The organism is Kurthia senegalensis (genome assembly GCF_000285595.1).
GTDB classification, from domain to species: Bacteria; Bacillota; Bacilli; order Bacillales_A; family Planococcaceae; genus Kurthia; species Kurthia senegalensis.
Genome location: NZ_HE611064.1, coordinates 455,557 through 512,992 on the forward strand (window position 1 = coordinate 455,557; position 57,436 = coordinate 512,992).

Below are 57,436 nucleotides of genomic sequence, written 5' to 3' on the forward strand. Positions count from 1 at the left end.
TATGAACAATTCATAAAATTTTTCTGGACTAAGCTTCGCAAAATCAGATGTAAAACGAACGACAAATAAAGTGTCCACTCCTAACTGTTCTAAAATTTCTACTTTTTGTTGAAGCGGTGTAATGTAAAAGATCGGATCTTTACGTCCACCGAGTACGAGAGATGGATGTGGATCGAATGTCATGACAGCCAATTTCGTATTCGTTCGGTCTGCTACCTCTTTTGCTGCTTGAATTACTTTTTGGTGTCCTCTATGTACCCCGTCAAAAAAACCAAGCGCAAGTGAATAAGGTCCATCCACTTCTTCAGGATGAATTTGGTGTGGGTACATCAATTGTATAACTTCCATCTCATTGCCTCCCTAATTCTTTATGTTATCTTTCAACTACTTTTGGGAATATTTTTTCTGGTTTCATTAAACCTTCTTTTGTCGGATGCTTCACATAAACAGCGACAGCTTTTCCACCATTCGTAAACACCATTTTATCTGCTTCTACAAGAAGCGGATGTACAGGGAATACGAGACCATTTTGGAAGTGAACTGCATGTTCCGGTGGCACTTCCTCGCATGGATATTCATTTAGAGCCGATTCGATTGGGCGAATAATCTCATCGATCGTCCCATCCTCCATATACGCTTTCAACTGTTCGAGCGTGACACAATTATCTTTCGTATACGTGCCTGAAACGGTACGCGTTAACTGTTCCATATGTGCAGGATAGCCTAAAATATCTCCAATTTGAACAGCGAGCGTACGAATATACGTCCCCTTACCACAACGAATGCGGACTTTAAACGCCACCGTTTCACCTTCAAATACGTCTTGTTCTTCTATTAAATCAATTGCATAAATCATCACTTCGCGGCTCGGACGTTCTACGGTTTTCCCAGCACGTGCATACTCATATAAACGACGACCATTTACTTTAACAGCGGAATACATAGGAGGCGTTTGTGTAATACGTCCCGTCAATTGCTCAAAAATAGCGAGTAGCTGTTTTTTCGTAAATGACTTAAATGTCGTATCTTCTAAAACCGTTTCGCCTTCTGCATCTTCTGTCGTCGTAGAACGGCCGACTGAAATAACCGCTTCATACGTTTTTCCTGAATCGGTAATGTACTCAGCAATACGTGTCGCATTTCCTAAACAAATTGGTAGTACACCATTCACACTTGGATCTAACGTTCCTGTATGCCCTACTTTTTTCATTTTTAAAATATTGCGGACTTTGAAAACACAGTCATGTGAAGTCATACCGCGTTCTTTCCACAATGGTAAAATTCCATGCATCATAAAAAGTTCTCCTTTTATCTACTATTCTTATTAAGAATATCTTTTTATAGAAGGGTTTTCAACAAAAAGGTAAAGGAAAAAGGATTGCCTAATATCATATTAGACAATCCTTTCATTTTATCCTTAGTAATCTTTTTCAGACTCATGTAAATTACGTAATAATTGATCAATCTTATTACCGTATTCTGCTGAAGCATCAAATTGGAACAGAAGCTCTGGTGTAATGCGTAAACGAATACGTTTCGCAATTTCAGAACGAATAAAGCCTTTTGCTTTTTCAAGTCCTTTTAATGTTTCTTTCTTTTCATACTCTGTACCAAGACTCGTAATGTAAACTGTTGCGATTTGTAAATCACCTGTTACATCAACGTCTGTTACAGTAATGAAACCTACACGAGGATCTTTAAGTTTACGTCCGATAATGTCGCCAAGCTCTTTTTTCATTTGCTCAGCAACGCGGTTTGCGCGTACTTGTGACATATCAGCTTTCACCTCTTCATTTTATAAATAATCTATGAATTCCTTCGTGCATTCCCACTCCGGATTCGTTTGTAAAAATTCGATAGCTCGGTCCAACTCTTTTTTTGCTGCCTTCGTAGAAGAAGCAACTACAACGAGTGCTAGCGTCGTTCTTTGCCATAAATCTTGATGTTCGATTTCAGCAATCGAAACATTGTAGCGCTGTTTCGCACGCATCGTCATGCGTTGTAAAACAGCACGCTTTTCTTTTAATGAATGTACCTCAGGAATAAAAAATTCACATTCGGCATAAGCAATCATTAGCGTTTGATTTCTTCCATTACGAATGCTTCGATTTCATCACCAACTTGAATGTCATTGAAGTTTTCGATTGTGAAACCACATTCATAACCTTTCGCTACTTCTTTTGCGTCATCTTTGAAACGTTTTAATGAAGATAATTCACCTTCGAAAATAACGATTGAATCACGGATTAAACGAACGCCTGCGTCACGAACAAGTTTCCCTTCTGTTACGTAACCACCTGCGATTGTTCCAACTTTAGAAACTTTGAATGTTTCACGTACTTCGGCACTACCGATTACTTTTTCTTCGAATTCAGGATCAAGCATACCTTTCATCGCTTGTTCGATTTCTTCGATTACTTTGTAAATAATACGGTGTAAACGAATATCTACGCCTTCTTCTTCAGCAGCACGTTTTGCGTTGCTATCAGGACGTACGTTGAAACCGATTACGATAGCATTTGATGCAGCTGCTAACGCGATATCTGATTCAGTGATTGCACCAGCGCCCGTGTGAATAATTTTCACGTTTACGCCTTCTACTTCAATTTTCATAAGTGATGCAGCCATTGCTTCAACTGTACCTTGAACATCGGCTTTAACGATTAAGTTTAACTCTTTCATCTCGCCTTGTTTCATTTGTTCGAATAAGTTATCAAGTGTAACGCGAGTACCTTCATTACGGTGTTCTTGGATAGCTAATGTTTGACGAGCTTCCCCAACTTGACGCGCACGTTTCTCATCATCGAATACGACGAATAAGTCACCAGCTTGTGGTACTTCATTTAAACCAGTAATTTCGACTGGCGTTGAAGGACCTGCTACTTTAACACGACGACCAAGATCATTCACCATCGCACGAACACGACCGAATGTATTACCGACAACGATTGGGTCGCCGACATTTAATGTACCGTTTTGAACTAATAGTGTTGCAACAGAACCACGACCTTTATCAAGTTGTGCTTCGATTACTGTACCCATAGCTAAACGTTTTGGATTTGCTTTTAATTCACCAACTTCAGAAACTAAAAGAATCATTTCTAACAGTTGGTCGATCCCGTCACCCTTAAGTGCTGAAATTGAAACGAAGATTGTATCGCCGCCCCAAGCTTCAGGAACTAAACCGTGTTCTGTTAATTCTTGCATCACGCGGTCTGGGTTTGCTGACGGTTTATCCATTTTGTTTACTGCAACGATAATTGGAACATCTGCAGCTTTCGCATGGTTAATTGCTTCAACTGTTTGTGGCATAACACCATCATCAGCTGCAACGACTAAAATTGTTAAATCAGTGATTTTCGCACCACGTGCACGCATTGTTGTGAACGCTGCATGTCCTGGTGTATCAAGGAATGTAATTTTTTTGTCGTTTACTTTTACTTGGTAAGCACCGATATGTTGTGTAATACCGCCTGCTTCTCCAGCCGTTACTTTTGTGTTACGGATAGAGTCAAGTAAAGTTGTTTTACCGTGATCGACGTGACCCATAATTGTAACAACCGGTGGGCGTTCTTCAATGTTTTCTGGGTGCTCTTCTTCATCTTCAAAGTAAGTACTTAAGTCTGTACGGTCAATACGAATTTCTTCTTCTACTTCTACACCGTAATCTGTACAAATTAATTCAATTGCATCTTTATCTAAAACGTTATTGATTGTTGCCATAACGCCTAGCATGAATAATTTTTTAATGATTTCAGATGGTTCACGACCTAATTTTTTAGCTAGCTCGCCCACTGTAAGTGTTTCGTAGAAAGTAATTTTTTCTGGTAATTCTTTTTTCACTGGTGGTGGAGGTGTTGGACGGTTTTTACGACGTTGACCGCCGTGAATACCTGGACGACGACGTTGGTTGTTACGTCCGCCTTGTTGGCCTGGACGTCCGCCTTGTTGGCCCGGACGGCCTCCGCCACGGTTGTTATTACGAGAATTACTATTATTAGATGAAGTTGAAGTTGATTTAGATGAGTTATTATTCATACGTACTTCCTTACTTGTTATTTAATTTTGTCTTTTTACGATGAAAAGTGTTTTTCGCCATCCCTTTCATCGTAGGACGAGTTCCTGGCTGTCCTTTCGGCTGTATAAATGATGGCCTTTCAAGTGGTCAACACCAGTATCTCATTCGCTAGACAACTTACGCTAACTCGTTGAAGTACTGCGATAGCTTTTTAGCAAAGCCGTTATCCATAATTGCTAGAGATACACGCGATTCACGACCTGTCGCATGTCCTAATTGTTCACGCGAACCAAAAGTGTAAATCGGAACGTTATAAAACGCACATTTATCATGCATTTTTTTTGTCGTATTTTGAGAAGCATCGTTTGAAACAATAACGAGTTTCGCTTTGTTCGTTCGCACTTCTTTTACCACTTGTTCTTCGCCTGAGACGATTTGTCTTGCACTAGCAGCAATTCCTAATAAATTAAAAATGGCCTGTTCTGTTGTCATTTTAAGATTCCTTTCGAATAACTGCGAGTAAGTCTTCGTAAATATTCTCTGGAATATTTACTTCAAGTTGATGTTTTAAAACGTTTTTACGTTTCGCTTCAGCTACCGCATGTTCAGTTTTTGAAACGTACGCGCCACGTCCTGATTTCTTACCGGTTTCATCGACCGAAACTTCGCCCTCTTTTGAGCGAACGATTCGAATCATTTCTTTTTTCGGATGCATTTCGCCTGTAGCGATACAACGGCGTAATGGCACTTTTCGATTCGTTGGCATGTTGTTCACCTTCCCATCGTACGGACGATTATTCTTCGCCGTCTTGGTATAAGTCGATTTGCTCTTCTTCAACTAATGCGTCTACGTCTTCAACAGGTACGAATGTAGAGTTTTCGTTAGGGTAAATACCTAATTCACGTGCATCTGTTTCAGATTTGATATCGATTTTCCAACCAGTTAATTTAGCTGCTAAACGTGCATTTTGACCACGTTTACCGATTGCTAATGATAATTGGTAATCTGGGACAATAACCGTTGTAGATTTTTCTTCTTCGTTCACTTGTACGTCTAATACTTTAGATGGGCTTAACGCATTCGCAACGAATACGACTGGATCTTCTGACCATTCAACGATGTCAATTTTTTCACCGTTTAATTCGTTTACGATTGTTTGTACACGTGCACCTTTAGCACCGACACAAGCGCCGACTGGATCGACTTCTTCGTTATGAGCAACGACAGAAATTTTAGAACGGTCGCCCGCTTCACGAGAAATTGATTTAATTTCAACTGTACCTTCAAAAATTTCAGGTACTTCTAATTCGAATAAACGACGTAGTAAACCTGGGTGTGTACGTGATACGTATACTTGTGGTCCGCGGTTCGCGCGTTCTACTTTCGTAATATACACTTTAATACGTTCATGTGGTGCATATACTTCACCTTGAATTTGTTCGTTTTGAGGAAGAACAGCTTCAATTTTACCGATACCTACATAAATGTTACGTTCGTCCATACGTTCAACGACACCGTTAATAATATCGTCCGCGCGGTCTACGTACTCTTCGTAAATTAGGCCACGTTCTGCTTCACGGAAACGTTGTGTAACGATTTGTTTCGCAGTTGTCGCAGCGATACGTCCGAAGTCACGAGGAGCTTCTTCTGTTTCAACGATATCACCTAATTCGTAAGAACCATTGATTTCTTTTGCATCTTCTAAAGAAATTTGTAAGCGTTCATCTTCTACGATCCCTACAACATCTTTACGAGAGTATAAACGCATTGTTCCTTTATCTAAATTTAAATCAACGCGTACATTACCTGCTTGATCGTAGTTTTTTTGTAAGCATTAATTAATGCTGCTTCGATTGCGTCTACGATAATTTCACGTGAAATCCCTTTTTGTTCTAATGCTTTTAAGGCACCTACTAATTCCTTGCTCATGTTATTTTTCACTCCTGATATTTAAAATTCTTTATGTTTTGAAAAATCGATTGCAAGACGAGCGCTTGCAATTTTTTCTTTCGGAAGAAGAACTTTTACTTTTCTAGTTTTAATTAGCATATCGACTTCAGCACCTTCATCTGTGTACGATTTTAAGTAGCCTTCGAATGCTTTCATACCGTTAATTGCTTCATATGTTTTTACATGAACGTATTGGCCGATTGCTTTAATGTAATCCGCTTCCTTTTTCAGTGGACGTTCTGCTCCTGGTGAAGATACTTCAAGGAAATAATTTTGCGAAATCGGATCTGTTTCATCTAATTTTTCACTAAGTTTTTCACTTACTTGGGCACATTGATCGATATCGATATTCCCTTCAGGAGTGTCAACATAGACGCGTAAAAACCAATCGCGTCCTTCTTTCACAAATTCCACATCGACAAGTTCTAAGTTCAATCCCTCTACGATAGGTGCTGCGAGCTGTTCAATTTCAGACGTAACTTTACTCATACTCTCCTCCTGACTAGCTTTTGTTGCGGACAAACAGAAAAGAGCAGGAATACCCTACTCTTTTGCCGTAGTTCTATCAACAAATAATTACTTAAATCCTATCATATCTATTGTTACATTGCAACTAGAGCCTGCTAGAACAACGATAATTGATTTGCTTCAGGCAAACCTTCTAAGCATCCAAGACGATCCATATACTCAATTAACGTCTTCGATACACGCCCACGAATTTGTAAATCTTCTTTTGATAAAAACTCACCTTGCTGACGCGCTTTTACGATCGTTTCCGCTACACTATTCCCTAAACCTGGAATCGCATTGAAAGGCGGAATCAGGCTTTGACCATCAATGACGAATTCAGTTGCTTTCGAACGATATAAATCAACTTTTTGGAAATGCATACCACGTTCACACATTTCAAGGGATAATTCCAATACCGTTAATAAGCTTTTCTCTTTCACAGAAGCATCTAATCCTTTATCGGTTATTTCTTTCATTTGTGCTTTGATCATTTCAGGTCCATTAACCATCGCGATTAAATCAAAATCAGATGCACGTACAGAGAAATATGCACAATAATAAATAATTGGTAGGTGTACTTTAAAATACGCGATTCGGATTGCCATTAATACGTAAGCAGCCGCATGCGCTTTCGGGAACATGTATTTAATTTTCTTACATGATTCGATATACCATTTCGGTACATTTTCAGCGACCATTGCCGCCTCCATTTCTTCCGTTAAACCTTTCCCTTTACGTACATGCTCCATAATTTTAAAAGCAAGTGACGGTTCGAGTCCTTGATAAATCAAGTACACCATAATATCATCACGACAGCCAATTACTTCAGATAATACACACGTACCGTTTTCGATTAAGTCACTTGCGTTCCCTAACCATACGTCGGTTCCGTGAGATAGACCTGAAATTTGGACAAGTTCTGAGAAAGTAGATGGTTTTGTTTCTTCTAACATACCACGTACGAATTTCGTCCCGAACTCTGGAATACCAAGCGTACCCGTCTTACATAAAATTTGTTCACTCGTTACGCCAAGAACTTCCGTTCCGGTGAAAATTTTCATTACTTCTGGATCATCCGGTGGAATCGTTTTCGGATCGATACCTGATAAATCTTGTAACATACGAATAACAGTCGGATCATCATGTCCTAGAATATCCATTTTCAAAATATTATCGTGAATCGAGTGGAAATCAAAGTGCGTCGTGCGCCATTCTGCATTTTGATCATCTGCTGGATATTGAATCGGTGAGAAATCAAAAATATCCATATAGTTTGGAACGATAATAATACCACCTGGATGTTGCCCTGTCGTACGTTTAACACCTGTACAACCTTGAACGAGACGGTCCACTTCAGCACCGCGGAAATTAATGTTATGATCTTGCCCATATCCTTTAACGTATCCGTAAGCTGTTTTCTCTGCAACCGTACCAATCGTACCTGCTCGGAACGCATAATCTTCACCGAATAAAATTTTCGTGTAATTATGCGCTTGTGGTTGGTATTCACCTGAGAAGTTTAAATCAATATCAGGTACTTTATCCCCTTTAAAACCTAAGAACGTTTCAAATGGAATATCATGTCCATCTTTTAAGTAAGGCGTTCCACAATGTGGGCAATCTTTGTTCGGTAAGTCAAAGCCCGATGCAACAGAACCATCTTCGAAAAACTCTGAGGCCTTACAATTTGGACAAACATAATGTGGTGGTAACGCATTTACCTCGGTAATTTCCATAAATGTCGCAACGAGAGAAGAACCGACGGAACCACGTGAACCAACTAAATAACCATCTGATAATGATTTTTTTACGAGTTTCGCAGAAATTAAATAAATAACACCGAAACCGTGTCCTAAAATGGATTTCAATTCTTTTTCAATTCGTTTTTCAACAATTTCAGGAAGTTCATCTCCGTAAATTTGATGCGCCATTTCATACGTACGACGCGTTACTTCTTCATCAGAACCTTCAATTTTCGGTGTGTATAAATCATCTTTTAACGGAATAACTTTATCGATTGCATTCGCAAGTGCTTGTGCGTTATCTACGACGATTTGTTTTGCTAAATCGTCCCCTAAAAAGGCAAACTCATCGAGCATCTCATTCGTCGTGCGGAAGTGACTTTCCGGCAATTCACTTCGGTTCAATGGATTAGCCCCACCTTGCGAACGAATTAAAATTTTACGGAAAATCGCATCTTCTTCGTGAAGATAGTGAACATTCCCTGTCGCGATAACTGGCTTATCTAACTTCTTACCAATTTTAATAACTTTACGAATAATATCTTCCATATTCCATTCATCTTTAATTAGTTCACGTTCGATTAACGGTTTATAAACGCCTTTAGGATGCACTTCTAAGTAATCGTAAAACTTCGCTACTTCTTCCGCTTCATCCATTGATTTCTGCATCACTGCTGTGAAAAATTCACCTTGTGAACAACCTGAACCAACGAGTAAACCTTCACGATATTTTTGTAGAGAAGAACGTTTAATACGTGGCATACGATAATACGTTTGCGTATGGGCTTCTGTTACGAGTTTAAATAAATTTTTCAAGCCATCTTGCGTTTGTGCCAAAATCGTACAGTGTGTTGGACGTGCACGTTTATACGCATCCCCGCCACCTACATGTGTATTAAAATCATCATGGAATAAAATATTTTTTTCTTTCGTTGCTTCTTTTAATAAATGAAGCAATAAATAACCTGTCGCTTCCGTATCATAAATGGCACGGTGATGTTGCGTTAAATCGATATTGAATTTTTTACATAGCGTATTCAAACGGTGATTTTTCATCGTTGGATATAGTAAACGCGCTAACTCTAACGTATCGATGACCGGGTGATTGAAACAATCAATGTCCGCTTTTTTATACGCTTCGTATAAGAAACCGATATCAAAAGAGGCGTTATGTGCAACGACAATGCCATCGCCAATAAACTCATGGAATTTCGTAATCATTTCTTCCACTTCTGGCGCTGTTCGTACCATATCATCTGTAATGCCCGTCAATTCAATCGTCGTAGCAGATAACGGATGGTGTGGATTCGAGAAGCTTTCGAACGTATCAACCACTTCCCCATCCACAATTTTCACAGCTGCTAACTCGATAATCGTATCGTACGCAGCGGATAACCCCGTCGTTTCCACGTCAAAAACGACAAATGTTGCGTGTTCTAATTCTATATGTTGTGGTTCATAAGCAATCGGTACGCCGTCATCGACTAAGTTGGCTTCTACACCAAAGATTACTTTAATGCCATTTTTTTCACCAGCATTAAAAGCGTCCGGGAATCCTTGTACGCCACCGTGATCGGTAATCGCAACGGCTGAATGGCCCCATTTTGCCGCTTGTTTCACGAGCGTACTCGCCGGTGTTACGGCGTCCATTTGGCTCATAGATGAATGCATATGGAACTCAACACGTTTTTCGCCTTCTGGTGCTGTATCTTTACGAATTTGCGGACGAATTTCTTGCATATCTTGTGCCATCATTACTAAATCGCGAACGAACGTATCATTTTGGATAGAACCTCTTGCACGTACCCACATGCCTTGCGTTGCTTTTTGCATAATAGCAACGTCTTCTTTATCACGTGAGAACATTTTCACTAAAATAGAGTCCGTATAGTCACTTACTTTCATCGTTAATAATGAACGACCACTTCGTAACTCTTTCACTTCCACATCAAAAACAAAGCCTTCAATCGTAATACGACGTTCTTCATCTTGGATTTGTTGAATTTCTACAATTGGCTCATCGGCTTTCATATGAATACCGAGTTGGAATGGGCGGTCGTCTTGTACGTCGCCACCGCCATTTGCACGTTCTTCTTCTCGTTTTTGCATATCTTCAACTGCTTGCTTCGCAAATTGTTGTTCCTCAATCGCTCTCTTTTCGAGGAATTTCTTTTGTTCTTCCGCTAACTCATCCGTTGCATCGCAAAGTGAGAATCCTACTGGCATCATCGGGAAACCGTAATATTGATAATTCCGTCCAATTTTTTCGACATATTTATGTTTATACGTTTCCAGTTCAAATTCACGCTTACACGTTAACGACAATTGTTGACCGTTCCACGTCGGCATTTGCTCTGCTAAACCTTGGCGCAGCGGCGGAGAAATTTCATCTAAGTCTTGTACGACAGCTAACCAATAGTCTTGTACGAGTTGCTCTGTTATTTCTGGTGCAGTCGTTTGCCACTCCAATTGTACTTGCGCAATATTTGCGAACGCTTTTTCTACGTTCATTTTAAAAATTTGAGATACTTTGTACGGTAAAATTTGTGGTGTTTGCAATGCAAAGCGCCATAATCTATTTTGTTTGTGCACCGTCATTCTCGTCATTTCAGCCGCTTCAAAAAACGGCATGTATACGTCATCTGTCAAACCGATTTGTTGTAATAAAATTTGAAATCTTTGTTTTGCTTCATGTCCAGTTGACATCGTTGCACCTACTTTCTTCAATCCATTCATTTCTTATTGTACGTGAAAATGCGTGTCGACACAAAAAAAGTAGACAATGTCTTTTCGACTTTGTCTACTTCTTAAAGAGCATCCTTATTTAGATGTCATAAATAAGTTGTTCAAACGATCTACTAATTCTTCTTTTGCCCATTCGAATGTTTCGCCTGTAAGACGAACTTTTACTTCAACTAAGCCTTCAGCTGCTTTTTTACCAACTGTTACACGTACTGGGAAACCGATTAAATCAGAATCAGCGAATTTAACGCCCGCACGTTCTTTACGATCATCGTGAAGTACTTTATAGCGGTAAGAAGTTAATAATTTATAAAGATCTTCTGATAATTCATTTTGTGCATCATCTTTCGTATTCACTGTAATTAAGTGAATGTCGTAAGGTGTTACTTGTTGTGGCCATGTGAAGCCATAAGAATCTTGGTATTGCTCAGCAACGGCTGCCATTACACGTGATACGCCGATTCCGTAACAACCCATGATGAATGGTTGGTTACGACCGTTTTCATCTAAGAACATTGCGTTCATAGATTCAGAGTATTTCGTACCTAATTTGAATACGTGACCTACTTCAATACCTTCAGCAAATTTAATTGTACCTTGACCGTCTGGAGAAGGATCGCCTACTTGAATGAAACGAATATCTTCATACGCATCAATTGCGAAGTCGCGACCTGGGTTCACACCAGTGAAATGGAAACCATCTTCATTTGCACCTGCTACACCATTACGTACTGATTTAATGGCATGGTCCGCAATTACTTTAACACCTACTGGTAATTTAATTGGACCTAGAGAACCTACGTGGCTTCCTAGTAATTCAAAAATTTCAGCGTCTTCTGCTAACTCAACTGTTTCTGCTTCTAACGCATGTTTTAATTTAATATCATTTACTTCGTGGTCTCCACGAGCAAGGACAACAACTAATTCTTCATCTACTTTAAATACCATTGTTTTAATGATATTTTCAGCAGGTGTTTCTAAAAATGCTGCAACGTCTTCGATTGATTTTTGATTTGGTGTTGCTACTTTTTCAACTTCAACCATATCTGTTTCTGGCGCTGTGTATTCCACTTTCACTTCAGCCATTTCAATATTCGCTGCGTAATCTGATGAATCTGAATAAGCAATTGTATCTTCACCAATTTCAGAAAGAACCATGAATTCGTGCGTATCTTTACCACCAATTGAACCTGAATCTGCAATAACCGCACGGAAGTTTAAGCCTAGACGTGTGAAAATATTTTTGTATGCTTGCACCATATCTTCATACGTTGCATCTAAGCTTTCTTGCGTTGCATGGAATGAATATGCATCTTTCATGATGAATTCGCGACCACGTAATAAACCGAAGCGAGGGCGTTTTTCATCACGGAATTTCGTTTGAATTTGATACAATGTTAACGGTAATTTTTTGTATGATTTAATATCATCACGTACGAGTGCTGTAATCACTTCTTCATGCGTAGGACCTAATGCGAAATCACGGTTATGGCGATCTTTCAAGCGCATTAATTCCGGACCGTAATGTTCCCAACGACCAGACTCTTGCCATAATTCAGCTTGTTGTAGTGCAGGAAGTAATATTTCGTTCCCACCAATAGCATCCATTTCTTCACGAACGATTTGTTCAATGTTTGCAAGAACTTTTTTACCTAATGGTAAATATGAATAAACGCCTGATGTACTTTGACGAATATAACCTGCACGAAGTAATAACTGATGTGATTTTACGTCCGCATCAGCAGGAACTTCACGCAAAGTTGGAATAAATGTTTTAGTTTGTTTCATTGGTAACCTCACCTTTGATTTTGATTGTTTTTATTATACTAAAATACGTGCGATTTGTTACGTTTTTCAGAAAGAAAAGTTCATTTGCACGAAGCAAATGAACTTTCTTAACTAAAAGAAGAAGCGTTGAATATCGTTCCATGTAACTGCAATCATTAAGATCATCAAGCATGCAAAGCCGACAAATGTAATCGCACCTTCTTTATTTTTATCAAGTGGTTTCCCTCTTACAAGCTCATATAAGAACAAAGCAAGTCGTCCACCATCAAGAGCTGGGAATGGCAATAAATTCATAATCCCTAAGTTAACACTTAGCGCTGCTGCCCAACTCATTAATGTAATAAAACCATACTGTGCAACTTCAGACGTTGCTTCGTAAATCCCTACTGGTCCTGATAGTGCATCTAATGTAAAACCACCTGTAATAAGTACGACGAGGATTTTCACAATTTGTACGAGCCATGACCACGTTTGTTCAAAACCATAAGGAATTGATTTCAAAATATCTTTTTCGTACGTATTCGCATATTGAATGCCGATTTGACCGACTTTTTGTTTATTTACGGTCGCTTCTTTCGGTGTCACTTTAAGCGTTTCAAGTTGACCGTCACGTTTTACTTGAACGGTCATTTCTTTTCCAGCGTTTTGTTGAATAACAGCTGAAAAATCTTGGAATACTTCGACTTTCTCGTCATTTACTTTCGTAATAACATCGCCTTTTTCAAAACCGGCTGTTTGTGCCGGGCTATCTTTTACGACGTCCGCAATGATCGGTTCATTCGTCGGAATTCCTTGAACTGCACCAATAATGACGAAGAAAATAATCGCTAAAATAAAGTTAAACAACGGACCTGCGAAAATAGTCATCGCACGTTTTCCTAATGACTGAGCATTAAATGTTCGGTCATACGGAGCTATTTGCGTTTCTTGTCCGTTTTCCTCCACGATACAATTACGTGCAACATTGTATCGAATCAATTGTTCATCTTCATCGTATCCTTCAATCCAAAGTTCTTTTTCCAGTTCCGCTTTTTCTACTTCTAAAAAGAGCATGTCCGGCAATTGCTTGTTTTGGTTTAAGACGAGTCGATTTACTTCATCTTCTTCATTTAATGTGAAGCCGATACGATATCCCGGTTGTAATTCCACCTTATCGATGTCGTCTCCCGCCATACGAACGTAACCACCCATCGGTAGCAAGCGAACCGTATATAACGTTTCTCCCCGTGTAATTCCAAATAGCTTCGGTCCAAAACCGATAGCAAACTCACGGACCATAATGCCTGAGCGCTTCGCAAATATAAAATGCCCAAGCTCATGGAAAAATACGATTGTTCCAAATACAAATATAAATGCAATAGCTGATTGCATAAAATCCCACCTTCATCTAAATGGACCTGTTTAATTCTTCATCGAGTGTTCAGTTGATTCCATGCAAAGGGCATGTGATCTATACGTGTTATTTTATCATGCCTTCGACTATTTTTCTCGTTTCTTTATCGACTGATAAAATCGTTTCTAAATCTGGTTTTTGAATATTGTTATGTGATTGCATTACGCGTTCAATTAAATCTTCAATTTGTAAAAATGTAATTTTTTCTTGTAAAAAGGCACTTACTGCTGCTTCATTCGCCGCATTCATCGCCGTTAAAATCGTACCGCCCGTGCGACCTGCTTCATAAGCAAACCCCAGGCAACGGAAACGATCAAAATCTACATTTTCAAAATGAAGTTGACCAATTTTAGCTAAATCTAAACGTTCAGCTGTTGAACGTGGTAGGCGTTCTGGATAGCTCAGTGCGTATTGAATCGGTGTACGCATATCTGCTGTTCCAAGTTGTGCCATCACACTTGAATCATGATATTCGACCATTGAATGAATAATGGATTCACGGTGAATTAAAACATCAATTTTGTCATACGGCATATCGTAAAGTACAGCTGCTTCAATGACTTCTAACCCTTTATTCATAAGTGTCGCTGAATCAATTGTAATTTTTGCACCCATTGACCAGTTCGGATGATTTAACGCTTCACGAACCGTTACGCCTTCTAGTTCTTCACGTTTTTTATCTCGGAAGCTACCGCCAGAAGCCGTTAAAATAAGACGGTCAATAGATTGACGATTTTCGCCATTCATTGATTGCCAAAGTGCAGAATGTTCACTGTCGACAGGTAAAATAGGCGCGCCGTATTTCGCAGCTTCCGCCATCACAAGATGCCCCGCTGTTACGAGTGTTTCTTTGTTCGCAATAGCAATTGCTTTTTTTCTGACGAATTGCCGCTAATGTCGATTCTAAACCGATACTTCCTAATACAGCATTCAATAATACCGTTGAATCACTATATGTAGCAACATCAACAAGCCCTTTTGCACCGAATGTAAAGTCAACTTTTGGGAACATCTTCGCTAACTGAAGCGCATCTTCCTCACGTTGAACAGATACTAATTTTGGCGTAAACGCGCGAATGATTTCGGTTGTTTTTTCTATATTTTTGCCGGCTGCAAGTGCTGCAATTTGAAATTCCTCCGGATGATCTTTGACGATATCGAGTGTTTGTTGACCAATAGAGCCAGTAGCACCTAATAAGCTAATCGATTTCATGTAAATGATCCCCTATCCAATAAAATGTAAAAAATGTAATAATGGCAATACGAAAAGAAGGCTATCAAAACGATCTAAAATACCACCGTGTCCAGGTAAAATTTTACCCGAATCTTTTACGCCATAGTGACGTTTAATTGCCGATTCTACTAAGTCACCTAATTGACCGACAACCGATGCAATGACTGCAACGATTAATAAAATAGCCCAACTAACATCTAAGTCAACAATCCATTGGAAAACAACCGTTGCAATGACTGCAATCACGATTCCTCCAACAAAACCTTCAACTGTTTTTTTTGGTGAAATTTCTGGCCATAATTTATGTTTCCCGAGTTTGCGCCCTATGAAGTAAGCACCTGAATCCGTCGTCCATACAATCACAAGTGCGAAGACAATGTAAACGATGCCTGCATCACGTGTTTGCATAAAGTAGAAAAATCCTACGCCGACATAAAAGACAGATGCGATTAAAAATCCTACATCATCAAACGTAAATTTGTTCTTTTTCAATACGACATAAATTAATAATAATGCAACTAATATCATGAGCCACTCTAATTTCGAATAACTCGTTGCTTGCTCAACAGCTGTACTCCATTGTTCCGGCATTAACATCGTAAATAGAGCGAGGAGCCCTAAAATTCCCGGAACTGAAAAAAGTGACAGATTGCGCATTTTGAGCATTTCAAAAAAACCGATTGCTGCAATTACATAAATAAGGACTGCTAATGGAACCCCACCATAAATGACGAATGGTACGAATAGCAGTGCAGCAATTACGGCTGTAATAATACGCGTTTTCACAATTTATTCCCCTTTCAATCCACCATATCGGCGATTGCGTGATTGATAACTTTCGATTGCTTGGAGTAAGTCATCTTCTTTAAATTCTGGCCAATGAACATCTGTAAACCAAAATTCACTATAAGCAAGTTGCCATAGTAAGAAGTTGCTTAAACGTAATTCTCCACTCGTACGAATAAGTAAATCTGGATCCGGTAAAGTCGCTGTCATCATCCTTGAAGAAATCGTTTCTTCTGTAATATCATCTAAGTTTAACGTTCCATTTTGAACTTGATGTGCGATTTCTTTTACAGATAATAATAGCTCTCTACGCCCACCATAATTTAAAGCGAAATTTAATACCATACCGGTATTTACGGCTGTTTGATTAATTGCATTTTGAACCGCTCTCTGCGTATGATCTGGTAATCCATCCATTTCGCCAATCATTTGAACTTTAATATTCAGCTCCATTAATTCAGGCAAGAATGAATTTAAAAATTCTTCTGGCAAGCGCATTAATAAATCAACTTCGAGCGCGGGTCTTTTCCAGTTCTCTGTTGAGAAGGCATACAAAGTTAAAGCACCAACGCCAATTTTATTCGCACAACGCGTAATCGTACGAATATTTTTCATTCCTTCACGATGTCCTGCTGCACGAGGAAGAGCACGTTTTTTTGCCCAGCGTCCGTTTCCATCCATAATAATAGCAATATGATTCGGTACACTTTCTTTTCGTACATCGGCCATACGATTTTCAAGACTGACGTTCTTGTTATCTGATTTTTTCCATCCGAGTTTCTCTAACATTTAAAATCCTCCACTAACTTGCATATCGGAACGTATACTTCATCTATCATATCAAAAATAGTAATTCATTTCCTCTATATCACTAAAAATCACTAAAAAAGACGTCCCTCTTTGTTACAAGGACGTCTTTTTTATAGAGAAAGTTCGTTTTAGACTGAAAGAATTTCGCTTTCTTTGTCTGCAGCAACTTCATCAATTTTTTTAATATTTTGGTCTGTTAATTTTTGAACATCATCACTGAAGCTGCGTAAATCGTCTTCTGTAATTTCGCCAGCTTTTTCAAGCTTTTTGAAATCATCGTTTGCATCACGACGAATGTTACGAATCGCAACTTTTGCTTCTTCAGCTTCTTTTTTCACAAGCTTCACTAAATCTTTACGACGTTCTTCTGTTAAAGCAGGAATTGTTAAACGAATAACTGAACCGTCATTTGTAGGTGTAATACCTAAATCAGATTTTAATAATGCTTTTTCGATATCGCCTAAAATCGTTTTATCGTAAGGTTGGATTACTAGAAGACGTGCTTCTGGGATAGAAATACCAGCCATTTGATTTAAAGGTGTTGGAGCACCGTAGTATTCTACTGTAATACGGTCTAAAAGTGAAGCATTTGCACGGCCTGCACGGATTGCAGCAAGTGCACGTGTTAATGCATCAATTGCTTTAGACATTCTTTCTGTCGCTTGGTCGATGACTTGTTTTGACATGCTTAACCCTCCTGAATGGAATAATTTATTTGTGAACGGTTGTACCGATTTTTTCTCCAAGTACGGCACGTTTAATGTTACCGCTCTCTAATAATGAGAATACAACTAAATCGATATCGTTGTCCATGCAAAGTGTTGAAGCTGTTGAATCCATTACTTGAAGACCTTTTTGAATAACGTCTAAGTAAGTTAACTCTTCGTACTTAACAGCGTTTGCATCTACTTTAGGATCTGCAGAGTATACACCATCTACATTGTTTTTAGCCATTAAAATGACATCTGCGCCGATTTCTGCGGCACGTAATGAAGCCGTTGTGTCTGTTGAGAAGTATGGATTACCCGTACCTGCTGCAAAAATAACAACACGTTTTTTCTCTAAATGACGTACTGCTTTACGACGAATGTAAGGTTCCGCCACTTGTGTCATAACGATTGAAGATTGTACGCGAGTTGGTACTCCAAGATTTTCTAAAGAATCTTGTAAAGCTAAAGCATTCATAACCGTAGCAAGCATGCCCATGTAATCTGCATTGGCACGTTCCATACCCATTTCTGCTCCAATTTTACCTCTCCAAATGTTTCCGCCGCCTACTACTAAAGCAACTTCCACTCCTAAATCTACAACTTCTTTAATTTGAGCTGCAACTGATTTTACAACAGTTGGCGCTAAACCGAAACCTACATCTCCAGCTAGTGCTTCCCCACTTAATTTAATGACGACACGTTTATATTGTTGTGGCATAACTCTTTAGACCTCCATCATTTTTTCTTGAAAAATAGGGAACACCAAAACTACTGTGTTCCCTACTTGAGATAAAACTATTATTATTTAGAAATTAGTTACCTTTAACTTGGCTCATAACTTCTTCAGCGAAGTTATCTTCGCGTTTTTCGATACCTTCACCCACTTCGTAACGTACGAATTCAGTAACTTTAGCGTCGCCTAAGAATTTAGCAACAGTTTCATCTGGGTTTTTAACGAATGGTTGGTCTAATAAGCAAATTTCTTTGAAGTATTTGTTTAAGCGACCTTCTACCATTTTCGCAACGATATTTTCAGGTTTACCTTCGTTTAATGCTTGTTCAGTTAACACTTTACGTTCGTGTTCAACTTCTTCAGCAGACACTTGGTCATGAGAAACGAATTTAGGATTGATTGCAGCGATGTGCATAGCAATATCTTTCGCTTTAGAAGCGTCAGTTGTACCTTCAACGACTGTTAATACACCAATACGACCGCCCATGTGTAAGTAAGCACCGAAAGAATCAGCATCTGTTTTAGTTTCGATTACGAAACGACGTAGAGTGATTTTTTCACCGATTGTAGCGATTGCAGTTGAGATATGTTCAGCAACAGTTGCGCCATTTTCCATTGTAGAAGCTAAAGCTGCATCAATATCTGCAGGTTTAGTAGCTAATAAGTGATCAGCTAATTCTTTAACTAAAGTTTGGAAACCTTCATTTTTAGCTACGAAGTCCGTTTCAGCATTTACTTCTAAAAGCACTGCGTCATTACCTTTTTCTTCGATAAAAGTAGTACCTTCAGCAGCGATACGGTCAGCTTTTTTACCAGCTGCCGCTAGACCTTTTTCACGTAAGAAATCGACTGCTGCATCGATATCTCCATCTGTTTGTACTAATGCTTTTTTACAATCCATCATACCCGCACCAGTTTTTTCACGTAATTCTTTAACCATTTTAGCAGTTACTGCCATTTTAGTTCCTCCTATGCAAATAAAAATTTTATTTTTCTCTCAAAAAAAGGTGATAAGAGGGGTTATCCGCTTATCACCTATTTCTAAAACCAGAAATTATTCAGCAGAAGCTTCTTCTTTTGCTTCAACTTGCGCTTCTTCTTCACCTTGTTTAGACTCGATTAAAGCATCAGCCATTTTAGCAGTGATAAGTTTTACGGCGCGGATTGCGTCATCGTTTGATGGAATAACGTAATCGATTTCATCTGGATCACAGTTAGTATCAACCATAGCCACGATAGGAATGTTTAATTTGTGTGCTTCTGCAACAGCAATACGTTCTTTACGTGGGTCAACGATGAACATTACGTCAGGGATAGCTTGCATGTCGCGGATACCGCCAAGGAAGCGTACTAGACGTTCATGTTGTTTTTTAAGTTGAACAACTTCTTTTTTAGGAAGGACTTCGAAAATACCGTCTTCTTCCATACGTTCGATTTCTTTTAAACGAGCGATACGTTTTTGAATAGTACCGAAGTTAGTTAATGTACCACCTAACCAGCGTTGGTTAATGTAGTAGTTACCTGAACGTTCAGCTTCTTCTTTAATAGCTTCTTGAGCTTGTTTTTTAGTACCAACGAAAAGAACTTTACCGCCTTCTTCGCCAACTTGACGCATGAATTTGTAAGCTTCTTCTAATTTTTTAACTGTTTTTTGTAAATCGATGATGTAGATACCGTTACGTTCAACAAAGATGAATTTTTTCATTTTTGGATTCCAACGGCGAGTTTGGTGACCGAAGTGTACACCAGCTTCTAGTAATTGTTTCATAGAAATTACTGACATGATTTGTTTCCTCCTAAAGGTTTTCTAATTTTATTTTCCTCCGCATTCATCACTTATGTAGAGAACTTTGATTAATCAAAGCACCGCTCCACATATCAGAGTGCGTGTGTAATGATAACACTATTTGTTAATATACCATAGGTTGAAACACCTAGCAACTGTTTTATGCGAATTACTTTTGGAATTTCAACAGGAGTTCTACTTCTGTTTTTCCGCGCTGTAAAGCTTTCGCAATATCAACAATTGTTGAACCTTCTTTGTACATTTTTTGTGCTTTTTCTCGATCTGTCAAAGCCGGTTCTGGACTGTTCGTTGCAGCCGTTTTTTGATACGCTTTTTTCGCATATGCTTTAGGTGCAGCAAATGGTTTCGTTTCATTTGGTTTACTCGTAGCCACAGTCCATTCTTTTTGTTCGACTGGTGCCGTTTGTTTTTTCGGTTCAACGGCGATTTCTTTCACCGGTACTTTGCTCACCTGTACCTGCATTTTTTTAATTTCTTCAAGTAAGCGATCATTTTCGTCTTTCATCTCCGCTAAATAGACGCCGATCGCATTGTCCATATCATCTTTCATTAACTGCTGTTTTTGTTCTACATCTTTAAAGCGTGCTATTTTTAGCCCTAATAGAACGAGAAAGTAAAATGTTAAACATTGTGTAATGACAAGTATTACTACAATAATGCTCATGTTGTTCCAAAGCCCCTAACCACTAAAATCAAAGAAGTTTCCTTTAAACGGATGCTGTGCAGGAAGCTCCTGTGTTCGTTGTTTTTGTTCTTTCGAATGCTGTTCTTTTTCTAAAGACCCCTCACGATTTTTATGTGGATGTTCATCATCAATCGAGTCGGTCTCTTCTAAATGTAAAACGGTTAATCGATTTTTACGTACTTGTCTCTCTGTTGCCATTTGAGCCATCGCTTGATTGCCATGAACGAGCTGTTGCGCATTGTCTGCCATTTTCCCTGCATCAAACGTTTTAGGTAGTGCAATTTGTAGTTCTACACTTTTTAACGACATCCATAGCCCTCCTCATTAAATGCTTTGAACTTCGTCTATTAATAACTTCCTTAATTTAAAAATAGCTTTCGAATGAATTTGAGAAATACGTGATGTTGAAAGCTCCAACATCTCCCCAATTTCAGTCAACGTCATTTCTTCCGTATAAAATAAACTTAATACGAGCTGTTCTTTTTCATTCAATTTTAAAATACTCGCAGATAAGTCTTCTATTAACTCTGCTTGCATCGCTTCTTGCTCTGGCGTCTTAATAGAATCATCTCGAATGGAATACGTTTTAGCGTCCGATTCTTCGTCTTGTAGCTGCTCATCCATCGATAAGATATTTGAAGCAAAGTGTTCTTTGACCGTTTGATACACTTCATCTACTGAAATGTTTAGTTCTTCTGCTACTTCTTCTGGTGTTACGTGACGTTGCAATCGTTGTTCCATCGATTCGATTAAAGCGTCCATTTTCTTCGCTTTTTCCCTTGCCGAACGTGGTAGCCAATCTTCTTTACGAAGTCCATCAATAATAGCTCCACGAACACGGAAAGAGGCGTATGTATCAAATTTTAAATCTCTTGAATGATCAAATTTATTTAACGCATCGAATAAACCCATCATTCCTAAGCTGTTTAACTCATCCCTTGATACACTTTTGGGTAATCCTACTGCGATTCGTTGCACATGATAAGAAACGAGTGGTTTGTACTTACGCATAAGTACATCACCAGCATGAGGATCTCGGTCGACTTTCCAACTTTCCCACAACTTTTGTTCTTCTGCTGAAGTTGTTTTCATCTTCATACCCTCCCCATTTGAAATACTACATTATAATATATCCTTATTATAACAAATTTATGCAATAGATTGGAATGGGCGTCTACAACAAAAAAAGAAGGTTTTATCTATGTCACAACCTCTTCACAATTGTATTTTAGAACATCTAAAACACATAGCGAGTAGATGGCGATAAATAAAGCCTCCTTACAATAAATTATTTTTCTTGTGCCATTAATGTTTGAACGACTTGCGCTACTTCTTCCGCTTGTGTTCCTTGCAATGAATCCTTCTCGATCGTGACGGTTTTTCCTTCATGCTGTTCAACAGATTCCATTGGTTCTTTTGTATCTGTCTCTTCTAGTTGTGGTGTGAAAAATGCATAACCGATTAAAAATCTTACGATAAATGTCATCACAAACACAATCAATACCACGATAAACGATTGTGTTAAAATTTCAACTGGCGTTCGAGCCGTTTGAAAAATTAATAAAAAATAAATTGCAAAAGAACCGAGTGTAGCCCAACAATTCATATAAAATGATCCTGCCATTATAGGTCCTTCACTCCTTGGTTCACTGTACGTATTTGTAATTTAGACGTTTGTGGATTGAATTCAATCGTTCGCCCACTGTTGCCGCCTGTATCTTCCGCTAAAAGTGGAATATTTAATTTTTTCAGTTGTACTTTTACCGCTTCGACATTTCGTGGTCCAATGCGCATCGAATCTTGATTTGATGTAAATTGGAACATTTGTGCACCGCCGGCAATTTTCGCTTTTAAACGAAATGTACTTGCACCTTTTTTTTGCATTTCTTGTACTAAAGCTGGCACTCCTGTATCAGCAAATTTGGCAACGGTCAGCTGATTTCCTCGACTAAGAGATGAATCCGGCAACATGACGTGAACGAGCCCCGCAATTTGCTTTATTTCATCGTATAAAACGACACCTACACATGATCCAAGACCTGATGTCCGAATTCGCTGTGTTGTAGTCGCTATGTCTAATTGAGCAATCCCAACTTTTACAACGTCTACGCTCGTAAGCATTTACGTAACACCTAACGAATTAAAAATCGTTTCAAAAGAATCTGGATCTGGAATTAAGAAAAAGTGGCCGCTAACTTCTTCTCGATTTTGATCCGCTTCAGTTACGATCGACGTATCAATAACGATAACGTAATCACTTACTTGAGAAACTTCTATTAATCCTGCACTAATAATCGCGCCGAACATGTCGCTCGCTAATGCAGGTGGCGTTGGATACAGCTTCAGTTTCGTAAAATCTAAAAGAGCAGATAAATACGAACCTGATAAAATATTCCCCATCTCTTGCATCGCTGATTGCCCTAAGTCAGACGGTTCATTCGCAAAATCAAATTGAGGTTCATGAATGAGTTGACGAATAAAATGACTCGCTTGCTCTACAGGCATAATGAAAAACATTCCACCTGATACGTCCCCTTCAATCCGTAAATAAATCCCCGTTACAAACGTCTCTGCTCCACCTACTCGTTCCATCATATCGTTAAAAGAAACCATCTCTACTTTCGGAACGTGCATGTCGATTTTTTGAGTTAATAACGCTGAAAGAGCTGTTGCTGCATGCGCAGCACCAATATTACCAATTTCCTTCAAGACATCTAAATGGAAAGAAGTAATCGTTTCCTTCATATCCATCTTCAAAACCCTTTCTTATTTAAGGATGCTTAACACTTTTTCTAAATTCAATAAAATCAATAAACGGTTGCCGATATTAGCGACACCCGAAATATATTCTTCTTCTAAAGAACCGACGACTTCTGGTTGAGGCTCAATCGAATCTGTCGGAATGTCCATCACATCATTCGCTGCATCTACGATAAAACCAACTTCCATATCTTCTTCAGAAATAATAATAATGCGCGTATTTTCATTTGCTACAGAAGACTGTACATTAAAACGATCTCGTAAATCGATAATCGGTGTCACGACACCACGTAAATTAATAACACCTTTAACGTAATGTGCCGTTCTTGGAACACGTGTAATATGCATCATTTTTTCAATGCCTTGTACTTGTTCAACAGGTAAGGCATATTCTTTATCGCCTAGTTGAAAGACGATTACTTTCATTACTTCAACATCCATTGTTATATTTTCTGTCATTTCAAACACCCCTCTTATTTAATAAGTGCATTGCAATCAATAATTAAAGCGACTTGTCCATTACCTAAAATAGTTGCTCCAGAAATCGAAAATACATTCGTTAAATAATTCCCTAGTGATTTTAAAACAATTTCTTGTTGTCCAATAAATGAATCGACGACTAAGCCTGCCATTTTATCGCCTTTACGTACAATGACGATCGAATGGAACTCATCTTCGACTTTTTCACTGCGAGGCACTTCAAAAATTTCTTCCAAGAATACGAGTGGTACAACTTTTCCACGGAAATCAATAACTTTTTGATTGTGTGCATTCATAATATCCGCTTTGCGAATAATCGATGTTTCAATAATAGATGACAATGGAATCGCATAAACTTCTTGCTCTACTTCGACTAACATAACTGAAATAATCGATAGCGTCAGTGGTAGTTGAACTGAGAATAAAGAACCTTTTCCTTCTTCTGATTCAATCGTAATATTCCCACCGAGTGATTCGATTGTTGATTTTACAACATCTAAACCGACACCACGCCCTGAAATATCTGAAAGAACTTCCGCTGTAGAGAATCCTGAAGCTAAAATTAATTCATTCACTTGATTGTCCGTTAATTTCTCGGCATTTTCTGGTGTGACAATTCCTTTTTCAATCGCCTTACTTAATACGCGTTCTTTATTAATTCCTGCACCGTCATCTTCAATTTCAATGAAGACGTGATTACCGCTATGGTACGCACGTAATTCGACACGTCCTTCTTCCGGCTTCCCTGCCGCAAGTCGAACTTCTGGACTTTCAATTCCATGATCTAATGAATTACGAATAAGATGTACGAGTGGATCACCAATTTCATCAATAACTGTACGATCAAGTTCTGTTTCTGCACCGACAATTTCTAAATGTATTTTTTTGTGTAGATCGCGTGACAGTTGGCGCACCATTTTAGGGAAGCGGTTAAATACCGTTTCAACAGGCACCATTCGCATATTCAAAATAATATTTTGTAAATCGCTTGATACGCGTGACATACGTTCAACAGATTCATTTAATTCTGTATGGTTTAACTCTGCCGCAATCGATTGTAAGCGACCACGATCAATAACGAGCTCTTCAAATAAATTCATTAAAATGTCTAAACGTTCGATGTTCACTCGAATCGTTTTACTCGTTGCATGTGTCGTTTTAGCAGTTGATTGTTTCGGCTTATCTTCGACTGCTTTTTCAGAAGAAATAGCAGCAGGCACTTTCGCCGCGACCACTTCTGCTTCTTCGACTTCTTCTGTTACAGCTAGATATGTCGCTTCAAGCTTTTTAATCGCAATGTGTTCGACTTCTGATACTTTATTTAAAGCGCTCTCAACTTCTGAAATATCCCCTTTCGTAACGAACGCTACAGAAAAGTTCGTATCGAATTGTTCCGCTTCTAATTGTTCGACTGCTGGCGATGACTTAATAACATCTCCTGCTTTTTCTAGCGCTTCAAATACCATGTATACACGTGCTGCTTTCAATAAACAATCGTCGCGTAACGTAACGGTAATTTCATACGTTTCAAACCCTTGCTCATGTGATTGTTCAATCACCGTTTTTTCAAAGTCATCATAAACGAGTTGTGTATTTGCATCTGTTGAAACTACTTGTTCCTCTGCAGGCGCTTTTGCTGTCGCAGCATCAACTGGTTCCCCGTTTTCAATACGTTTTAGTTTACCGACTGTTTCTGTTACATCACGTTTCCCGTCTCCGCCAGCAGAAATATCACCGATCATCGCTTCCAAGTGGTCAATTGATTCAAAAACGACGTCTAAAATTTCAGGTGTTACACTAATTTTTTCGTTACGAATCGCATCTAACACATTTTCCATCTTATGTGTTAAATCTGCTAAATCTTCGTACCCCATCGTTGCAGACATTCCCTTTAACGTATGTGCATTTCGAAAAATTTCATTCACGATTGATAAATCATGTGGGTTTTGCTCTAATGCTAATAAATTCTCGTTGCATGATTGCAAATGTTCTGTACTTTCATCGATAAATACTTCTAAGTATTGGTTTGTATCCATCCTTATGCCTCCCTTATGGAATATATTTCATGATTGCTTGCGCAATATCATCCACATCTTCTACATCATCCACTAGTCCTGTTTCAAAAGCAGCTTTCGGCATGCCATATACGACACACGTATCAGCAGATTCTGAAATAGCAACGACATGACCGGTTTCTTTTAACCGTTGCAAGCCTTTCGTTCCATCAGAACCCATACCTGTCATAATGACTGCTACTTTATCTAATTCTTTTATAGCACTTGCACTTTCAAACAGTACGTCTACAGCAGGTCGATGTCCGCCCCTTGGAGCTTCGATATTATCTAATTTCACACTCATAACCGCACCGGTCTTTTGCAGTTTCATATGATAACCACCCGGTGCAATATACGCGTGACCCGCTTGCAAAATATCGCCATGTTCCGCTTCTTTAACCGTGATTTCTGAAAGTTGATTTAATCGATTTGCTAACGATTTTGTAAAACCCGCTGGCATATGTTGTACGATGACAATCGGTGCATCAATCGTTTTAGGAATTTTCGTCACGACTTCTTGCAGTGCACGAGGTCCTCCTGTTGAAGTACCGATTAATACGAGTTTCTTATTAGAGCTATGCATCATCGGCTTCGATTGTTGGACCGATAACGTTCTTTTCGGCTCTACATATTTTTCCATCATTGTCTTTTTCGAAATCATATTTCGCAACGATGTGTTTTTTTGTAGTTTAGAGACCGGAACAGCTGCTGCTTGAATAACTTTTCGAATGAGTTCATCTTTTATTTTATGCAAATCAAGGGAAATCGTTCCGCTCGGTTTTGCGATAAAATCTACAGCGCCATTCGCCATTGCTTCTACCGTAATTTCTGCCCCTGCTTTTGTCGTACTCGATAACATGACGACAGGTGTCGGGCAATCTACCATAATCAGTTTTAATGCTTCCAAACCGTTTAATTGAGGCATTTCAACATCTAACGTCACTACATCTGGCTGCCATTTTTTATTTTTTCTAATGCGTCTTTTCCATTTCTTGCGGTGCCAACTACATCAACTTCTGGCACGTCTACAAAAAAATCACTAATTAATTTACGCATAAATGCTGAATCGTCTACAATTAATAGTTTTTTTGCCCCGATCATCGTTATCTACGCCCCTTATTAAACATACTTTTTAATGTGCCCATAAACTTGTTCGATTGCATCGTTAAATCATCTGTCGTTTTTCTTGTCCTAATACATACGTTTCAACGATATCTTGCAATGCTTTTGTCGCTGCTGTTTTCTCGTATAATACGGAAAATATTTTTTGTTGCTGTACAGCTTTACGAACATTCATATCTTCAGGTATAGATCCTAAAATCTTTAAATTTTCTTGTAAAAAATGAAATGCCGTATTTTTTATTCTTTTCAAGGCAAATTTACCATCTTCTAATGTTAAAGACCTATTAACAACAATATACATGTTTTTGTCCTTACAATTCATATGAATATATTTTACCATAGAATACCCATCCATAATCGCTGTAGGCTCGGTTGTCGTAACAACGATAATATCGTCAATTGCTTCGATTAATTGAAGGGTCCACTCTGTTGCACCTGCTCCCATATCAAACACAATATAGTCATATGCATTTTGCAACGTTTCAAAAGCATTTAATAATCGCGAAAGCATTAAATCATTCCAATCAAGAATAGAGGTCATCGCAGAGCCACCGCTTATGTAATCTAAGTTTGGGAGGTAGCTTTTCACGAGCTGTTCGAGCCCACAATTGCCTAGCAAATAGTCCGAAAGCGCATGTTGAGTACTTTCACCTAATAAAATATGAACGTTCCCCATACCGATATCCATATCCATAATGAGGACACGCGCCCCCCTTTTAGATAAGTTGTATGAAAAGTTCGTTGAAAAATTACTTTTACCAACGCCACCTTTACCACTAACAACTGCAATGGACCTTGCTAGCTTCGGATTCTCCATTTTTAAGCGTAATTTTTCTGCTTGGTCTCGCATACGTTATTCTCCTTGAAAAACTAATTCAATTATTTTATCTAGAGATGCTTCTACAATATCTTCTGGAACTTCTTGCCCATTCGTATAGTAAGCAAGTCCTTTATTATATTTAACCATTAAATTGACTATTGTACCAATAGTATTTGTCTCATCTAGCTTCGTAAAAATAAATTTTGAAATAGGATATGCTGAGAATTGTTCAATGATTGCTTCCATATCACGCTGTTTCGCTGTAATAGAAAGAATTAAAAAATTCTCCATATCCTCATTTAATTCGATTAATTTTGTCACATCATCTACATATTTTGACTCGCGGTAATTTCGACCCGCCGTATCAATGAAAATAAAATCACAATCTGAAAGCTTTTCTTTCGCTAGTTTGTAGTCATCATAAGAATAAATAACTTCTACAGGAGCTTGTAATAAGTTTGCATACGTTTTCAACTGTTCAATAGCACCTATTCGATACGTATCCGCCGTTATAAATCCGACTTTCTTTCTTTTTTCAAGTACAGCACGTGCAGCCATCTTCGCAATAGTCGTCGTTTTCCCGACGCCTGTCGGGCCAAGTACGTTAATGTATTTCTTCTCATACGAGATTCCCTTCATCTCTACTCCGTCCAACGCTTGTCGTAGTGCCATTTTCGCAAAACGCTTCATTTGTGCTTCTGACAATTCTTCTCGACTGTTTTTATAGATGTCAAAAAGCTCATCACTAATTGATGTGACAAGCTCTTTGTCTAACTCTTGGTTTTCCATTTGGTCGATTACTTTTTTCAATACTTCTGGATATTGAACTGAAACAGCCGAACTGCTTTGTGTTTTTAACAACTTTTTCAATGAAGCAATTTCATCTTGAATTTGGTTCATTGATGTATTCATTTTATTTTGTTCGATCATTTCTACATTCGTTACTTCTTTCGTAAAAAATGACGTTTCCACTTTTTTAGGTGGCATCGTAAGTGGCTCAACACCGACTACAATTTCATAGTTTTTCTTTTTGAACATTCCTAAGAAGCCTTTTGAATAAATAGCTTTTGAGCTAACGATCATGGCATCTTCACCAAAATCACGTTGTACTTTTGCCATCGCTTCCGTCATTGACTCTGCTGTATATTTCTTCATTTTCATTCTACATTCACCACTCCGACACTTTGAATTTCAATCGATGCTTCTAATTCATTATACGAAAGAATCGGAACTTGTGGGAAGTACCGTTCTGTTAATTGACGAACGTACATACGAACGGCTGGTGAACATAAAACAACAGGTGATTGTTCGAAAAAGGCAATTCGTTCAATTTCTTTTGACATCGCTTCTAATATAGACTGCGACATTTGTGGGTCCATCGCCAAATAATTCCCATGCTCTGTTTGTTGAATACTGTCTGCAATCATTTTCTCAATACCAGCAGAAACCGTTAATACTTTCAACTCGTGTTCATTTCCAACATATTGTGCAGTAATTTGGCGTGCTAACGACTGACGAACATATTCTGTTAACACATCTACGTCTGAAGTGAGTTTTGAGTAATCTGCTAACGTTTCAAAAATAATCGGCAAGTTACGTACCGATACATTTTCGCTTAACAATTTCGATAACACTTTTTGAATTTCACCAATAGACATCGGAGTTGGCGTTAGCTCTTCTACTAAAATTGGTGATGCTTCGTGTAAGTGGTCGATTAATTGTTTCGTTTCTTGGCGTCCGAGTAATTCAGAAGCATTCGCACGAATAATTTCCGTTAAATGTGTTGAAACCACACTCGGTGGATCAACGACCGTGTAGCCAAGCATTTCTGCTTCTTCTTTCACTTGATCCGTAATCCATTTCGCCGGTAAACCAAATGATGGTTCGATCGTATCAATACCTTCAATCGAATTATCTTCTCCAGGGCTCATAGCTAAATAATGGTCTAACAATAACTCGCCTTTAGCCATTTCGTTCCCTTTAATTTTAATTCGATATTCATTCGGTTGAAGCTGAATGTTATCTCGAATACGTACGACTGGAATAACGATACCGAGTTCAAGTGCCAATTGACGTCGAATCATAACAACGCGGTCAAGAAGGTCTCCGCCTTGCGCTGCATCAACGAGCGGAATTAATCCGTATCCAAATTCAAACTCGATTGGATCAACGTTCAATAAATTCACAACATTTTCAGGGCTCTTCAAGTTATCGGTAACGACTTCTTCTTCAATTTCCTCTTGCTCCTCAATGGACTCTTTGGAGGATTGTTTTTGTTGATAGGCTAGAAAAGCAATTAGTAAAGCAATCGGTGCTGTCACTAAATCACTTACTGGTGTCACTAAACCTAATAAGAAAATTGTTCCTGCTGCTATGTACAAAATTTTCGCATTCCCTAGTAGTTGGCGCATAATGTCCGTACTTAAATTTCCGTCCGAACCTGCACGCGTAACGACGATCCCGGTTGCAGTAGAAATAATTAAAGCTGGAATTTGAGATACTAAACCATCACCGACTGTTAACATCGTAAATCGGTTAATCGCATCACCAAATGACATATCCATTTGCATAATGCCGACGACCATACCGACTAAAATATTAATGATGACGATAATAATCCCTGCAATGGCATCCCCTTTAACGAATTTCGTCGCACCGTCCATCGCACCATAGAAATCGGCTTCTCCTGAAACTTTTTCGCGACGTTCACGAGCTTGTGATTCAGAAATTAAGCCTGCATTTAAATCAGCATCAATTGCCATTTGTTTCCCGGGCATTGCGTCTAATGTGAAACGTGCTGCTACTTCAGATACACGTTCCGAACCTTTCGTAATAACGAGGAAGTTAATGATGACGAGGATAATAAATACAACGAACCCGACAATAATATTTCCACCTACCACGAATGTACCGAATGTTTCTACGACGTTTCCTGCTTCCCCACCACTTAAAATGGCACGTGTTGTAGATACGTTCAATCCTAAACGGAACAATGTAAGTAACAATAGAACCGTTGGAAAAATAGAAAATTCAAGTGCCTCTTTCATATTCATAGACGTTAACAAAACGAGTAATGCTAACGCAATGTTAATAATGATTAAGAAACTTAATAACCATGTTGGAAGAGGGATAATTAGCATCGCCACAATCATAATTACGGCAGCTAAAACTCCTATATCGCTAAATTTCATCGTTGTCCCTCCCTAACTAAATCTTCCGCTTCATTCGATAAACATATGCTAGTACTTCAGCGACTGCTTTAAAAAATTCTTCTGGTATGCGGCCACCAATTTGTACTTGATCATACATCGCTCGAGCAAGCGGTCTATTTTCAACCATTGCGACATTATTTTCTTTCGCAATTAATTTTATTTTTTGTGCAACAAAATCTGTTCCTTTTGCAACAACTTTCGGTGCATCCATTTCGTCTTCATCATATTTTAAAACGATTGCATAATGGGTTGGGTTCGTAATAACGACGTCTGCATCTGGAATTTCTTGCATCATACGACGCATCGCCATTTCTCGTTGCCGCTGCTTAATTTTAGACTTAATCAGCGGATCCCCTTCGACATTTTTATATTCATCTTTAATATCTTGTTTAGACATTCGTAGATTTTTTTCATAATCAAATTTCTGATACATATAATCTAAAATAGAAATAAATAACAACACGACAGCTGCGGCAATCCCCATATAAGCAACAAGCTTAGCGATTGTAACGAGTGCAGCTCCCGGTGTTTTATGTGACAAACTTAACACATCTTCAATATTAAAATATAAAATAGAAAACGTCGTCGTACCGATTAAAGAAATTTTCAAAACAGACTTTAGCAGTTCGACGATTGCTCGAATAGAGAAAATACGCTTCATCCCTTTTATAGGATCAATTTTTTCAAATCAAACTTTAGCGTTTCTGTCGTAAATAATAAACCGAATTGTAAAAAATTCGCACCAATTGCAGCAATGACCGCGATACCGAAAATCGGCAATAATATTTTTCCCATTTGCATTAACACGTCTTTATACAATTCCATCAAAGAAGAAATCGAAATGCTTTTCGTCGCCATATTGTGCGTAATAATCTCCCTAAAGAAACTAATTAAATCTTCTTTCATAAAGCCCGCTGCAAACGTTAAATAAAGAAAAATACATAGTAGTACAATGGCACTCGTAACATCTTGGCTCTTTAACACTTGCCCTTTTTTACGAGAGTCTTGACGTTTTTTAGGCGTCGCTTTTTCCGTTTTTTCACCGGCAAAAAATTGAAGATCTAATGTGACAAATATATTTAATTTACCCAACACCAATCATCTCCATAAATTGCCGCATCGAAACGAACATAAATTTGAACAGTCGTTGCATTACTTCCGACATAACAGTAAACATAACGACTAATGTAATAAATGCTACTAAAATTTTAACTGGAAACCCGATGACAAAAATATTTAATTGGGGAACGGTCTTCGCGACAATCCCAAGTGCTAAATCGGTTAAAAAAACCGTCGCAACAATGGGAATCGCTAGTTGAAATGCTAACGCGAACGTTCCAGCAAATATTTTAATGACGAGCATCGTCGTATTTTCTGCTGCTAAATGCGGCCACGTTTGTGTCAAAGGAGCAAATTGATAACTATAATAAATTGCATCAAGTAACACATGATGACCATTTGCCGTTAACAGTAGTAGCAAAGCAATCACGTTAAAAAATTGTCCGGTAAGTGGACTTTGCGTTCCCGTTTGTGGATCAATGACGTTCGCGATAGCAAAACCGATTTGAAAATCAATAAATCCCCCGGCTATTTGAATCGCAGACATCACAATGTAAGCAATCAATCCAAGCGTCAAACCTACTAACACTTCTTTGATGACGAGCAAAATATATTGTCCGTCAATTTCTAAATTAACTGGTTCCATAGAAGAAGCAATGGCGAAAGCGAGTAAAGCAGCTGTGCCTATTTTCACTTGCATTGGAATCGTCTTATATGAGAAAAATGGAACGGTTGCAAAAAAAGCACTTAGACGGACGAGGACTAATATGAACACTGGAATTTTCATTATTAATGTTTCCATCTAGTCACCCTATGTACCTTGTTAAATTTTCTAATATGTCTTTCGCATAGCTCGTAATTTTTGTCAACATCCACGGTCCAAAAAATACGAGCGCTACGAGCACTGCGATAATTTTCGGAACGAATGATAGCGTTTGTTCTTGTATTTGGGTCGTCGCTTGAAAAATACTGACGAGCAATCCGACAATTAACGCTACGAGCAATAGTGGACCAGATGCCATAATCACAACAGTAACGGCTTTTTCAGCTATCGATATAACTAATTCCTGTGACATTTTCACTCATCCCCTAAAAACTTTGTAGTAGCGATTTCATAACGAGAGACCACCCATCCACAAGGACGAATAAAAGAATTTTAAACGGTAATGAAATCATAACCGGTGGTAGCATCATCATACCCATGGACATTAAAACACTCGCTACAATCATATCGATTACTAAAAATGGGATAAAAATCATAAAGCCCATTTGGAAAGCTGTCTTCAACTCACTAATCGTATACGCTGGGACGAGCGTCGTAAGTGGAATATCTTCCACTTTGTCCGGCATTTTTTGATCGCGATAACTTAAAAATAAATTCAAATCATCTTGACGTGTATTTTTAGCCATAAATTGTTTAAATGGCGTTGCTGCATTGTCATACGCCTCTTCTAACGTAATTTTTTCATCAAACAATGGTTGCAACGCTTCTTTATTCACTTCTTGGAAAGTCGGCGCCATAATGAAAAATGTTAAAAATAATGCCAACCCTATAATAACTTGGTTTGGTGGCATCGTATTCGTCGCCAAAGCTGTCCGTACGAACGACAGTACGACAACAACACGCGTAAAACACGTCATTAAAATTAAAATAGAAGGTGCAATAGATAGCACCGTCAACAATAATAATAATTTAACAGACGTCGAAACATTTGAAGCACTACTATCCGAAAAATAATTCACAACATCACTCATGGTCTTTTTCGCGCTCCTTTTGTTTCAGCTGCTCTAAATTCTCAGTTCTTTGATTTTTAATTTCGTTTAATCGTTCTGCGAATTGCTGCTTAAAATTAGATTCTTTTGTTTCTTCGATAGGTGCGGACTTTTTCGTAAATTTCTTTACGAACGTCTCAATTGGTGTACCTTGTAACGGTTGTGCTTGCTTTTCGTTATAAAAGGTCATAAGCGATTGTCGCTCATCCTCATCTTTAATTTCTTTCAACAACTGTACATCTTCACCAACACCTACTAAGTAAAGCTGTTCACCTACTTTTACAAGTTGAATCGATTTTTGTTGTCCTAAAGAAATTCCGCCTAAACTTTGCATCATTTTAGAATGTTGATATTTGCTTGAACGATTTTTAATGTAGTGCAATAACCCATAAAGAAGCGCTACAACAAAAATCAAAGCAAAAATCATTTTCACATAATCCCACGCAGATACGCCAACAGCTGTCGACGTTTCATCTTGATCGACAGCTGTTTTCGTCCCCTCTTGGCAGGCTTCATCTTTTTATCTTTGTCGCCTACACAATCGCCTACCATGACGCCCGAAGCAGCATAACTTACTTCATTCAACGTTACGGCAGAAGAAAGCGGAAGAAAATGACACGCAGTTAAGAAAAGCAATGACACGAGTACTTTTCTTATCATAAATTAACCTAAAGCTTTTTGAATGGCTTCAATTACGCGGTCAGCTTGGAAAGGTTTCACGATAAAATCTTTTGCACCTGCTTGAATTGCATCGATAACCATTGCTTGTTGACCCATAGCTGAACACATAATGATAGTTGCATTTGGGTTAGTTTTTTTAATTTCTTTTAATGCAGCAATGCCGTCCATTTCAGGCATTGTAATATCCATTGTTACTAAATCTGGATTCAATTCATTGTATTTTTCGATAGCTTGCGCGCCATCACCAGCTTCGCCTACTACTTCAAAACCATTTTTCGTTAAAATATCTTTAATCATCATGCGCATAAAAGCGGCATCGTCCACAATTAAAATTCTTTTTGCCATAATTGTATTCCTCCAAACGAATTATCGTAAATTATTTAGGCGATCTGCTTTACTTAAAATGTCGGTAATACGAACACCGAAGTTTTCATCAATAACGACAACTTCCCCTTTTGCAATAAGACGGCTATTCACTAAAATATCAACTGGTTCACCCGCTAACTTATCGAGTTCAATAATTGAACCACTCACAAGTTCTAAAATGTCTTTCACAGAGCGTTTCGTACGTCCTAATTCAACTGTTACTTGTAACGGAATGTCGAGTAACATATTTAAATTACGTGCCTCTGTTTGTTTTAAAGACTGTTGCGTAAATTCTGCAAATTGAGCTTGTTGTATGTTCATATGTTGTTGCATCATTGGTTGTTGCATCATTGGTTGTTGCTCCATTGGTTGTTGCATCATTGGTTGTTGCATCATTGGCTGTTGCATCATTGGTTGTTGCATCATTGGTTGTTGCATCATTGGTTGTTGCTCCATTGGTTGTTGCATCATTGACTGTTGCTCCATTGGCTGTTGCATCATTGGTTGTTGCATCATTGGTTGTTCAACGGGTGCTTCTTGTTGCATGATTGGTTCATTGATTACTTCTTCTTGTTGTTCTTCAGGGTTCATTAATTGATGTACTAATGATTTACTGAATGAAAGAGGTAATAATTGCATAATATTCGAATCAATTAACTCGCCAATTTTTAATCGGAATGATACACGTACGAGTAAATCATCTTCAGGGAGATTTTCAGAACCTTCATTTTCTCGAATGTTCATTAAATCAATTGAAGGTGGCGAAATGTCCACTTTCTTATTAAAGATTGTTGACATCGATGTCGCAGCAGAACCCATCATTTGGTTCATCGCTTCTTGTACAGCACTTAGATGAATTTCGCCAAGCTCCTCAGATGGATTTAAGCCATCACCACCAAGCATCAAATCTGCAATAATTGCAGCATCTGACTGTTTAATGACAAGTAAGTTCATTCCAATTAATCCCGTCGTATACTTCACTTGAATAGCAACGTAAGGGTGTGGAAACTCATCCTCCAATTTATTTCGATCAATCATTGAGATTGTTGGTGTTGTAATGTCGACTTTTTGTCCTAATAAAGAAGATAATGCTGTAGCAGAGCTACCAAATGAAATATTACCTATTTCTCCTAGTGCGTCCTGGGCCATAGCGTCTAAATAATCTTCTACATTATACTGTTCTTCTTGAGCAGACGCATCATTATTTTCATCATCACCAATTGATTCGCCTCTTAAAAGCGCTTCAATCTCTTCTTGTGATAACATATCATCACTCATCATCGTCTCCTCCTTTCAAAGATTCCATAATTTGAACAGCCATATGTTTTTAACTTTTCCTGGCTGTCCAATAAATTTAGGTACATTATCTACTTTTACCGTTAACGGTTGAGATATGCTTTGATCTAGTTGAATAACATCTCCTTGTTGTAAAAACAAGAAATCTTCAATACTAATAGCGGTAGAGCCTAGTTCGGCAATAATCGGTAACGAAGATCGTTGAATATTACTTTCAATTCTTGCTTTTTGCTCTGGAGAATTTTCTTTCGTATTCGACTGCATCCAATAACGTACCGATAAGTTCGGAACAATTGGTTCTAAAACAACATGTGGAATACAAATATTGATCATGCCACTCGTTTCACCAATAATCGAGTTAAACGAAATAACGACAACTGTTTCATTCGGTGAAATCATTTGTAAAAACTGCGGATTAACTTCTAACTCTGTTAAAATCGGATCAATATCCGCAATATTTGCCCACGCCTCTCTTAAATTATCGAAAGAACGTTCGAATAAGTTGGTCATAATTTTTTGTTCGATTTCTGTTAAATTATCGATATTACTATGACTCGTTCCTTCCCCACCCATTAAGCGGTCAAGCATTGAATAAGCAATGTTTGGATTGATTTCCATTAAAACATTACCATCCAGTGGTGGCACTTCAAATACGTTAATTAATGTAATATTAGGGATCGAACGAATAAATTCCTCAAATGGAATTTGATCGACCGATGCAACGGTAATTTGAACATAACTACGTAGCTGGGCAGAAAAATAAGTTGTTAATAGGCGTGCAAAGTTTTCGTGAATCCGCGTTAAGCTTCGAATTTGGTCTTTTGAAAAACGAAGTGCGCGCTTAAAGTCATACACTTTAACTTTTTTTGCCGCTTCTTCTTTTTTCATTTCTTCTGCTGACATTTCACCAGTAGATAACGCAGACAACAATGCATCAATTTCGGATTGTGATAACACATCTCCGGCCATTTGCCCACCTCCTTATAAAATCATAATCATTTTATTGGATAATACAAGATGTAATGTATACTTTTTGAATTTTTCCATCTTGCATTAAACCATTAAATTGTGTTTTAAGCGTGTTTTGTAACACTTCTTTTCCTTTTTTACCTTCTAAGTCTTCTTTAGACATTTCAGAAAGTTCTTCAATAATAATGTCTTTCATTTGGAAATCACGTTTCGTTAATTCTGCAGCCGCTTTTTTACTATCCGTTTGAACTTTAAGTGAGATTTTAACGAAGTTTTCACCTTTTAAGTTCGTCGTCAGTTCTTCCACGTCCACAGAAGATTCTAAAACCGTATCAATATCTGGTTCAGCATGTGCACTATCTTTACTTCCTTGGGTAATCACAACCATGGCAACAATACCAATCAACGTAATGGAAACTAAAATGATTAGCATAATCGTTAAAAGTTTGTTTTTATTCATCTTCGTCACCTCTCAAATGCGGGTTTGATAGAATTTGGGTTTTTTGATAAAACTCAAGAATTCGTTCATTCACTTCATCCTCAGATTCTAATACAACATATTTTCGTCCGGTCGTTAACGTAACTGTTGTATCTGGAAATACTTCGACCGTTTCTATGTATAATGCATTAAGTGAGAATTTTTTACCATTTAATTTTGTTAGAGCAATCATAAAATAGATGGGGTTAGAGAGAGCTAACCCCGCCTCCTTTCAATCAAAAAGGTGTTTGATTAACGTTTAAGATTTACAAGTTCTTGTAAAATTTCATCTGACGTTGTAATAATGCGAGAATTCGATTGGAATGCACGTTGTGCTACGATCATCTCTGTAAATTCTTCAGAAAGATCGACGTTTGACATTTCTAAATAACCAGATTCTACTTTACCAGCGCCATCTTCACCTGGGTAACCTTCTACTACCGGACCTGAGTTCGTTGAAGCCGTATAATAGTTCGCACCCGTTTTTTCTAACCCACCTGGATTAGAGAAACGGTACAGTTGAATACGTCCAGCTGTCGTTAATTGACCACTTAACGTATAACTAACTGTTCCATCTTGTCCAATAGAAATTTGTGTTGCTTCGGTCGGAATCGTAATGTCATTATCCGCTTTCACTTTAGCCCCGTCACTCGTTACGAGCGTACCTTCTGAATCTAAGTAGAAGTTTCCTGCACGTGTGTACAACGTTTCTTCTCCTCTCGTTACTGCGAAGTAGCCGTCCCCGCTAATCGCTAAATCGAGTTTACGATTCGTCGTTTGCAATGAACCTTGGTCCGTCACGGTATCGATTGAGGCAACTGCTGAACCTAAACCGATTTGTTTTGCATTCGTACCACCGACTGTTTCGTTTGGTGCACTTGCGCCTGCAGTCGTTTGAGAAATTAAATCTTTAAATGTTGTACGACCTTTTTTGAAGCCGTACGTATTTACGTTTGCGATATTGTTCCCAATGACATCTAATTTTGTTTGGAAATTACGTAAACCACTAACACCTGAATACATTGAACGTAGCATAATAAATTTTCTCCCTTCGATTTTAAAAAGTATATTACCTCTGTCATTCGGTAATACGAAGGCACCCTTTTACAGGTCCTGCCTTATGATAAAACAATCGTCCCATCAATATTTGTAAATAATTGTTCATTCGCCTCCGCGCGACTCATTGCTGTAATGACCGTCATATTTTTTGCACTGACAATCATAGTAGCTTTTGGCGTCACAACGAGTGGCTCATTTACACCTTTTTGTCTCGCTTCTAACACTTTACTAGTAATTTTATTCCACTCAATTGAATCAAATTGAATATGTCTTTGTTCTAAACGCTGTGAAGCATGTTTACTCACTTTTAACGATTGTTGTTCTTCAAGAACTTGTTGAAATGATTGGTGTACGTGTGCTGTATGTTTGATTGATTTCTGCGTAACATTTTGGGCCGGCTGTAGCGGCTGGATATAACGCACTTACTGACGAATCTCCGTTAATTGATCTTCTGTGATCGTCGTATCATTCGAAAGATTAAAGACGAGATTGCCGTCTTTTTTAGAAACAGATTGTACCGTTGCTTGTACGCTCGTACCATCACTCGTTGTATACGTCACATTTTTCCCAATCAACATACTTGCCTCAACTAATGAAGTCGTACGATTCATCGTATTGCTAGCCGCTGAATCTTGTACTTCTGAAATGTTTGCCGCACTCACCGTTTTGCCATTTTCTAAAACAAATTTGGCACTTTGACCGTCATATTTCACACTGTTCACTTTGCTAGAACCTGACTCGACAATTACTTTTCCATCTGCATCGTACTGATCTGTTTCTACACTATAAGAAATTGTTTTCCCTACGAATGAATTAAACTGAATCAATTGAGATTGTTGCGTAATCGATGTTAATGAATCAATGGATGCCGCAACATTTTGCATTTGTTCTAAAGATGAAAATTGAGCCATTTGCGAAATAAATTCTGAGTTGTCCATTGGATTCGATGGATCTTGATACTGTAATTGTGTCACGAGTAACTTTAAAAAAGAATCTTTCCCAAGTGCTGTCGATTCTCCCTCAGCTACCTTTTTTACGGAAGTTGATGCATTTGCTAACCCGTATTGGTTTGTAATTAAAGAATCTGCCATACTTACACCTCGATTTCTGCTAATAATTGTTCAAACGTCTTCATATCTTCATCTTCTTTTGTTTCTTGCTCTTTTTGTTGCTGAGAAGAAGAAGAATGTTGATTAAATTGGTTCCCTTTGTCACTTTTCGACGGTTCTGATAATGCTTGTGAAATATCGACTCGATCCATTTGAATATTTTGGTTAGCAAAGCCTGATTTTAATTGTGTCAACTGGCTTTCAAGCATTTGCTTTCCAGCAGCTGTAGACGTTAAAATTTTCGCTGTCATCATACCGTCTTTTTGTGTAAATTCAATTCGAATAGATCCTAAATGTTCCGGATACAGCTTAATTAAAAGACGTTGCCCGTGCATATTGTTTGAAAACTGGCTACGGCTCATAATTTGTTCAAATTGTTTTATGAAGCTCTCTGCCTGTGAGGCAGGAACAGCTTTTGGTAACGTCATGGTGGCATTCGTCGTTTGCGGCGAAGACGGTGTAGACGAAATAAGTCCAACCGGTTCTTGTTCTGCTACAACTTGTTGCGTACTTGCTTTCGTAGTTAACACATCTACTTTTGATGTTTGAGACATTTGAGTTACGAATGTACGTGCCTCTTTTTGTGTTTGTGTCGTTTCAGATACTTTCGATGCAACAGTCGTTAAGACGTCTTTCAATTGGTTCACTTGCATTTCTTGTTGAAGCGTCAAATCTGTTTTAGGAGAAGCTAATTCGATCACTTTCAACAAAGTAGCGACGTTCGAAGCGTCTTGCTTCGAAAGAGTTCCTTTTCCTTCTAATGATTGCGATAGGTTTTGCATGAAGCCAAACAAATTAGCATCAATCGTGTTTAAAACGTCCCAAACATTCGTTGTCGTTATTTCTTGACCGGTTAATTCACTTAATGATTTCAATAGTGTTTCTTCATCTGTTCCTATTATTTTTGCTAAATCTGTAAGTGACAATTGCCCACTTACTAATTGCGTTTCAGAAAGCTCAATCGGTAAATCTGCGAGAGTTGTCGCACCAAGAATCGATGCTACATCAACAGCTTCTTGTTCTTCTTTCACTTGTGAAGTAGGTAACAAGCCATTTAATCCAAGCTCTAACTGAACGCCCTTACTATTTCTACCGTTCGAATCTGAATTATTTGCAACAGCCTCCTCCACTTGCTCATCTGTCGTTGCAGAAGCAAGAGTTTGCGAAAAATCAGCACTTGTTGACGTCGACATAGACTTCCCAAGCGGTTGTTGTCCACTCGTTGCTAGTTGCAAAGTTGCGATGTTCATTCATTCACCTCCTTTCAGAGTTCTTAATTTAGTTAGAAGAATCGGTCTTTGTCGTCGTAGTTTCTTCTTTCTTCGTTAGTAACGTCGTATAATTTGCTGCATCTTTTGCAGGCATTTTTTCTAAAATAGCTGCTAACGTATCCGGTGCCATCTCACTTAAAATTTCAACAGCTTTATCATCTTTCATCGCAATGAGTGCAGGCGCTGCTGATTTAGGTCGCATTTTCGTATATGTCTCAACCATCGTCGTTAATTCCACATTGGATGTCGATTTCGCTTTTTTGAGTTTACGTACTTCTTTTTCTAGACGTTTCTTCTCAATTTGCATTTTTTTCGCTTCCGATTTTTGTTGTTCCATTTGGTCTTGTAATTGTTTAACTTCCGCCTCTTTTTCTTGAATTTGAGATTTTAAGTTAACAATTTGTTCATCATAGTTACTTGAATTCGGCGCTTTGTTATCAGAAGCACTTTGAGAAACACCTGCGATATTTTTTACTTTATCAAATACATTCGTCCCCGTAACTTGAAAAAAGATTAATAAAATTGCTGAAGCAAACATCAACGGGATAATAACCCAAAAGAAAGCTTTTTGAAATTTCCCGGGAGATTTTTTTTCATCTAATTCTTCGGAAGCTACTGGGCGGCCTTTTCCTTTCGGATTACGCGCTTTACTCGACGCAGGTCTTTTTTTCGGTTGTGCCACTGGAATCACCTAATTTCTTTATTGTAATAAGCAATTTGAGAAAGTTCATCAAGTTGAAGCATTTCTGAACGATTTTCTTCCATTCGAAACAATTCAAAATCTTTCTCACGCATTTTTTCATATTTGCGACATTCAAGTGTTTGTTCAAGTAGTTTTTCTTCAAACCATTCCATTTTAGAACGACTTTGAACGACTTGATTTTGCAAATCTGAAATTTTCTTTTCCATGCTACTAAGAAAATGTGCATTTTGATGCATTTCTTGAATGCTAAGACCGGTTAACATCTTTTCTTGTTGAAACATAATTAAGTTTTCTTTTTTCTTCAATGCTTCATAAAGTCCAGTTGCTACGTCTTCAAAATTTTTCACAGCTTCTTTGTATGCTAATTCTATTTCATTCTTTTGTTGTTCTTTCACGAGTAGAATAGAATCGAAACGATATTGATACGTTGTCATGACCTAACCTCCACGGTTTGCAAGATGAATGAGTTGCTGTACACTTTCGTCCATTGTCACAGGATCCAAATAACCTTGTTTTAAATAAGAAGTAATGAGCGGTTCATAATGAATCGCTTCATCAATTTCTTGAGATGTGCCTCGTTTATAAGCACCGATATTAATTAAATCCTCTGATTTACTATACGTAAAATACAAATTACGAAGTTTTTCAGCAGCTTGTTTATGCTCTGGTGTCGCAATATGGTTCATGAGACGACTGACACTTTTCAATACATTAATTGCCGGATATTGTCCTTTGTTCGCTAACGTTCGATCGAGAACGATATGTCCATCTAAAATCCCTCGTACCGTATCGGCAATCGGTTCGTTCATATCGTCCCCGTCTACGAGCACCGTATAAAATGCTGTAATTGAACCGTGTTCATTTGTTCCTGTACGCTCTAGTAGTTTCGGTAAAATAGCGAAAACAGAAGGTGTATACCCTTTTTGAGCTGGAGGCTCACCTGTCGCTAATCCAACTTCTCGTTGCGCCATAGCTACGCGCGTCACAGAATCCATCATGAGCATGACGTTCAATCCTCTATTCCGGAAATATTCTGCAATAGCGGTTGCTGTAAAAGCACCTTTAATTCGCATCAATGCCGGTTGATCTGAAGTTGCTGCAATAATGATTGAACGTTTCAATCCTTCTGGACCTAAATCGCGTTCAATAAACTCACGTACTTCTCGACCACGCTCACCGATTAATGCAATGACATTCAAGTCAGCAGTCGTATTTCTCGCAATCATACCGAGTAACGTAGACTTTCCGACACCCGAACCGGCAAAAATACCAATCCGTTGTCCTTGTCCGACCGTTAACATCCCGTCAATCGCTTTAACGCCTACTTCGAGCACTTCTTCAATCGGTGGTCGTGTCAACGGATTCGGTGGTTCACCTTCCGTATCGACAACCGCAAGGCCCTTCGGTAAAGATGTGCCGTCTAAAGGGTTCCCCATCGAATCTAAAATTTTCCCGATCAATTCAGGTCCAACTTTAATTTCTAACGGTTTGCCCGTTCCTTCGACTAAGCAGCCAATTGAAATATCTTTCAACGTCGTAAATGGCATTAGCACGACCGTTTCATCTCGAAAGCCGACTACTTCTGCCGAAATTTCTTGATGGCCTGCACTCGCAGAATGTACGTGTATTTTACAAACGTCTCCGATGGAACTTTCAGGTCCTTGAGACTCAATCATTAACCCTACGACACGTGTGACACGACCAAATTTTTTAAATGTAGGAACCGACTGTAATTGTTCAAGCAGTTGTATCGCTTTCATTTACATCACTCCACACTTTCTAAAATGGTACTTAAATGTTTTCGTAACTCATTTAGCTGTTCATCTATTGTAGCGACAAGTCTTCCGTGGTTCGTATCTATATAGCATTCCTGGTCCCCTAACACGTCATCAATAAAAATCATGAATGGCATGTCTGGTGGGAACATTGCAACGAGTTCATCCCGATTGGCAGTTAATAGTTCATAATTAGATGTACTTACATAAATTTTCACAAATTCACTCTCACGTACTTCTTTCAATGCACGTTGAATAATCGATACGAATTTTTCTGGTTGTGCTTCTAATGTTTCGTTCAAAATGCGCTGTGCAGAACGAATGGCTAATTGTAAAATGACCCCTTCTTGTCTTTCTAAATATGCATGTGCATTTTGTTCTGATTGTGCCATGGTATTGTTCGTAACTTGAATCATTTCCGCCATATTCTCAAATGCTTTTTGTCGACCATCTTCCATACCTTGAGAAAAACCTTCATCATATGCGGATTGTTGCAAATGAATCTTTTCTTCTTCCCACGATTGTTGTTGCTGCTGAAGTTGAGTCCGCGTTTGTTCACAATACTCTTCAAATTGCTGACGTTCATTAGCAATTTGTTGTTTTGCTTGGGCTAACAGAGCATCTCTTTCAGCTAAAATATTCTCCATTGACATGGCTGGTACGACTGTATGTTCTTGATCATCCGTCAGTGTTGGCATTAAATCTCGAATTTCAATCGTACGAATATTCGGTTGTTCATTTCCCGTACCCGGACGATAAATTCTAGACAATAATGTCATCTCCTCCACCGCGAGCAATAATAATTTCTCCAGCATCTTCTAAGCGACGCGTTACAGCTACGATACGAGATTGTGCTTCTTCTACGTCACGTAAACGTACAGGTCCCATAACATCCATGTCTTCTTTGAATGTTTCGGCCATACGCTGAGACATATTTTTGAAGAGTATTTCTTTTACATCCTCGCTTGATACTTTCATTGATAATAATAAATCTTCGTTTTCGCAATCGCGGATAACACGTTGAATCGAGCGATTGTCGAGTGTAACGATATCTTCGAATACAAACATACGTTTTTTGATTTCTTCTGCAAGCTCTGGATCTTGAATTTCGAGTGCATCGAGAATCGTTTTTTCTGTTTGACGATCCACACCATTTAACACTTCGACTACCGCATCTACGCCACCAGTTTCTGTGTAATCTTGCGTCACAGTAGAAGATAGTTTTCTTTCTAATACAGACTCAATTTCGCTAATAACTTCTGGTGAAGTTGATTCCATCATCGCAATACGCTTCGCAATATCTGCTTGCACTTCTTGCGGTAATGATGAAAGAATCGTACCCGCTTGTTGTGGCTCTAAATAAGATAAAATTAAAGCGATCGTTTGCGGATGTTCATTTTGAATAAAGTTAAAAATTTGTGCAGGATCTGCACGTCGTGCGAAGTCAAATGGTCTTACTTGTAATGAAGACGTTAAGCGATTAATAATTTGCTGTGCTTGATCGTTTCCAAGTGCTTTTTCAAGAACTGTTTTCGCATAACCAATCCCACCTTGTGAAATGTAATCTTGCGCTAAGGCAATATTATGAAATTCTTCGATAATTTCTTCTTTCACTTCAGGTTCTACTTTTTTCACACTTGAGATTTCTAACGTAAGTCGTTCAATTTCTTCTTCTGATAAGTGTTTATATACTGCTGCTGAAACTTCTGGTCCTAAAGAGATTAATAGAAGCGCTGCTTTTTGTTTACCTGATAATTCTTTGTCTTTTTTTGCTACCAAAGCTCGTCCCCTCCATTAATCTTCTGAAATCCACGTACGTAATAATTTAGCGAATTCATCTGGCTTATCTTTCGCCATTTTTTCTAATTGTTTACGACGAACAGTCGCTTCACTATCTTGCTCATCTGCAATGTCGTCTACTTCTAGCTCATCTTCGTCATAATATTCATCTTCATCATAATATTCATCTTCTTGACGACGAGAACGAATGATGAAGAATACAAGTAATCCGATTGCAACAACGAGTACGCCACCAATTACCCAAATCCACCAAGGAATTGTTGTTCCTTGTGCTGTTGTTGGTTGTGTCGTTCCTTTTAATTGTTGAACAGATACGTTAATTTTCTGAGCTACTTGCGCATTCGTTAAATTACCTGCCGAATTTTTATCAATAGATGTACGCACAATCGACGTCAACATATTTTGAACAGCTGCTTGTGTTTCAGCTGGTAATGTCGTTGGATCGTTTGCTGTCGGTGGTTCAATAACGACTTGAATACCTAAATCTCTAACACGATATGGACTTTCTGTAATTTGTCTCTTAATACGGTTCACTTCACTATTAACTGTTTCTTCTGTCTTTTCGTAATCTCCTGAACCGTCTGTATTTCCTGATTGATAATCTGTAAAGTTGTCTGTAGAACCGTCTGCTTCTGCTGTACCTGATGCTGCAGCACCGTTACCTGTATACGTTTCTGAAATCTTTTGCGCACTAATTGTGATTCCAGCCATATTTTTCTTATCTACAGGTTCTACTAATTTTTCGGTACGTTGTTCTTGCGTGAAATCAATGTCTGATGTTACAGCTACAACCGCTTTGCCGGAACCCATTACGCTCGACAGTAACGATTGAACTTGACGTTGCAAATCTTTTTCAATTTGTTTTTTGACAGCTAGTTGGCTCGCTGCATTGCCTGAACCATTGCCATTCGCTAACGAATCAGACGTCAAATCATAATATTCATTGTATTGATTTGTAATGACGATATTGTCTGTACTTAAATTCGGAACAGATTTTGCAACGAGATTGTATAACGTTTTAATTTGATCTTCTGAAAATTGTTGTCCTGCCGCTGTATCTAATACGATTGAGGCACTTGCACCTTCTTTATCTTCACTGCTCGTTACAAATGTACTTTGCTCAGGGATTGAAAGCATTACTTTCGCATCGTTGATTCCATCCATTTGTTTTAATAATTTTGCTAATTCAGTTTGAACAGATGCTACTTTTAATACATTGAATTCATTATCTGTCATACCAAATCCCGCATTTTCAGAGAAGAATGAATAATCAATCTCTCCTGATTTTGGATAGCCTTGAGAAGCAAGGCTTACGAGTAAATCGTCAGCTTTCCCCTCTGGTACTAATATAGATGTACCACCATCTCCTACTTGATATTTAACCCCTTCAGAATCAAGTTGCTCTTTAATTTGACCTACTTCTGTTGCCGTCAAATTAGAGTAAAGAGGTTTATATGTAACACGGGTAGCAAAATATGTAATAACCGCTGCCAAAATCAATACGATTACAATACTACTGATTAGCGCAATCTTTTGTTTCTTGGAACGACTTCCCCAAAACCCAGAGAATTTCGTCTGTATATTTTTTAATCTTTCGTTCATTTTATGCCTCCGGTCACTCGTAAATGCAACTATTTTTTATTTCTTGATTATACTGTCATTCGCATAATTTCTTGGTAAGCTTCAACAGCCTTGTTACGAATAGATAACGCTGTGTTTAATGTGACATTTGCTTTTTGCGCTGTAATCATCACATCGTGTAATTCTACATCTTGTCCATTTACTAATTTATTCGTTAAAACGTCTGAACTGTTTTGAGATTCATTTACTTGGTTAATTGCATCTTTCAACATCGTACCGAAGCTTGAATCTGTTTTTACGTTGTTCGTCGCTGCTGTTTGTGTAAGTGCTGGTGTCGTAGGTTGCATCATTGAAACTTGTGAAATGGCCATCCCCTATACCCCTTCCTATTTACCAATCTCTAACGCTTTTGAAAGCATCGATTTATTTGCATTAAATGCTGTCACATTCGCTTCATATGAACGAGTTGATGACATTAAGTTTGTCATTTCTTTTAAAGAATCTACATTAGATGTTTTTACATAACCGTCTTGATCTGCATCAGGATCTGTTGGATCATAAACTAATTTGAAATCTGTTTCTGTATCTTCATTAATAGAAGTTACTTTTACACCTCGTCCTGTTGAACGATCGCTATTGCCGATTGCAGCATTTAAATAGGAAGAAAAAGATGAACCTGAGTCTTGCGCAGTGAGCGTAACCGTTTTACGACGATATGGTTCCCATTCCCCATTCACTTTTTTAGCTCTTGTTGTATCAATATTAGCTAAATTTGACGAAACAACGTCCATTCTTAAGCGTTGTGCTGTTAAGGCTGAACCTGTCGTTTCCATACTGCTAAAAATAGACATCGTTAACTTCCTCCTTTAGCTACTGTAAGAAGCGAATTTAATTTTCCATTCATTCGATCTACGAGTGCATTGTAATAAATTGTGTTTTTTGCTAAGCTAGCTTGTTCTTTATCCATATCTACTCCATTACCATTTTGGCGATAACTTAAATTAGAATAACTATACACACCGGCTGTACTATTTGAGGTAGATTCAAAATTAATATGTTGTGAATCTGTTCGATATGCTGAAATTTGTGATGTTTTCGCTTCTGATAACATTTTCGAAAAGCTAACATCTTTCGCTTTATAATTTGGTGTATCTGAATTAGCAATATTTTGCGCTACTACTTTATTTTTCGTTGACGCATAGGAAAGTCCTTGTTCTAAATTACTAATCGTTCCACTAAATAAACTCAATTTTTTCACCTCTATCTGACCTATAAAAATAGACATTCTTTAATTAATACATTTATTGTAATCAATAAACAACAGTGTGTCTATCGATTAAAGAACTTTTTTATTAGTCTCTTAGTCCTATCTTTTATTACAATTGAATTATCTGATTATTTGATTATATTGTAAAAACGCCTTAATATAGCGTTTTTTTAACACTACAAACATGATGTAATCCCCATTTAACAGTATTTCAATAAGATATAACAGATGGTAAAAAAAGGTTTATAATTAGTTCTTACGATTCCGCAATGTTTTTCGACCATTAAATTCCAAAGTTACATTAATTGTAATAAGATAAGTATATAGATGTGTTATTGTTTTTTTCATGTGTGTATATAAATCTATCTCTCACATATTTCCCTAGTAAAAATGATAATGATTCCTTCATTCATTCTGTTAAATCTAAAAAAATACTATTTTATTTATCAAATTTATGAAAAACAAAAAGAGAAGCCGTATGAAACATACGGCTTCTCTTTTTCGTTATATGACGCAATTAGCGCATTTTAATTTCTTCAAGTGCTGTTAAGAATTTATTGTTTAGTACTTTAATATAAGTACCTTTCATACCTAATGAACGAGATTCGATCACACCAGCAGATTCTAATTTACGTAAAGCATTTACGATAACAGAACGTGTAATACCTACACGGTCAGCGATTTTAGAAGCGACTAAAAGACCTTCAGAACCATCTAATTCTTCAAAGATGTGTTCAATCGCTTCTAATTCAGAATAAGATAATGAATTGATTGCCATTTGAACGACAGCTTTAGAACGAGCTTCCTCTTCAATTTCTTCCGCTTTTTCACGTAAGATTTCCATACCGACTACAGTTGCACCGTATTCAGCTAATACTAAATCCTCATCTTCGAATGTTGCACCGATACGACCAAGAACTAAAGTTCCTAAACGTTCGCCACCACCAATAATTGGCACAATTGTTGTTAAACCGTCACGGAATGTATCTTTATTTTCCACAGGGAATACAGTATGTTCATCATCGATGCCGATGTTTGCAACTGTTTCTTGGAAGTCATATAAGTTTTTAGTATATGTTTCTGGGAAACGGCGTTCTTCAAACATTTTTTTAATACGTTCATTTTCGATTTGTTGATTAATTGTAAGACCTAGTAATTTACCTTTACGACTTACGATATATACGTTACTATCAATCACTTCGCCAAGAGTTTCTGACATTTCTTTAAAGTTAACAGGTTTACCTGCAGACGCTTGAAGCATTGAGTTAATTTTACGAATTTTAGCTAGTAAATTCATTTTTTAAGTGTTCCTCCTGATTGAATTGTCCTTTATTTACGGAATATTCAAAAGTTTTTCAATATTTGTACATTTTAATTATAAACTATAAAATAAACTCTGACAAATCTTTGTTACGAATGATATGTCCTAGTTTGCCATCTACATATTGCGGCGTAATATCAATATGAGCTGGTGCGATATCAGAAGCCTCGAATGAAAGATCTTCTAATAATTTTTCTAAAATGGTATGCAAACGACGAGCACCGATATTATCGGTATTTTGGTTTACATCCATTGCGACTTCTGCAAGACGATCAATCGCATCATCTGTGAAGTTCACTTCAATACCTTCCGTTTCAAGAAGCGCTTTGTATTGAGCAATTAACGAATGATCCGGCTCTTTTAAAATACGAATGAAATCTTCTTTCGTCAATTTCTCTAATTCCACACGAATCGGGAAACGACCTTGAAGTTCTGGAATAAGATCAGACGGCTTAGACATGTGGAAAGCACCTGCAGCGATAAATAACATAAAGTCTGTACGTACCGCTCCGTACTTCGTATTCACAGTCGATCCTTCTACGATTGGTAAAATATCACGTTGAACGCCTTCACGTGAAACGCCTGGTTGACTACTGTTACCTTTTACAGCAATTTTATCGATTTCATCGATAAAAATAATCCCCATTTGTTCTGCACGACGAATTGCTTCTTCAGCTACTTCATCCGAATCGATTAATTTATTCGCTTCTTCAATCGTTAATACAAGACGCGCTTCTTCTACTTGCAGACGACGTTTTTTCTTTTTCTTCGGCATCATGTTTGATAACATATCGCCCATACCAGTACCGCTCATGTCCATACCAGGCATTCCTGGCATCATCATCATGCTCGGTTGTTCTTCTACTTCGACAGTTACCCATTCTTTTTCGAGTTTACCTGCCGCTAAATCTTCCGCAATTTGCGAACGTTTTACGCGAACTTGTGCATCTTCTGGTTCTTCTTCATCATCTTGTTGATTACCGAAAAACATTTCGAAAGGGTTGCCCATAGAAGGTTGTTTTTTCTTACGCATACTTGGTACTAACAGCTTCACAAGTTGTTCATTCGCTAATCTTTCAGCAGCATCATGAACTTCTGCTTGTTTTTCTTCTTTCACTAATCGATTCGCTACTTCTACTAAATCACGTACCATTGATTCTACATCGCGGCCGACATAACCTACTTCTGTAAATTTTGTTGCCTCAACTTTTAAAAATGGTGCTTTGACAAGTTTCGCAATACGACGTGCGATTTCTGTTTTCCCTACGCCAGTAGGGCCGATCATTAAAATGTTTTTAGGAATCACTTCCTCGCGCATTTCATCTGATAGCTTTTGACGACGATAACGATTGCGTAAAGCAACCGAAACCGATTTTTTTGCTTCCGTTTGACCGACGATATAGCGATTTAAATACTCTGTCATTTGTTTTGGTGTTAGTTGATTACTCATGCGTCCAAGTCCTCCACAATAATATTATGGTTCGTAAATACACAAATATCCGATGCTGTTTCTAAAGAAGCTTTAGCAATTTCTTTAGCAGTCATTTGTTCACCTGCATGTTTTTGCAACGCACGTCCTGCTGCCAAAGCGTAATTCCCACCAGATCCGATTGCTAAAATGCCATCGTCTGGCTCAATAACTTCACCAGAACCCGAAACGAGTAGCAACGTTTCTTTATTCATTACGAGTAATAGCGCTTCTAATTTTTGAAGCATTTTATCTCCACGCCATTGCTTTGCTACTTCTACTGCAGCACGTTGTAAATTACCATTGTACTCTAGCAAACGTCCTTCAAACATCTCAAAAAGTGTAAAGGCATCCGCTACTGAACCTGCAAAGCCTGCCAGTACTTGACCGTTATATAGTCGACGTACTTTTCTTGCTGTATTTTTCATAATAACTGATTGGCCAAGTGTCACTTGTCCGTCACCAGCCATTGCGCTATGTCCTTTATGCTGAATCGCAAAAATGGTCGTTGCATGCATTTGCATATCCACAATAAGTCACTCCTCTTTTTTTATGCTCTTGGATGAGCATTCATATAAGTATTTCGAAGATGTTCTTTCGTAACATGTGTATAAACTTGTGTAGATGATAAAGAAGAATGTCCGAGCAATTCTTGCACCGTACGCAAATCAGCGCCATTATTCAACAAATGTGTGGCGAATGTGTGCCGCAACATATGTGGATAAATAACACCATGCATATTGGCCTTCTTTATCATTTCATTAAGTATAAAACGAACACCACGTGCCGTGAGTTCCCCACCACGTAAATTGACAAATACGTGTGAATGCTCTGTTTTTACGAGTTTTGCTCGCGTTTCAGTTATGTAGCGTTGAAGCGCTTCATGCGCATAATGTCCAAATGGAACGTAACGTTCTTTTCGACCTTTCCCCATGACACGTATGATATCGAGTGTAAAATCTATGTCTTGCAAACGTAAAGATGTTAGTTCACTCACTCGTATGCCGGTTGCATATAATAACTCTAACAAAGCCATATTTCGGATTGACTGATGGTCATCCCCCTCCGAAGCGGCAAAGAGTGTTGTTAATTCTTCTTCATAAAAGAATCGAGGCAAGCGACTTTCTTTTTTAGGGTGATAAAGCGCTTGGAAAGCGGCATCATCTAATTCAAATTCTTTATTTAAAAAGCGAAAGAACGAACGAATCGCTGAAATTTTCCGCGAAATCGTAGCACGTGCTTTCTGTTCGTTATAAAGTTGTGTGACGAATAATCGAGCATGTACATATTCAACATCTTCTAATCTAGATACCCCTTCCCGCTGTAAAAACGCAAAAAATTGCTGTAAATCTTTTTCGTAATTACTCGCGGTCAATGGTGAATAATTTTTCTCTAATTTTATATACGTCATAAAAGATGTTAATGCTTGTTCTTTAATCAAATCCATTTCAGAACACCTCTCTCCTGTTCGTCTATAGTTATTCTCGCACGGATGATGCGATTTATAAAGCAAGACGCTCTTGAAAAACGTAGATTGTAATTATTTTCTGTCAATTCAACAAAGAATCCTTAAAATTTCGTTATAAGATTCAGATAAAAGAGTTTGTGTGTTCATCAAAAAAGCCCTTAAAAGTATAACAACTTTAAAGGGCTAAGGCAACTTTATTTATAAAATGTCTTGTTCCGTGTAATAGAAACCATTTGCTTGATTATAATTCTGTTTTTTCTTGGAAGTTTTTCAACGCTTCTAAAGCGCGAGCCGCATGGCGTTCCCCACGTTCTTGTTTCGATTTAATTCGCTCGCCTAAGTCTGGGAATAAACCAAAGTTTACATTCATCGGTTGGAAATGTTTTGCATCTGCTTCTGTAATATAACGAGCCATACTCCCAAGTGCTGTTTCTTTCGGGAAAATAACTGGTTGTTGTTCAAGTGCTAAATGCGCTGCGTTAATTCCGGCAACTAAACCTGCACCTGCTGATTCAACATATCCTTCTACACCTGTCATTTGACCTGCGAAAAATAATGTTGGTTTCGCTTTTAATTGATACGTTGGTGACAATACTTTCGGAGAGTTAATAAACGTATTACGATGCATCACGCCGTAGCGTACAATTTCCACATTTTCTAAACCTGGAATCATGCGGAATACACGTTTTTGTTCGCCCCATTTTAAATGCGTTTGGAAACCCACGATGTTGTAAAGTGTTCCTGCCGCATCATCTTGACGAAGTTGCACGACAGCGTATGGACGTTTATCCGTCTTCGGATCTTCTAAACCAACTGGCTTCATCGGACCGAATAACATCGTTTTCTCCCCGCGTTCTGCCATTACTTCAATCGGCATACAGCCTTCAAAATATTTTTCTTTCTCAAATTCTTTTAAAGGTGCTTTTTCTGCTGTAATCAGTGCGTCACGGAATGCTTCAAATTCTTCTTGGTTCATCGGACAGTTTAAGTAAGCCGCTTCCCCTTTATCATAACGTGATTTCAAATAAACTTTATCCATATCGATCGTATCTTTTTCGATAATTGGTGCTGCTGCATCGTAAAAGTATAAATAATCTTGACCCGTAATGTCACGTACTTTTTCAGCTAATGCTGGAGAAGTTAGAGGACCTGTCGCAATAATTGTGATACCTTCAGGAATTTCTGTTACTTCTTCATTAATTACTTCTACGTTCGGATGATTTTTAACTTTTTCAGTAATGTAGCCCGAAAATTCGTGACGGTCTACCGCAAGGGCACCACCAGCTGGAACGGAACAATGGTCTGCAGCTTCAATAATAACAGAATCTAATTGACGCATTTCTTCTTTAATTACGCCAACAGCATTTGTTAAATTATTTGCACGTAAAGAGTTTGAACAAACTAATTCGGCAAATTTATCTGTATGGTGAGCGGGTGTTTGTTTCACAGGGCGCATTTCGAATAGACGTACTTTCACGCCACGCTTAGCGATTTGCCAAGCAGCCTCACTTCCTGCAAGACCTGCTCCAATTACATTTACGATTGGTGTCATGTTGTGTTACCTACTTTCATTCATCATTTGCGTTTTTTCGCAATCTAAAACTCATTTTAACAGTTGAAGCATTAAAAAACCACCGTATTTTAACGCAAAAAAAACTAGCACAACAATCAATTGTGCTAGTTCCTTAAAGTTATTTCTCAACGACCTCTTCTTTATAGTCGCATTCCGTACATTGAACTTGTGTTCCTTTTTTAACTTTTTTCTCAACGAGTAAATGATCGCCTTTCGGACATTTACGCGCAATCGGTTTGTCCCAAGAAACAAAATCACATTCTGGATAACGATTACAGCCGTAGAATACTCGTTTCGTTTTACTTTTACGTTCAACGATTTCGCCTTCGTGACACGTCGGACATTTCACGCCGATTTCTTTCACGATGGCTTTCGTATTACGACATTCCGGGAAATTACTACAAGCCATAAATTTACCGTAACGACCAAGTTTATAAACCATCGGATGACCACACAATTCACAATCTTCGCCTGCTGGTTCATCTTTAATTTCAACTTTCTCCATCGCTACTTCTGCATGGCGTAAACTTTTCTCAAAGTCTTGATAAAATGCATCGATAATTTCGACCCATTTCGTATTCCCTTCCTCTACGCTGTCCAAATCTTTTTCCATTTTCGCTGTAAATTCAATGTTAATAATTTCAGGGAAAAATTCATTTACAAGAGAATGAACAATTTCGCCGAGTTCCGTCGGTACGAAACGTTTCGTTTCAAGCGTAACATATCCACGTTTTTGAATCGTATCAAGTGTTGGCGCATATGTTGATGGACGACCTATACCTAGTTCTTCAAGCGTTTTTACTAAACGTGCTTCTGAGAAACGTGGTGGTGGCTGTGTGAAATGTTGTTTCGGTTCGATTTCTAGACTCTTCACAACATCGCCTTCTTGCATTGGTGGCAATAACTTGTCTTTTGATTTATCTTCTTTCGAATCGTCATTTCCTTCAATATATACTTTCATAAACCCAGGGAATTTCACATGTGAGCCCGTTGCACGGAACATCACCTCACCATTTACTAAATCAGATGTAACCGTATCTAAAACAGCAGGTGCCATTTGACTTGCGATGAATCGTTCCCAAATCAAACGATATAAACGCAGTTGGTCACGCGCTAAAATCGCTTTTAACTGATCTGGATGACGCATTGTTGAAGTCGGACGAATCGCTTCATGCGCATCTTGTGCTTTTTCTGATTTTTTCGCTTGTTGCGTAACTGGTGTCGTATACTCTTCACCGTACGTTTCTTGAATGTATGTGTATGCTTCTTTTTTAGCTGTTTCAGATATACGTGTTGAATCGGTACGCATATACGTAATTAAACCGGTAATGCCTTCTTTTTTACCAAGGTCGATTCCTTCGTAAAGTTGTTGAGCAAGCATCATCGTTTTCTTCGCACGGAAATTTAGTTTTCGTGCTGCTTCTTGTTGTAAAGAAGATGTTGTAAACGCTGCTGCTGCATTTCGTTTACGTTCTCTTTTTACAACTTTCGCTACATTAAATTCTTCACCTTTGATTTGTTTTAAAATTTCTTGAACTTCTGCCTCTGTTGATAGTTTAACTTTATCTTTTCCTACACCGTAAAATAGCGCATCGAATGATTTACTACTTTTTTCGAATTGACCGTCAATTGTCCAATATTCTTCGGGTTGGAATTTTTTAATTTCATTTTCACGGTCGATAATTAAGCGTAGTGCAATCGATTGCACACGACCTGCAGAAAGACCTTTTTTGACTTTCTTCCATAGTAATGGACTAATGTTATAACCAACAAGTCTATCTAAAATACGACGCGCTTGCTGTGCATCGACTAAATCCATATCGATTGGTCTTGGATGTTTGAAAGATTCTTTAATAGCATCTTTCGTAATCTCATTGAAAACCACGCGACAATTCGATTCTTTATCGATGTTTAATGCTGTAGCCAAATGCCATGCAATCGCTTCCCCTTCGCGGTCTGGATCGGCTGCGAGAAAGACTTTTTTCGCTTTTTTCGCTGCATTTTTTAAATCTTGTAAAACGGGACCCTTACCACGAATTGTAATGTATTTCGGTTCATAGTTATTTTCTGTGTCAATCCCCGTTTGACTGCGAGGAAGATCCCGAACGTGTCCAATTGAAGCCTTCACTTTATATTTTTTCCCTAAATATCGCTCGATTGTTTTTGCTTTTGCGGGCGATTCTACGATTACTAAATAATCTGCCATGTTGGTTCCCCCTTATGAGAGGTGAAGTTTTAAAATTGAAAACAAATACCTGTTGCAAAATGTATAACAGAAATTCAAGTTTTGCAACCATTTTTCATTTCGATTTTAAAATTATGCGCTAATTCTTCCACAATTTGAGAGCCATTCCATACTAATCTAGCACCATCTGACGCCAATTCATGGGGTAATTCAGATAAGGAAGAAAAAATATTTCCTGGAACGACAAAAATTTCCCTTCCGTGAGAAATGGCATAGTCGACAGTGGAACGTGTTCCGCTCTTTTTTTCTGCCTCTGTCACGATCACCCCTTGACTCAACCCACTAATAATTCGATTGCGCATCGGAAATCGCCAACGAGCTGGAGAAACGTAAGGTGGGTATTCTGTCACAACGAGTTGTTCAGCAACCAACTTGTCGTACAAACCGCGATGTTCACTCGGATACAAATGATCGAACCCATGCCCTAAAACCGCCACAGTCCCCCCTTTTAAAAGTATTGTCGCTTCATGAGCCATTTTGTCGGCTCCCTTCGCCAAACCGCTCACAACCCTAAAATTTTCCTTTAAAAGTGGTGGCAGTAGTACTTTTACGATGTTAGACGTATAAGCAGAAGCTTTTCGAGAACCAACAATCGCAATTTTCTTCTCATCATGCAACAACCTTTTATCACCTTTTGAATACAAAACGACAGGTGGATCGTACGTTTGCGACAATAAAGCTGGATAATCTTCATCTAAAATTGTCGTCACTTCAATGCCTTTCATTGCGTAATAGGCAATAAAGTCTTTCTCTGCATTTTTTTTGAAGAAAGGAATGGATTAATGTACAGGTCTTTTCAGAAATATGAAGCACTTGC

56 protein-coding genes and 5 pseudogenes (1 of these 61 cut by a window edge) are annotated in these 57,436 nt (G+C 38.2%); all 61 read right to left on the reverse strand.

Features of this window, described 5'->3' with window-relative positions; genetic code table 11:
* On the reverse strand, window positions 1-348 hold the 5' portion of the coding sequence (locus KSHG_RS02595) for a bifunctional riboflavin kinase/FAD synthetase (RefSeq protein WP_010301385.1). Its footprint begins 597 nt before the window's first position; the window shows 348 of its 945 coding nt (coding positions 1-348); its start codon is at window positions 346-348; its stop codon lies off the left edge, out of view.
* Window positions 349-373: 25 nt separating this feature from the next.
* Window positions 374-1,291, reverse strand: a complete 918-nt coding sequence (gene truB, locus KSHG_RS02600) for a tRNA pseudouridine(55) synthase TruB (protein WP_026022488.1) — start codon at window positions 1,289-1,291, stop codon at window positions 374-376.
* A gap of 126 nt (window positions 1,292-1,417) precedes the next feature.
* On the reverse strand, window positions 1,418-1,774 hold the full coding sequence (gene rbfA / locus KSHG_RS02605) for a 30S ribosome-binding factor RbfA (RefSeq protein WP_010301391.1): 357 nt from the start codon (window positions 1,772-1,774) through the stop codon (window positions 1,418-1,420).
* 21 nt (window positions 1,775-1,795) lie between these two features.
* Window positions 1,796-2,074 carry a DUF503 domain-containing protein gene (locus tag KSHG_RS02610; RefSeq protein ID WP_010301395.1) on the reverse strand — a complete coding sequence of 93 codons (279 nt, stop codon included), beginning with the start codon at window positions 2,072-2,074 and terminating at the stop codon, window positions 1,796-1,798.
* Window positions 2,074-4,038, reverse strand: coding sequence for a translation initiation factor IF-2 (gene infB, locus KSHG_RS02615; RefSeq protein ID WP_010301398.1), 1,965 nt, complete (start codon window positions 4,036-4,038; stop codon window positions 2,074-2,076). The genes KSHG_RS02610 and infB overlap by 1 nt, the downstream gene beginning before the upstream one ends.
* 157 nt (window positions 4,039-4,195) lie before the next feature.
* Window positions 4,196-4,510, reverse strand: coding sequence for a YlxQ family RNA-binding protein (locus KSHG_RS02620; RefSeq protein ID WP_010301401.1), 315 nt, complete (start codon window positions 4,508-4,510; stop codon window positions 4,196-4,198).
* Window position 4,511: 1 nt separating this feature from the next.
* Complete coding sequence (gene rnpM / locus KSHG_RS02625) at window positions 4,512-4,784, reverse strand: RNase P modulator RnpM (protein ID WP_010301405.1); 273 nt, start codon at window positions 4,782-4,784, stop codon at window positions 4,512-4,514.
* 28 nt (window positions 4,785-4,812) lie between these two features.
* Window positions 4,813-5,948 (reverse strand): annotated as a pseudogene (gene nusA, locus KSHG_RS15955) (transcription termination factor NusA).
* Window positions 5,949-5,969: 21 nt separating this feature from the next.
* Window positions 5,970-6,458 (reverse strand): ribosome maturation factor RimP, encoded by a 489-nt coding sequence (gene rimP, locus KSHG_RS02635; RefSeq protein ID WP_010301413.1) that lies wholly within the window; start codon window positions 6,456-6,458, stop codon window positions 5,970-5,972.
* Between the two features lie 134 nt (window positions 6,459-6,592).
* Window positions 6,593-10,927, reverse strand: coding sequence for a PolC-type DNA polymerase III (locus KSHG_RS02640; protein ID WP_010301417.1), 4,335 nt, complete (start codon window positions 10,925-10,927; stop codon window positions 6,593-6,595).
* Window positions 10,928-11,041: 114 nt separating this feature from the next.
* Entirely contained in the window at window positions 11,042-12,751 is a 1,710-nt protein-coding gene (locus tag KSHG_RS02645) for a proline--tRNA ligase (protein WP_010301421.1), read from the reverse strand.
* Window positions 12,752-12,862: 111 nt separating this feature from the next.
* Window positions 12,863-14,122 carry an RIP metalloprotease RseP gene (gene rseP / locus KSHG_RS02650; protein WP_010301424.1) on the reverse strand — a complete coding sequence of 420 codons (1,260 nt, stop codon included), beginning with the start codon at window positions 14,120-14,122 and terminating at the stop codon, window positions 12,863-12,865.
* An 88-nt stretch (window positions 14,123-14,210) separates the two neighbouring features.
* A pseudogene (gene dxr / locus KSHG_RS15960) lies at window positions 14,211-15,357 on the reverse strand (1-deoxy-D-xylulose-5-phosphate reductoisomerase).
* A gap of 12 nt (window positions 15,358-15,369) precedes the next feature.
* The gene (locus KSHG_RS02660; RefSeq protein ID WP_010301426.1) at window positions 15,370-16,164 is read right to left on the reverse strand and encodes a phosphatidate cytidylyltransferase; all 795 of its coding nucleotides are present in this window, start codon (window positions 16,162-16,164) and stop codon (window positions 15,370-15,372) included.
* A gap of 3 nt (window positions 16,165-16,167) precedes the next feature.
* On the reverse strand, window positions 16,168-16,953 hold the full coding sequence (locus KSHG_RS02665) for an isoprenyl transferase (protein WP_010301429.1): 786 nt from the start codon (window positions 16,951-16,953) through the stop codon (window positions 16,168-16,170).
* A 149-nt stretch (window positions 16,954-17,102) separates the two neighbouring features.
* Window positions 17,103-17,660 (reverse strand): ribosome recycling factor, encoded by a 558-nt coding sequence (gene frr / locus KSHG_RS02670; RefSeq protein WP_010301431.1) that lies wholly within the window; start codon window positions 17,658-17,660, stop codon window positions 17,103-17,105.
* Window positions 17,661-17,685: 25 nt separating this feature from the next.
* On the reverse strand, window positions 17,686-18,402 hold the full coding sequence (gene pyrH / locus KSHG_RS02675; RefSeq protein ID WP_010301433.1) for a UMP kinase: 717 nt from the start codon (window positions 18,400-18,402) through the stop codon (window positions 17,686-17,688).
* Window positions 18,403-18,496: 94 nt separating this feature from the next.
* Entirely contained in the window at window positions 18,497-19,375 is an 879-nt protein-coding gene (gene tsf / locus KSHG_RS02680; protein ID WP_010301435.1) for a translation elongation factor Ts, read from the reverse strand.
* 96 nt (window positions 19,376-19,471) lie between these two features.
* Entirely contained in the window at window positions 19,472-20,200 is a 729-nt protein-coding gene (rpsB, locus tag KSHG_RS02685; protein ID WP_010301437.1) for a 30S ribosomal protein S2, read from the reverse strand.
* A gap of 172 nt (window positions 20,201-20,372) precedes the next feature.
* The gene (locus KSHG_RS02690; protein ID WP_010301440.1) at window positions 20,373-20,888 is read right to left on the reverse strand and encodes a DUF6115 domain-containing protein; all 516 of its coding nucleotides are present in this window, start codon (window positions 20,886-20,888) and stop codon (window positions 20,373-20,375) included.
* 15 nt (window positions 20,889-20,903) lie between these two features.
* On the reverse strand, window positions 20,904-21,218 hold the full coding sequence (locus tag KSHG_RS02695; protein WP_010301444.1) for a hypothetical protein: 315 nt from the start codon (window positions 21,216-21,218) through the stop codon (window positions 20,904-20,906).
* 15 nt (window positions 21,219-21,233) lie between these two features.
* Complete coding sequence (locus KSHG_RS02700; protein ID WP_010301447.1) at window positions 21,234-22,001, reverse strand: FliA/WhiG family RNA polymerase sigma factor; 768 nt, start codon at window positions 21,999-22,001, stop codon at window positions 21,234-21,236.
* Between the two features lie 196 nt (window positions 22,002-22,197).
* Window positions 22,198-22,533: a hypothetical protein gene (locus KSHG_RS02705; RefSeq protein WP_010301449.1), complete on the reverse strand. Its 336-nt coding sequence runs from the start codon at window positions 22,531-22,533 to the stop codon at window positions 22,198-22,200.
* Window positions 22,533-23,030, reverse strand: a complete 498-nt coding sequence (locus KSHG_RS02710; RefSeq protein WP_010301452.1) for a chemotaxis protein CheD — start codon at window positions 23,028-23,030, stop codon at window positions 22,533-22,535. Before KSHG_RS02710 ends, KSHG_RS02705 begins: the two co-directional genes overlap by 1 nt.
* A complete protein-coding gene (locus KSHG_RS02715) occupies window positions 23,031-23,660 on the reverse strand; it encodes a chemotaxis protein CheC (protein ID WP_010301455.1) in 630 nt (209 codons plus the stop codon).
* Between the two features lie 15 nt (window positions 23,661-23,675).
* Window positions 23,676-24,128 carry a chemotaxis protein CheW gene (locus KSHG_RS02720; protein ID WP_010301459.1) on the reverse strand — a complete coding sequence of 151 codons (453 nt, stop codon included), beginning with the start codon at window positions 24,126-24,128 and terminating at the stop codon, window positions 23,676-23,678.
* Between the two features lie 14 nt (window positions 24,129-24,142).
* Entirely contained in the window at window positions 24,143-26,185 is a 2,043-nt protein-coding gene (locus tag KSHG_RS02725) for a chemotaxis protein CheA (protein ID WP_010301462.1), read from the reverse strand.
* A 13-nt stretch (window positions 26,186-26,198) separates the two neighbouring features.
* Window positions 26,199-27,304, reverse strand: a pseudogene (locus KSHG_RS15965) (protein-glutamate methylesterase/protein-glutamine glutaminase).
* A gap of 64 nt (window positions 27,305-27,368) precedes the next feature.
* Complete coding sequence (locus tag KSHG_RS15970) at window positions 27,369-28,175, reverse strand: MinD/ParA family protein (protein ID WP_010301465.1); 807 nt, start codon at window positions 28,173-28,175, stop codon at window positions 27,369-27,371.
* Between the two features lie 3 nt (window positions 28,176-28,178).
* Window positions 28,179-29,306 carry a flagellar biosynthesis protein FlhF gene (gene flhF / locus KSHG_RS02740; RefSeq protein WP_010301470.1) on the reverse strand — a complete coding sequence of 376 codons (1,128 nt, stop codon included), beginning with the start codon at window positions 29,304-29,306 and terminating at the stop codon, window positions 28,179-28,181.
* Window positions 29,303-31,336 (reverse strand): flagellar biosynthesis protein FlhA, encoded by a 2,034-nt coding sequence (gene flhA / locus KSHG_RS02745; RefSeq protein WP_010301472.1) that lies wholly within the window; start codon window positions 31,334-31,336, stop codon window positions 29,303-29,305. Before flhA ends, flhF begins: the two co-directional genes overlap by 4 nt.
* A 16-nt stretch (window positions 31,337-31,352) precedes the next feature.
* Window positions 31,353-32,449 (reverse strand): annotated as a pseudogene (flhB, locus tag KSHG_RS15975) (flagellar biosynthesis protein FlhB).
* Complete coding sequence (gene fliR, locus KSHG_RS02755; RefSeq protein WP_010301481.1) at window positions 32,442-33,218, reverse strand: flagellar biosynthetic protein FliR; 777 nt, start codon at window positions 33,216-33,218, stop codon at window positions 32,442-32,444. The pseudogene flhB and the gene fliR overlap by 8 nt, the downstream one beginning before the upstream one ends.
* A 4-nt stretch (window positions 33,219-33,222) precedes the next feature.
* Window positions 33,223-33,492, reverse strand: coding sequence for a flagellar biosynthesis protein FliQ (gene fliQ, locus KSHG_RS02760; RefSeq protein ID WP_010301484.1), 270 nt, complete (start codon window positions 33,490-33,492; stop codon window positions 33,223-33,225).
* 13 nt (window positions 33,493-33,505) lie between these two features.
* The gene (gene fliP / locus KSHG_RS02765; RefSeq protein WP_010301487.1) at window positions 33,506-34,171 is read right to left on the reverse strand and encodes a flagellar type III secretion system pore protein FliP; all 666 of its coding nucleotides are present in this window, start codon (window positions 34,169-34,171) and stop codon (window positions 33,506-33,508) included.
* Window positions 34,164-34,616, reverse strand: a complete 453-nt coding sequence (locus KSHG_RS15980) for a flagellar biosynthetic protein FliO (RefSeq protein ID WP_010301489.1) — start codon at window positions 34,614-34,616, stop codon at window positions 34,164-34,166. The genes fliP and KSHG_RS15980 overlap by 8 nt, the downstream gene beginning before the upstream one ends.
* 236 nt (window positions 34,617-34,852) lie before the next feature.
* A complete protein-coding gene (locus KSHG_RS02775; RefSeq protein ID WP_010301496.1) occupies window positions 34,853-35,215 on the reverse strand; it encodes a response regulator in 363 nt (120 codons plus the stop codon).
* Between the two features lie 21 nt (window positions 35,216-35,236).
* On the reverse strand, window positions 35,237-36,514 hold the full coding sequence (fliY, locus tag KSHG_RS02780; RefSeq protein WP_010301501.1) for a flagellar motor switch phosphatase FliY: 1,278 nt from the start codon (window positions 36,512-36,514) through the stop codon (window positions 35,237-35,239).
* Window positions 36,507-37,501: pseudogene (gene fliM / locus KSHG_RS15985) on the reverse strand (flagellar motor switch protein FliM). Before fliM ends, fliY begins: the two are co-directional and overlap by 8 nt.
* Before the next feature lie 31 nt (window positions 37,502-37,532).
* The gene (gene fliL / locus KSHG_RS02790) at window positions 37,533-37,961 is read right to left on the reverse strand and encodes a flagellar basal body-associated protein FliL (RefSeq protein WP_010301507.1); all 429 of its coding nucleotides are present in this window, start codon (window positions 37,959-37,961) and stop codon (window positions 37,533-37,535) included.
* Window positions 37,954-38,172, reverse strand: a complete 219-nt coding sequence (locus KSHG_RS02795) for a flagellar FlbD family protein (RefSeq protein WP_010301510.1) — start codon at window positions 38,170-38,172, stop codon at window positions 37,954-37,956. The genes fliL and KSHG_RS02795 overlap by 8 nt, the downstream gene beginning before the upstream one ends.
* A gap of 59 nt (window positions 38,173-38,231) precedes the next feature.
* Entirely contained in the window at window positions 38,232-39,014 is a 783-nt protein-coding gene (gene flgG / locus KSHG_RS02800) for a flagellar basal body rod protein FlgG (protein ID WP_010301512.1), read from the reverse strand.
* 83 nt (window positions 39,015-39,097) lie between these two features.
* The gene (locus KSHG_RS18230) at window positions 39,098-39,460 is read right to left on the reverse strand and encodes a TIGR02530 family flagellar biosynthesis protein (RefSeq protein WP_010301515.1); all 363 of its coding nucleotides are present in this window, start codon (window positions 39,458-39,460) and stop codon (window positions 39,098-39,100) included.
* On the reverse strand, window positions 39,461-40,129 hold the full coding sequence (locus KSHG_RS18235) for a flagellar hook assembly protein FlgD (protein ID WP_010301518.1): 669 nt from the start codon (window positions 40,127-40,129) through the stop codon (window positions 39,461-39,463).
* Between the two features lie 2 nt (window positions 40,130-40,131).
* Window positions 40,132-41,397: a flagellar hook-length control protein FliK gene (locus KSHG_RS17350; RefSeq protein WP_010301521.1), complete on the reverse strand. Its 1,266-nt coding sequence runs from the start codon at window positions 41,395-41,397 to the stop codon at window positions 40,132-40,134.
* A gap of 28 nt (window positions 41,398-41,425) precedes the next feature.
* Window positions 41,426-42,100 carry a MotE family protein gene (locus tag KSHG_RS02820; protein WP_010301524.1) on the reverse strand — a complete coding sequence of 225 codons (675 nt, stop codon included), beginning with the start codon at window positions 42,098-42,100 and terminating at the stop codon, window positions 41,426-41,428.
* Between the two features lie 5 nt (window positions 42,101-42,105).
* Window positions 42,106-42,555 (reverse strand): flagellar export protein FliJ, encoded by a 450-nt coding sequence (gene fliJ / locus KSHG_RS02825; RefSeq protein ID WP_010301528.1) that lies wholly within the window; start codon window positions 42,553-42,555, stop codon window positions 42,106-42,108.
* Window positions 42,556-42,558: 3 nt separating this feature from the next.
* Window positions 42,559-43,881, reverse strand: coding sequence for a flagellar protein export ATPase FliI (fliI, locus tag KSHG_RS02830; RefSeq protein ID WP_010301532.1), 1,323 nt, complete (start codon window positions 43,879-43,881; stop codon window positions 42,559-42,561).
* A gap of 5 nt (window positions 43,882-43,886) precedes the next feature.
* A complete protein-coding gene (fliH, locus tag KSHG_RS02835; RefSeq protein ID WP_010301534.1) occupies window positions 43,887-44,666 on the reverse strand; it encodes a flagellar assembly protein FliH in 780 nt (259 codons plus the stop codon).
* The gene (gene fliG, locus KSHG_RS02840) at window positions 44,659-45,675 is read right to left on the reverse strand and encodes a flagellar motor switch protein FliG (RefSeq protein WP_010301536.1); all 1,017 of its coding nucleotides are present in this window, start codon (window positions 45,673-45,675) and stop codon (window positions 44,659-44,661) included. The genes fliH and fliG overlap by 8 nt, the downstream gene beginning before the upstream one ends.
* A 15-nt stretch (window positions 45,676-45,690) precedes the next feature.
* Entirely contained in the window at window positions 45,691-47,298 is a 1,608-nt protein-coding gene (gene fliF / locus KSHG_RS02845) for a flagellar basal-body MS-ring/collar protein FliF (protein WP_010301537.1), read from the reverse strand.
* Window positions 47,299-47,345: 47 nt separating this feature from the next.
* Window positions 47,346-47,648 (reverse strand): flagellar hook-basal body complex protein FliE, encoded by a 303-nt coding sequence (gene fliE / locus KSHG_RS02850; RefSeq protein WP_010301539.1) that lies wholly within the window; start codon window positions 47,646-47,648, stop codon window positions 47,346-47,348.
* Between the two features lie 15 nt (window positions 47,649-47,663).
* Window positions 47,664-48,128, reverse strand: a complete 465-nt coding sequence (gene flgC, locus KSHG_RS02855; RefSeq protein WP_010301541.1) for a flagellar basal body rod protein FlgC — start codon at window positions 48,126-48,128, stop codon at window positions 47,664-47,666.
* Between the two features lie 2 nt (window positions 48,129-48,130).
* Window positions 48,131-48,526, reverse strand: coding sequence for a flagellar basal body rod protein FlgB (gene flgB, locus KSHG_RS02860; protein WP_010301545.1), 396 nt, complete (start codon window positions 48,524-48,526; stop codon window positions 48,131-48,133).
* Window positions 48,527-49,061: 535 nt separating this feature from the next.
* Entirely contained in the window at window positions 49,062-49,841 is a 780-nt protein-coding gene (codY, locus tag KSHG_RS02865; protein ID WP_010301547.1) for a GTP-sensing pleiotropic transcriptional regulator CodY, read from the reverse strand.
* An 85-nt stretch (window positions 49,842-49,926) separates the two neighbouring features.
* Window positions 49,927-51,315, reverse strand: a complete 1,389-nt coding sequence (gene hslU, locus KSHG_RS02870; protein ID WP_010301551.1) for an ATP-dependent protease ATPase subunit HslU — start codon at window positions 51,313-51,315, stop codon at window positions 49,927-49,929.
* Window positions 51,312-51,857, reverse strand: a complete 546-nt coding sequence (gene hslV / locus KSHG_RS02875) for an ATP-dependent protease subunit HslV (RefSeq protein ID WP_010301555.1) — start codon at window positions 51,855-51,857, stop codon at window positions 51,312-51,314. The genes hslU and hslV overlap by 4 nt, the downstream gene beginning before the upstream one ends.
* Before the next feature lie 26 nt (window positions 51,858-51,883).
* Window positions 51,884-52,780, reverse strand: coding sequence for a tyrosine recombinase XerC (gene xerC / locus KSHG_RS02880; RefSeq protein WP_010301557.1), 897 nt, complete (start codon window positions 52,778-52,780; stop codon window positions 51,884-51,886).
* A gap of 262 nt (window positions 52,781-53,042) precedes the next feature.
* A complete protein-coding gene (trmFO, locus tag KSHG_RS02885) occupies window positions 53,043-54,353 on the reverse strand; it encodes an FADH(2)-oxidizing methylenetetrahydrofolate--tRNA-(uracil(54)-C(5))-methyltransferase TrmFO (protein ID WP_010301560.1) in 1,311 nt (436 codons plus the stop codon).
* Window positions 54,354-54,492: 139 nt separating this feature from the next.
* Window positions 54,493-56,580 carry a type I DNA topoisomerase gene (gene topA, locus KSHG_RS02890; protein WP_010301563.1) on the reverse strand — a complete coding sequence of 696 codons (2,088 nt, stop codon included), beginning with the start codon at window positions 56,578-56,580 and terminating at the stop codon, window positions 54,493-54,495.
* A 74-nt stretch (window positions 56,581-56,654) separates the two neighbouring features.
* Entirely contained in the window at window positions 56,655-57,344 is a 690-nt protein-coding gene (gene dprA / locus KSHG_RS02895) for a DNA-processing protein DprA (RefSeq protein WP_010301566.1), read from the reverse strand.
* Window positions 57,345-57,436: the final 92 nt, after the last annotated feature.

What these genes read in the sequence shown, in the direction of transcription:
- frr (WP_010301431.1), bottom strand. Translation starts at nt 17,660, where the DNA reads ATGTCAAAACAAGTCATCGACCAAGCGACAGAAAGAATGTCTAAAGCA.
- fliF (WP_010301537.1), bottom strand. Translation starts at nt 47,298, where the DNA reads ATGAACGAAAGATTAAAAAATATACAGACGAAATTCTCTGGGTTTTGG.
- KSHG_RS17350 (WP_010301521.1), bottom strand. Translation starts at nt 41,397, where the DNA reads ATGAACATCGCAACTTTGCAACTAGCAACGAGTGGACAACAACCGCTT.
- fliL (WP_010301507.1), bottom strand. Translation starts at nt 37,961, where the DNA reads ATGAATAAAAACAAACTTTTAACGATTATGCTAATCATTTTAGTTTCC.
- trmFO (WP_010301560.1), bottom strand. Translation starts at nt 54,353, where the DNA reads ATGACACCAATCGTAAATGTAATTGGAGCAGGTCTTGCAGGAAGTGAG.
- rseP (WP_010301424.1), bottom strand. Translation starts at nt 14,122, where the DNA reads ATGCAATCAGCTATTGCATTTATATTTGTATTTGGAACAATCGTATTT.
- KSHG_RS02620 (WP_010301401.1), bottom strand. Translation starts at nt 4,510, where the DNA reads ATGACAACAGAACAGGCCATTTTTAATTTATTAGGAATTGCTGCTAGT.
- KSHG_RS02720 (WP_010301459.1), bottom strand. Translation starts at nt 24,128, where the DNA reads ATGACAGAAAATATAACAATGGATGTTGAAGTAATGAAAGTAATCGTC.
- KSHG_RS02645 (WP_010301421.1), bottom strand. Translation starts at nt 12,751, where the DNA reads ATGAAACAAACTAAAACATTTATTCCAACTTTGCGTGAAGTTCCTGCT.
- rnpM (WP_010301405.1), bottom strand. Translation starts at nt 4,784, where the DNA reads ATGCCAACGAATCGAAAAGTGCCATTACGCCGTTGTATCGCTACAGGC.
- truB (WP_026022488.1), bottom strand. Translation starts at nt 1,291, where the DNA reads ATGCATGGAATTTTACCATTGTGGAAAGAACGCGGTATGACTTCACAT.
- fliJ (WP_010301528.1), bottom strand. Translation starts at nt 42,555, where the DNA reads ATGACAACGTATCAATATCGTTTCGATTCTATTCTACTCGTGAAAGAA.
- KSHG_RS02725 (WP_010301462.1), bottom strand. Translation starts at nt 26,185, where the DNA reads ATGGATACAAACCAATACTTAGAAGTATTTATCGATGAAAGTACAGAA.
- infB (WP_010301398.1), bottom strand. Translation starts at nt 4,038, where the DNA reads ATGAATAATAACTCATCTAAATCAACTTCAACTTCATCTAATAATAGT.
- KSHG_RS02640 (WP_010301417.1), bottom strand. Translation starts at nt 10,927, where the DNA reads ATGTCAACTGGACATGAAGCAAAACAAAGATTTCAAATTTTATTACAA.
- fliQ (WP_010301484.1), bottom strand. Translation starts at nt 33,492, where the DNA reads ATGTCACAGGAATTAGTTATATCGATAGCTGAAAAAGCCGTTACTGTT.
- KSHG_RS15970 (WP_010301465.1), bottom strand. Translation starts at nt 28,175, where the DNA reads ATGCGAGACCAAGCAGAAAAATTACGCTTAAAAATGGAGAATCCGAAG.
- KSHG_RS18235 (WP_010301518.1), bottom strand. Translation starts at nt 40,129, where the DNA reads ATGGCAGATTCTTTAATTACAAACCAATACGGGTTAGCAAATGCATCA.
- hslV (WP_010301555.1), bottom strand. Translation starts at nt 51,857, where the DNA reads ATGCAAATGCATGCAACGACCATTTTTGCGATTCAGCATAAAGGACAT.
- KSHG_RS02695 (WP_010301444.1), bottom strand. Translation starts at nt 21,218, where the DNA reads ATGTCGTTAAAAAGTGTAGAACTACAAATTGCACTACCTAAAACGTTT.
- KSHG_RS15980 (WP_010301489.1), bottom strand. Translation starts at nt 34,616, where the DNA reads ATGATTTTTGCTTTGATTTTTGTTGTAGCGCTTCTTTATGGGTTATTG.
- hslU (WP_010301551.1), bottom strand. Translation starts at nt 51,315, where the DNA reads ATGAGTAATCAACTAACACCAAAACAAATGACAGAGTATTTAAATCGC.
- rimP (WP_010301413.1), bottom strand. Translation starts at nt 6,458, where the DNA reads ATGAGTAAAGTTACGTCTGAAATTGAACAGCTCGCAGCACCTATCGTA.
- KSHG_RS02705 (WP_010301449.1), bottom strand. Translation starts at nt 22,533, where the DNA reads ATGGCAGGATCATTTTATATGAATTGTTGGGCTACACTCGGTTCTTTT.
- KSHG_RS02710 (WP_010301452.1), bottom strand. Translation starts at nt 23,030, where the DNA reads ATGCTTACGAGCGTAGACGTTGTAAAAGTTGGGATTGCTCAATTAGAC.
- rpsB (WP_010301437.1), bottom strand. Translation starts at nt 20,200, where the DNA reads ATGTCAGTAATTTCTATGAAACAATTACTAGAAGCTGGTGTACACTTC.
- KSHG_RS02795 (WP_010301510.1), bottom strand. Translation starts at nt 38,172, where the DNA reads ATGATTGCTCTAACAAAATTAAATGGTAAAAAATTCTCACTTAATGCA.
- rbfA (WP_010301391.1), bottom strand. Translation starts at nt 1,774, where the DNA reads ATGTCACAAGTACGCGCAAACCGCGTTGCTGAGCAAATGAAAAAAGAG.
- topA (WP_010301563.1), bottom strand. Translation starts at nt 56,580, where the DNA reads ATGGCAGATTATTTAGTAATCGTAGAATCGCCCGCAAAAGCAAAAACA.
- KSHG_RS02700 (WP_010301447.1), bottom strand. Translation starts at nt 22,001, where the DNA reads ATGAAAACAACTTCAGCAGAAGAACAAAAGTTGTGGGAAAGTTGGAAA.
- flgG (WP_010301512.1), bottom strand. Translation starts at nt 39,014, where the DNA reads ATGCTACGTTCAATGTATTCAGGTGTTAGTGGTTTACGTAATTTCCAA.
- fliP (WP_010301487.1), bottom strand. Translation starts at nt 34,171, where the DNA reads ATGAGTGATGTTGTGAATTATTTTTCGGATAGTAGTGCTTCAAATGTT.
- flhA (WP_010301472.1), bottom strand. Translation starts at nt 31,336, where the DNA reads ATGAAATTTAGCGATATAGGAGTTTTAGCTGCCGTAATTATGATTGTG.
- dprA (WP_010301566.1), bottom strand. Translation starts at nt 57,344, where the DNA reads ATGAAAGGCATTGAAGTGACGACAATTTTAGATGAAGATTATCCAGCT.
- KSHG_RS02665 (WP_010301429.1), bottom strand. Translation starts at nt 16,953, where the DNA reads ATGTTAGAGAAACTCGGATGGAAAAAATCAGATAACAAGAACGTCAGT.
- flgC (WP_010301541.1), bottom strand. Translation starts at nt 48,128, where the DNA reads ATGTCTATTTTTAGCAGTATGGAAACGACAGGTTCAGCCTTAACAGCA.
- pyrH (WP_010301433.1), bottom strand. Translation starts at nt 18,402, where the DNA reads ATGCCACAACAATATAAACGTGTCGTCATTAAATTAAGTGGGGAAGCA.
- fliE (WP_010301539.1), bottom strand. Translation starts at nt 47,648, where the DNA reads ATGGCCATTTCACAAGTTTCAATGATGCAACCTACGACACCAGCACTT.
- fliY (WP_010301501.1), bottom strand. Translation starts at nt 36,514, where the DNA reads ATGAGTGATGATATGTTATCACAAGAAGAGATTGAAGCGCTTTTAAGA.
- xerC (WP_010301557.1), bottom strand. Translation starts at nt 52,780, where the DNA reads ATGGATTTGATTAAAGAACAAGCATTAACATCTTTTATGACGTATATA.
- KSHG_RS02715 (WP_010301455.1), bottom strand. Translation starts at nt 23,660, where the DNA reads ATGGATATGAAGGAAACGATTACTTCTTTCCATTTAGATGTCTTGAAG.
- fliI (WP_010301532.1), bottom strand. Translation starts at nt 43,881, where the DNA reads ATGAAAGCGATACAACTGCTTGAACAATTACAGTCGGTTCCTACATTT.
- KSHG_RS02610 (WP_010301395.1), bottom strand. Translation starts at nt 2,074, where the DNA reads ATGATTGCTTATGCCGAATGTGAATTTTTTATTCCTGAGGTACATTCA.
- tsf (WP_010301435.1), bottom strand. Translation starts at nt 19,375, where the DNA reads ATGGCAGTAACTGCTAAAATGGTTAAAGAATTACGTGAAAAAACTGGT.
- KSHG_RS02690 (WP_010301440.1), bottom strand. Translation starts at nt 20,888, where the DNA reads ATGAGCATTATTGTAGTAATACTTGTCATTACACAATGTTTAACATTT.
- codY (WP_010301547.1), bottom strand. Translation starts at nt 49,841, where the DNA reads ATGAATTTACTAGCTAAAATTCGTAAAATTAACTCAATGCTTCAAGCG.
- KSHG_RS02775 (WP_010301496.1), bottom strand. Translation starts at nt 35,215, where the DNA reads ATGGCAAAAAGAATTTTAATTGTGGACGATGCCGCTTTTATGCGCATG.
- flhF (WP_010301470.1), bottom strand. Translation starts at nt 29,306, where the DNA reads ATGAAAATGAAGAAATATACAGCAGAGTCAATGACGGAAGCGATGGCA.
- fliR (WP_010301481.1), bottom strand. Translation starts at nt 33,218, where the DNA reads ATGGAAACATTAATAATGAAAATTCCAGTGTTCATATTAGTCCTCGTC.